The sequence below is a fragment of the Gallibacterium melopsittaci genome (assembly GCF_042433085.1).
GTDB lineage: Bacteria > Pseudomonadota > Gammaproteobacteria > Enterobacterales > Pasteurellaceae > Gallibacterium > Gallibacterium melopsittaci.
Genome location: NZ_JBHLWA010000049.1, coordinates 1 through 57,671 on the forward strand (window position 1 = coordinate 1; position 57,671 = coordinate 57,671).

Below are 57,671 nucleotides of genomic sequence, written 5' to 3' on the forward strand. Positions count from 1 at the left end.
AAAGTGGTTTAAAGCCTTGTACTATATGCTTTTAAACCACTTTTTACCAACTTTTTTGTCCTATATGCCAAAAGAAATCTATTGATTAAGTAAGACATAATGGGTGAGATGAAAATTGATAGTGATTGATGATGAAAAGAAAAAAATCAGAGATGCTTTTATCTAGATACCCCCCCCCACTAGAGGGACAACATTCATTGTGAGAGAGGTAATACAAATATAGTTAATCTAACTATTATTTAATACCCATTGCTGCTTTAGATTGTTTTAATTGCTCAAGTGCTTGAGTACAACTTTGATCTTGTGCCGCTGTAGGTAATGCAGCGAATTGTTGTTTTGCAGCTTCATATTGTTGTTTATATGCGTCCGCTTGTGCTTGTGGCATAGCTTTAAGCATACCTTCATATTCCTCAAAATATTTTTGGCAAGAAGGGGCTAAATCAGCTGCCGATACGCTCATTGCAGTACCTAATAAGGCAAGAGAAATAAATAATTTTTTCATAGTCAAACTCCTGTAAAGTTAATAATTAACAATAAGAATACCTATAAGTCATAGGCGTGCAAATAATAACACAACTATATTGGAGTATCTATGTTAAGAAATGGTGATGATTGAAGAAAAATTACAAAGGGCATAAATATTCATGCCCTAAGTTTTAAAGATAAAAGTTACAATTTGAAATCTTCAAAATCGTCAACATCGACTTTTGAGTCAATTTGACCAACAAGATAGGAACTTACTTCTACTTCTTGTGGAGCAACCTGCACATTATCGGATACCAACCAAGCATTAATCCAAGGAATTGGGTTGGAACGCGTTGCAAATGGTAATGGTAAACCAACAGCCTGCATACGAATATTAGTAATGTATTCAACATATTGGCAAAGAATATCTTTATTTAAACCAATCATTGAACCATCTTTAAAGAGATAATTTGCCCACTCTTTTTCTTGTTCTGCGGCAGCAACGAATAGCTCATAAGCTTCTTGTTGGCACTCTTCAACAATTTCTGCCATTTCAGGATCATCTTGTCCTGCCGCCATAATATTTAAAATATGTTGTGTGCCAGTTAAATGTAATGCTTCATCACGCGCAATAAACTTGATAATTTTCGCATTACCTTCCATTAACTTACGTTCTGCAAAGGCAAAGGAACAGGCAAAGGACACATAAAAACGAATAGCTTCGAGTGCATTTACACTCATTAAGCAGAGATAAAGTTGACGTTTTAGATTGCGTAAGGTCACGGTACATTCTTTACCATCAACTGTATAAGTACCCTCACCATAAAGCGAGTAGAGTTGGGAATCACGAATTAAATCATCATAATAAGCAGAAATATCTCTAGCACGTTTGATAATTTCTTGATTGGTTACAATATCATCAAACACAATAGATGGATCGTTCACAATATTACGAATAATGTGCGTGTATGAACGAGAATGAATCGTTTCAGAAAATGTCCAGGTTTCAATCCACGTTTCTAATTCAGGGATAGAAACAAGAGGTAACAATGCCACATTTGGACTACGACCTTGAATAGAGTCTAATAGTGTTTGGTATTTTAGATTACTAATAAAAATATGTTTTTCATGCTCAGGTAATGCCTGATAATCAATCCGATCCTGTGACACATCAACTTCTTCAGGACGCCAGAAAAACGAGAGTTGTTTCTCAATCAGTTTTTCAAAAGTTTCATATTTTTGTTGATCATAGCGTGCCACATTAACATTTTGTCCAAAGAACATTGGTTCTTTGAGCTGATCATTTTTATTTTGTGAAAAAGTGGTATATGCCATCAGTTTTTCCTCAAGATTGAATTAAACAGTAAAAAGGTCAGTAATACTGACCTTTTTGATTAGATTTTACAAGCACCGCCTGCACAGCCATCATCAAGATCTTCTTGGCTATCTTCGGCACCATCACGAGTATTTTGATAATAAAGTGTTTTTAAACCATATTTATAAGCAGTTAATAAGTCTTTTAATAACTGTTTCATTGGTACTTTACCATCTTCAAAACGTTGTGGATCGTAGTTAGTATTTGCAGAAATTGCTTGGTCAACGAATTTTTGCATAATCGCTACTAGGTGTAGATAACCATCATTTCCTGGTATATCCCATAGTAGTTCATAACGATCACTTAGATTTTCATAATCAGGAACAACTTGGCGTAAGATACCATCTTTTGACGCTTTAATACTCACATAACCACGAGGAGGCTCAATACCATTGGTTGCATTAGAAATTTGTGATGATGTTTCAGATGGCATTAACGCTGTCAATGTTGAATTACGTAAACCAAACTCTTTGATCTCTTTGCGTAAACTTTCCCAATCATAATGCAAAGGTTCTTTAGTTAACTGATCGACATCTTTCTTATAAGTATCGATAGGCAAAATACCTTTTGCATAAGTGGTTTCGTTAAAGAATTCACAAGGTCCAAATTCTTTCGCTAAACGATTTGATGCTTTTAGTAAATAATATTGAATTGCTTCAAAAGTACGATGTGTTAAATCGTTTGCTGAACCATCAGAATAACGCACCCCATTTTTCGCAAGGTAATAAGCATAGTTAATTACCCCAATTCCTAATGAACGACGTCCCATTGAACCAATTCTCGCCGCTTTAATTGGATAATTTTGATAATCAAGTAAAGCATCTAAAGCACGTACTGCTAAATCTGCTAAATCCTCTAATTCATCGAGATTTTCAATAGCTCCTAAGTTAAAAGCTGAAAGTGTACAAAGGGCAATTTCGCCATTTTCATCATGAATATGTTGCAACGGTTTAGTTGGTAAAGCGATCTCTAAACAGAGATTAGATTGACGTACTGGTGCAACTTCAGGATCAAATGGTGAATGTGTATTACAATGATCCACATTTTGGATATAAATACGCCCTGTTGACGCACGCTCTTGCATAAGTAACGAGAATAACTCAACGGCTTTCACTGAACGTTTACGAATTTCAGGATCTTGTTCATATTGTAAATAGAGCTGTTCGAATTTTTCTTGATCAGCGAAGAAAGCAGCATAGAGTCCTGGTACATCTGATGGACTAAATAGAGTAATATCACCACCTTTAATTAAGCGTTGATACATTAATTTATTGATTTGAACCCCATAATCCATATGACGTACACGGTTATCTTCTACGCCACGATTATTTTTTAATACCAATAAACTTTCTACTTCTAAGTGCCAAAGTGGATAATAAACAGTAGCTGCACCACCACGCACGCCACCTTGCGAACAAGATTTTACAGCGGTTTGGAAATGTTTATAGAATGGGATACAACCAGTATGGAAGGCTTCACCATTACGAATTGGACTACCTAATGCACGAATTGCTCCTGCATTCACCCCAATGCCTGCACGTTGAGAAACATATTTTACGATTGCGGCTGAAGTCGCATTAATAGAATCTAAGCTGTCATCACATTCAATTAATACACAAGAACTGAATTGACGTGTTGGTGTACGTACGCCAGCCATAATTGGTGTTGGCAATGAAATTTTGAATGTTGATGTTGCATCATAGAAACGTTTGATATAACTCAAACGTGTTTCTTTTGGATATTGTGCAAATAAGCAAGCCGCAACCAAAATATATAAGAATTGCGCAGACTCGTAAATTTCACCTGTTACACGGTTTTGAACTAAATATTTACCTTCTAACTGTTTAACTGCTGCATAAGAAAAGGTCATATCACGCCAATGGTCAAGATAAGTATCCATCTCATCCCATTCTTCACGGGTATAATCAGTAAGTAGTGATTGATCATATTTCCCCATACGTACAAGGCGCTTAACTTGCTCATATAAACGAGGTGGTTCAAAATGACCAAAGGCTTTTTTGCGTAGATGGAAAATTGCTAAACGAGCAGCAAGATATTGATAGTCAGGGGTATCTTTACTGATTAAATCTGCGGCTGATTTAATAATGGTTTCGTGAATATCAGATGTTTTAATCCCTTCATAGAATTGAATATGAGAACGTAATTCTACTTGTGAAACTGACACATTATCTAAGCCTTCTGCAGCCCAGGTAATCACACGGTGAATCTTATCTAAATCAATTGGCTCTAAACGACCATCGCGCTTAGTAACTCGGAGTGATGTATTCATTAAAAAGCCCCTAACACAATATATAGTATCTGAAAAAATTTTTGCATCAATATAATGTGTTTCAATAAAAACTCAAGCAGAAAAATATGCAGAAATGAGAGATGTGCAATTGACAAAAAGTAACTTATTAATTTGCAAAAGATTTCTAGCTGTATAAAAAATGGGCGGGGCAACTGATAGCTTAAAAAGTCTTCATTCTAAAAAATTTAGTATATAACAAATAGGAATATTTGTATAAATCAATATGTTATGATTTTTATGTAAATAAATAATAAACATTAAATAAGTACAATTTAGTCATCTTTAAATGAAATATAAAATATTCTATATATCTCTCCTTAGAAAATAGCATGAATAATTGAAAAAGATTTACAGATAAAATTTATAAGACATAAAAATAAAGAACCTATTTAGTGACAATTAAATAGGTTCTTGGAAAAAAATTAAATTTCAAAACTTTCTAAACTTGCACCTTTATCAAGCTGAATTTGAATTGCTTTTGGTGTTCTTCCTTGGCCAGTCCAAGTTTTTTCTGAACCATCTAAATCTGTATAACGATATTTTGCTGGACGAGGAGCACGTTTTTTATGTTGTGATGGATTGAAACGATGTAAATTCATTACTTCTAATAGTTCTTCTGGAGAGATACCTTCTGATTTAAGTAATTCTTTATATTTTTCAATTTTTTCTTGATGTGCTGCTAATACTTGTTGTTGTTGAGCCTCTTCTTCCTTTCTTTCTTGAACAACAAGTTCGAATTTTCTGAAAATAGTTTCTAATTGTTCCAAAGGTATTTCTTTTGCAAAAAGACGTAAAGAGCGAATATTATTTAGTGTTCTTAATAATTCTTCCATTAATAATCTCCTCAGAAATGTAGTTAAGAGTATATGATTAATAAAAATACTAATGAATTCTAACAAAAATAATTTAAAAGTAAATATCAATATTAATATTTTAATTGGATATTTATTTAAAATACTTGCATTTTTTATCACTTATTGTATCTTTTAGCCACCTGAAGTAGAGGTGCGATTATTATAAGTATCTTCTTGGAGCTGACTGCATTGAAGAGAAGGGAAAGGAATAACCGCCGAAATCAATTAAGCGTCATCTTAATTGGTTGGGATCGTTACCGAAAGGGACGATACTGTCATAGTAATTATTTTGTGTAACTATGGAGCGCTACGAGTTAGGCTGGTTAATCTATCCATTATCCTTCCTTTTGTGAAACCTTTCTTCGCTAAATAACTCGCTAGACTCTTCTTAATTTTATATTAGGTTAGCGTATGGAACTTATTGATTATTCTTCTTCTATTTGGTCGATTGTACCGCCTTTATTAGCTTTAACTTTAGCGATGATAACACGTCGAGTATTATTATCTTTAAGCGTTGGGATTATTGTTGGCGCATTAATGCTAACAGATGGAAATCCATTAAATGCTGTTATTTATATTAAAAATAGTGTGCTTTCTTTAGTTTATGGTGAAGAAGGTATTAATAGTAATAATGTAAGTATTATTATTTTCTTATTAATGTTAGGTGCATTAACTTCTTTATTAACGGTTTCTGGTAGTAATCAAGCATTTGCCGTATGGGCACAAAAGCATATTAAAGGTAGAAGAGGAGCAAAACTATTAACAGCTTGTTTAGTATTTTTTACCTTTATTGATGATTATTTTCATAGTTTAGCTGTTGGTGCAATTGCTCGCCCAGTTACAGACAGATTTAACGTTTCTCGTGCAAAATTAGCCTATATTTTGGATTCTACTGCTGCACCAATGTGTGTATTAATGCCAATTTCTAGCTGGGGGGCATATATTATGACTTTAGTAGCTGGATTATTAACGACACATGCGATTGCAGATTACTCACCAATGGGCGCTTTCGTTGCAATGAGTTCAATGAACTATTATGCATTATTTGCATTATTTACAGTGTTCTTTGTGGCTTATTTTTCATTTGATATTGGTTCAATGGCAAAACATGAACGTAAAGCAATGGAAGTGGTAGAACAAGAAGATAATGTAATTGATAATAATAATCAGGGCAGTGTAAAAGGATTGATTATTCCAATTATCGTATTAATTATTAGTACAGTTGCTATGATGATGTATACGGGTTATGAGGCTTTAGCCGCAAATGGCCAAAATTTCTCTGTGTTGGGGGCATTCGAAAATACCACCGTTGGTATTTCATTAGTGGTTGGTAGTTTGGCATCTTTTGTTGTTGCATCACTCTTTATTTTTAATCGAATTAGTTTTTCAGATTACATCAAAGCAATTTTAATCGGTTTTAAATCAATGTCTGGAGCGATTACAATTTTATTCTTTGCTTGGACAATTAATACGATTGTAGGAGATGTGAATACAGGTAAATATTTAGCCAGTCTGATTAGCGGTAATATGATGACTCAATTATTACCTGCACTATTATTTGTGCTAGCTATCGCAATGGCTTTCTCAACAGGTACAAGTTGGGGAACTTTCGGTATTATGCTACCAATCGCAGCAGCAATGGCAGCAAATGCTGATCCTTCGTTGATGCTTCCATGTTTATCTGCAGTGATGGCTGGGGCGGTTTGTGGTGACCATTGCTCACCAGTATCAGATACTACTATCCTTTCTTCAACAGGTGCACAATGTAATCATATTGATCATGTAAATACCCAGTTGCCTTATGCAATCGTAGTTGCGGTCGCTTCTTTTGTTGGCTTTATTTGTTTAGGATTTACTAGCTCAGCTATTATTAGTTTTGTAACAACGGCGGTTGTTTTGGCAGTGTTATTCTTTATTTTTAGATCACGTCAACCAATTACAGCATAAATTAAATAAAAAATATAATTTTATAAAATACGGCTTAATGCCGTATTTTTTTATCTTTTCAGAAATCTATTTTATTTAATTTTTAAAAACAGCTATTTTTTAGAGTTAAATCCTAAATTTGATGCATATCACATAAAAAATAGCTATAGACAAGCTATCTAAGTTGCAGTAAAAATAGTAACCAAGATGATTAATAATAATAACTGGAGAACTAAAGATGAAAAAATTATCTGGCGCCGAAATGGTGGTGCAGTCGTTACGAGATCAAGGTGTGGAATATTTATTTGGCTATCCAGGTGGATCGGTGCTTGATATTTATGATGCTATTCATACGCTTGGCGGTATAGAGCATATTCTAGTACGTCACGAACAAGGTGCTGTACATATGGCGGATGGATACGCACGTTCAACAGGGAAAGTAGGGTGTGTATTAATTACTTCAGGTCCAGGGGCAACAAATACCATTACAGGAATTGCGACAGCTTATATGGATTCTGTGCCATTAGTTGTCTTATCAGGTCAGGTAATGGGAAATTTAATTGGTAGTGATGCATTCCAAGAGTGTGATATGGTTGGGATCTCTCGTCCTGTAGTGAAACATAGCTTTTTAGTGAAGAAAGCAGAAGATATCCCAATGGTAATGAAAAAAGCCTTTTATATTGCTTCAACTGGTCGTCCTGGCCCAGTGGTGATTGATTTACCAAAAGATATTTTAAACCCAAGTATTAAATATAATTATAGTTATCCTGAAGAAGTGCATTTACGTTCTTATAATCCAACCTTACAAGGTCATAAAGGACAGATTAAAAAAGCATTAAAAGCGATTCAAATTGCTAAACGCCCAGTATTGTTTATTGGTGGTGGTGTCATTACTGCAAATTGTGCAAAGAAAGTGACAAAATTTGCTCATCACTTAAATCTTCCAGTAACAGCCTCATTAATGGGACTTGGCGGTTTCCCAGGACAAGATCCACAATTTTTAGGCATGTTGGGAATGCATGGAACTTATGAAGCTAATAATGCGATGCACAATAGTGACTTAATTATTGGTATTGGAGTACGTTTTGATGATCGTACTACCAATAATCTTGCTAAGTATTGTCCTAATGCCCAAGTGATTCATATCGACATTGACCCGACCTCTATTTCAAAAAATGTGATTGCGAATATCCCTATCGTTGGCGATGCACAGATGGTATTAGATGAATTTCTTGCCCTATTAACGGATGAAGATATTGCAAAAGCACAGCAACAGTTAGCAGAGTGGTGGCAGCAAATTCATCAATGGCAAGAGAAAAAATGTTTAACTTATACAACAAATAATGAAGTGATTAAGCCACAACAAGTGATTGAAACGCTTTATCGTTTAACGAATGGGGATGCTTATATCGCTTCTGATGTAGGGCAACATCAAATGTTTGCTGCATTACATTATCCATTTGCTAAACCTCGTCAATGGATTAATTCTGGCGGTTTAGGTACGATGGGATTTGGCTTACCTGCTGCATTAGGTGTGAAATTAGCACATCCAGAAGCGACCGTAGTTTGTGTGACAGGTGATGGTAGTATTCAAATGAATATTCAAGAATTGTCAACCGCGAAGCAGTATGGCATTCCGATTGTGATTGTCAGTTTGAATAACCGTTTCTTAGGAATGGTAAAACAGTGGCAAGATATTATTTATGCGGGGCGCCATTCTCAATCTTATATGGATTCATTGCCTGACTTTGTCAAATTAGCAGAAGCCTATGGACATGTTGGTATGCAAATTAATTCACCAGCAGAATTAGAAGAAAAATTAAAACAAGCGCTTGCAATGAAAGATAAGGTTGTATTTGTGGATATTAAAGTGGATGAAACAGAACATGTTTATCCAATGCAAGTGCGTGGTGGGGCAATGAATGAAATGTATTTAAGCAGAACGGAGAGATCATAATGCGTAGAATTTTATCAGTATTATTAGAAAATGAATCTGGAGCATTATCACGAGTTATCGGGTTATTTTCACAACGGGCATTTAATATCGAAAGTTTGACCGTCGCACCAACAGATGATCCAACACTTTCTCGAATGACAATTGAAGCATACGGTGATGAACAAGTATTGGAACAAATTGAAAAGCAACTGCATAAATTGATTGATGTTTATCGTGTAATTAATTTAAGTGATGTTGAACATGTTGAGCGTGAAATTCTGCTCATCAAAGTGAAAGCACAAGGGCAAATTCGAGAAGAAATTAAGCGAATGGCGGATATTTATCGTGGTCAAATTGTTGATATTACACCAAAAACTTATACGGTGCAGTTAAGTGGGGATAGCGAAAAAGTAAATGCCTTTATTCGTGCAGTTAAAGAACAAACTACGATTGTGGAAGTTGTTCGTTCTGGGTTAATTAGCCTTTCTCGCGGAGAGAAAAACTGTTTGTTATCTTAATCTTGTATTAAGAAAAGAGAAGGGAGCATATAATTTGCTCCCTTAAATTTTTAATTACAAATTACTTTTATCGCTAACCCACCTTGTGAAGTTTCACGATATTTCGCATTCATATCTTTGCCCGTTTCGTACATCGTTTCAATCACTTTATCGAGCGTAACGCGAGGTTGTGTGTTACGACGTAACGCCATACGACTTGCATTGATCGCTTTTACAGCAGCAATCGCATTACGTTCAATACAAGGTACTTGTACTTGCCCACCAACAGGATCGCACGTTAAGCCAAGATTATGTTCCATGGCAATTTCTGCTGCCATACATACTTGTTCAGGCGTGCCGCCCATAATTTCAGTTAATCCAGCTGCTGCCATCGAACAAGCCACGCCTACTTCTCCTTGACAACCAACTTCCGCACCTGAAATAGAGGCGTTCATTTTATATAATGAACCAATCGCACTGGTGGTTAACAAATAACAATCACGTACCTCATCTGTGATTGGTGCGATAAATTTTTGATAATAAGCAAGTACCGCAGGTACAATGCCACAAGCCCCATTGGTTGGTGCAGTAACCACGCGACCGCCCGCTGCATTTTCTTCATTTACTGCCAATGCATACATATTAATCCAGTCAATAACTTTCATTGGATCACTAGAAAGAGAATTATTAGATTCTAATAGACGACGTAAACTTGCTGCACGGCGGGGTACTTTCAATGGTCCTGGTAATAATCCATCTGTATATAAACCGTGTTGAATACAGGCTTCCATTGTTTGCCAAACTTTGCTCAAATGCGCATTTAACGCTTCTTTGCTATGTAAAGCATGTTCATTGCGTAACATGACACCAGAAATGGCCAAACCATTTTCACGACAATGATCAATAAGGTCTGCCGCATTTTGATACGGAAATGGTACATTACTTTCATTCGCCTGTTGTTGATTAAAATGTGCTTCATCAACAATAAAACCACCACCAATAGAGTAGTAGGTTTCACGTTTTAATAATTGATCTTGATGATAAGCACTAATCGTCATCCCATTTTCGTGTAATGGCAAGAATGTTGAATGAAATTCCATATCTTGATAGAAATCAAATGGAATCGTATGTGTCGCCAAGGCTAAAGGAAACTGTTTTTGTTGCTTTAATTGATCAATAAAAATGGGAATTTGATCAATATCTACGTTATCAGGTAGATAGCCTGCAAGCCCCATAATAATTGCAATATCGGTGTTATGCCCACGTCCAGTCATAGAAAGTGAACCATAGACATCAATATGTAAATGCGTTACTTGCATTAATTGATTGTCAGCGATTAATTGATCAATAAATTGTTTTCCCGCTTTCATTGGTCCAACCGTATGTGAACTAGATGGTCCAATGCCAATTTTGTACATTTCAAACACACTAATCATAAATACTCACAAATTTATTATTATTCGTTATAAAAGATGCCTTAGGTAACATACCTAAGGCAAGGAGATGAATTTTAACGAAAATTACAACTTTCGTTAAGCAATAAGGTTATAAACAATATTAGAAATTGCGACTAATCCCATAATGACAACAAACACATTACTCCATCTGCCACGATAGCGCTGCATTGCTGGGATATGTCTGATTGCGTACATTGGCATAATAAAGAGAATCATTGCAATAATAGGACCACCTAGAGATTCGATTAAACCTAAAATGCTCGGATTAATAATGGCGACAAACCACAAAGAAAGTAGGAAGAATAGAGCAGCGACAAGGTTTAAATGACGTGAATTTGAATTGACTTGTGATGAGTTTTCGCCTTTCAATTTTAAATATAAACCTAATAAACCTTCACGTGCTCCCATATAGTGTCCAAAGAACGAACTGGTGATGGCTAAAAAGGCAACCAATGGGCCTAAATAAGAGATATATGGATTATCAAATTTATTAGCTAAGAAAGACAAAATAGCAATATTCTGTTCTTTTGCTAGTGCAAGATCTTCAGGTGTTAATGTGAGTACACAGCTGAAAACAAAGAACATCACGAACAATAATAAAATAGTTGCTGTTCCTTTTAAGGTCTTGCTTGCATGATGCTCGGCAACATCAGTAAATTTATATTGACGTTGTTGGGATAATACAAAAGAGGAAATTGCTGGAGAATGATTGAATGAGAACACAAGGACTGGAATCGTGATCCAAAGAGTTAATAGAAATTCTTTTGCAGTAGGTACTTCTTGTAACATACTGGTATTCCATTCAGGGATAAGATAAACCGATAATGCAAATAAAATAAAGACTAATGGATAAACCAACCATTCTGTTACTTTTAATACTACTTTTTCACCTAATAAGAAAATTCCAATTAAGCTCCCAATAAGGATTAATGAGAGTAAGAAACGTGGTGGAGAAGCCATTTGTAATTGATTTACAAGAAAAGAATCAACGGTATTAGTAATACCATTACCATAGATGAGTAGAATTGGGAAAATCGCAAAGAAATATAATAGGGTAATTAATTTTCCAGCAGTTTTGCCAAAGTGTTCTTCTACTACTTCCGTAATATCACTACCTGGTTTAGAGGAAGAGAGGACAAATCTTGCTAATCCTCGATGTGCTAGATAAGTCATAGGGCCAACAATAATTGTCATAATAACTAATGGCCAAAAACCGCCTTTACCTGCATTAATAGGAAGGAATAATACACCAGCACCAACTGCAGTACCGAATAGGTTAAGAATCCAAGCAATGTCGAATTTATTCCAACGTTTAGATTGTTCTGTTGCAGAATGCACAGACTCATTTACAGTTTGCTCATTTAACATACACACACCTTTTTAAATTTAATTTATATTTTTATAAAGCCCTTTAGGGCGGCGTTATAATAGTTAAATGAATACTGGACTTCAAAAACAAAAAGGAAGTAATGTTTAATAATGTGATCGTAATCGCAGAAAAAAATCAATAGTGTTACATTTATGCAATATAAGTGCTTAAAAATAAAACAAATTATTAATTAAAGATTATTCTTGAATAAATTGTGCATAAGCATTTAAGAAATGAATAAAATCTTCAACACCACACAAAGCAATATTTTCTTCATCATAAAATTGCAAATCGTCTTCTAAAATTTCATCAGAAGATGATTCATCAAAAAGAATATTCGCCTTAACCATTATTTCATCGGCATTAATGTGTAATGAAAATTCTTTACCTGAAATAATTTTATCTATGGTATGAGGTTGAGTACGAGATTGTTCAATTGCCATAAGAATTTGCTCAATTTTTGCTAAATTACCTTGAATCTCGCTATTTGCCCAACGAGCAACCGCTTCATGTTCCATTGAACAGCTGACATTTACCGTTTGACGATCAATTCGATAAAATTGGAATTCCATGTTGTCACCTCTATGATTCAAAAAGAAAGGCTATCAAGTTGATAGCCTTAGATATGTTGATTAGATACTGAAAGAAGAACCGCAACCACAAGTTGTTGTTGCATTTGGATTATCAACAATAAAGCGAGAACCTTCTAATCCTTCGGTATAATCAACAGTACCACCAATTAAATATTGCAAACTCATTGGGTCAACAACAAGTGTAACGCCTGAGTTATCGATAGTTAAATCACCTTCGTTCACATTTTCATCAAAAGTAAAACCATATTGGAAGCCACTACAACCACCACCAGTAATATAAACACGTAATTTTAAATTTGGATTGTCTTCACCAGCAATGAGATTTTTTACTTTATTCGCTGCTGCATCAGTGAAAGTAAGAGGGATTGACACATCACTCATTTTTTAACTCCTATCAATAAATCCCACAAAAAATAACGCTGCTATTATCTAATAACCTAGTAAATCGTTCAACAATTTCATGGAAAGGTTTTTTCATTAGATAGTAAATAGTGTTATTATATTGCGCCTAAAACAAGAACAAAATTGGAGAAAAAAATGGCAATTCCATTAAGAACAGCAGAAGAAATTGAAAAATTGAGAGTAGCGTGTAAATTAGCCTCAGATGTATTAGTGATGATTGAACCTTATGTGAAAGCTGGTGTAACTACTGGTGAGTTAGATCGTATTTGTCATGATTATATTGTGAATGAACAAAAAGCTATTCCAGCTTGTTTGAATTATCACGGTTTCCCAAAATCTGTTTGTATCTCAATCAATGAAGTCGTATGTCACGGTATTCCAAGTGATGATAAAAAACTAAAAGATGGTGATATTTTAAATATTGATGTTACTGTGATCAAAGATGGTTATTTTGGTGATAATTCAAAAATGTATATTGTTGGTGAAGCACCTATTCGCAGTAAAAAGCTATGTGAAGTGACACAAGAATCGCTCTATTTAGCATTACGCACAGTCAAACCAGGTATTCGTTTAAATGAAATTGGACGTGTTATTCAACAATATGCTGAAAAACAAGGATTTTCAATCGTTCGTGAATATTGTGGGCATGGCGTAGGAACCGAATTCCATTGTGATCCACAAGTGTTGCATTATTATGCGGATGATGGCGGTGTAGTATTACAACCAGGAATGGTATTTACTATCGAACCAATGATTAATGCAGGCAAAAAAGAAATTCGTTTAATGGGCGATGGTTGGACAGTAAAAACCAAAGATCGTAGCCATTCTGCACAATATGAACATCAAATTGTGGTAACCGAAAATGGATGTGAGGTGTTAACTATTCGTGATGAAGAAGTGGGACGTATCCAACGAATAATGGTCAACAACTAATTGCTGAAAAAAGCGACTTTAACTGCAAAGAAAAAGTCGCTTTTTTATTAGAAAAAGCATAAGTTAGTTGAATTATAAGAACACCCATAACAGGAATATTATGCAAACACAATTTACTTTACCAACCTTAACGAGTAGCACATTTACCCCATTAGAGATTCGGCAGTTATTTAATCAACTAAAAGAGAAGGAAGCTCAAGAATTTTCTCAAAATATCGATATTTATCAATTAATTAAACAACGTAGTCAACTTTGTGATCAATTATTATTGGCTTTATGGAAACATTTTGCCTTTGATCAACAACCAATGCTCAGTTTAATTGCTGTTGGTGGCTATGGTAGAGAAGAGATGTTTCCGCTTTCTGATCTCGATTTTTTAATTTTATCCTCTGAACCATTAACAACAGAATTAGAACAAAAAGTTGCAGAGTTTGTACAATTCTTGTGGGATTGTCATTTTGAAGTTGGACACAGTATTCGTACCTTGTCGCAATGTCTGGAAGAAGGTAAAAATGATATTAGTATTGCAACTAACCTATTAGAATCTCGCTTCTTAGCAGGCAATCAAGCATTATTTAAACAGCTTACGCAACATATTTATCAAGATGACTTTTGGTCAATCAAAGATTTTTTTGTCGCAAAACAAGCAGAGAAAAATGAACGTTACCAACGTTATCATAATACAGGCTATAACTTAGAGCCTGATATCAAATATAGCCCTGGTGGTTTACGTGATCTGCATTTATTGTATTGGATTGCTTGGCGGCATTTTAAAGCCAAAAATCTTAATGATTTATTGACCTTTGGTTTTATTTATCCAGAAGAGTATCAAGCATTATTAGATTGCCAAACCTTCCTGTTTAAAATGCGTTACGCACTGCATTTAGTGATTAAACGTTATGACAATCGTTTGTTATTTGAGCGTCAGTTAAAAATTAGTGAAATGTTGGGATATCAAGGTGTTGGAAATCAAGCTGTTGAAACGATGATGAAAGCCTATTTCCGTAATTCTCAACAAATCATTCAATTAAGTGAAGTCTTAATGCAGGATTACCAAGAACAATTTCTATCTCCTAGTTGCACCAAAACAGCAGAAAAAGTAGCAATTAGTCCAGCATTTTGCTTAGTAAACAACAGCATTAAGTTACAATGTAACGATATTTTTCATCATCAACCAGAAACAATGGTTGAGTTATTTTTGCAACTGTGCCGTTATCCTCAAAGTTATATTCATTCAAGTACATTACGTCAATTACGTTTAGCATTACTAAATTTTCAAGGGTATCTCAGTCAAAATGCACAAGCACGAGATTACTTTATGCAAATTTTTAAACAACCACAGGCAATCACACGAGCGATTGCACCAATGCATCGTTATGGCGTATTAAAAGCCTATTTACGAGAATGGAAACATATTGTTGGCTTAATGCAATTTGATCTATTCCATGCTTATACTGTAGATGAGCATACTATTCGTCTTCTATTAAAATTAGAAAGTTTTGCAAAATCAGACGCTGCAGAAATTCATCCACTTTGCTATCAAATTTATCCAACGCTAACACAACGTCCACAACTTTATTTAGCAGCATTATTTCATGATATTGCTAAAGGACGTTCTGGTGATCATGCTGAATTAGGGGCAATTGATATGTATGATTTTGCTATTTTGCATGGATTTAGTGAGCAAGATGCAGAATTTATGGCATGGTTAGTATTATCACATTTACAAATGTCGATTGTTGCACAACGACGTGATATTCATGATCCAGCAGAAATTCGACGCTTTGCGAATATTGTGAATAATAAAACCCGTTTAGATTATTTATTATGTTTAACAGTAGCGGATATTTGTGCGACTAATGAAACTTTGTGGAATAGTTGGAAGCGTACTTTATTAGCAACACTTTACCGTTATACCAAGCAACAGCTAGAGCAAGGTATAACGGTACCTTTAGATTATAGTATTCAAATTCTGCAAAATCGGATTAAAGCATTAGATATTATGCAGCCGATGCTAGAAAAATATCAGATTAAGGTAAATGATGTGAATAAGCTCTGGCAACGTTGTCCAGAAGAGTATTTCCTCCGCAACACCTCTAAACAGCTTGCGTGGCATGCTGAACATTTATGCCAGATTGAAGATTTAGCTAATGAAGTGGTGGTATTGGTCAGTAGTCGTTTTTCTCGTGGTGCAACAGAAATTTTCATTTATTGTGCGGATCAACCACAACTCTTTAATAAAGTAGTACGAACCCTTGATGCGAAAAATTTAAGTATTCATGATGCACAAATTATTACTGCAGCAAGTGGAGAAGTGTTTGATAGTTTTATTGTTACTGAAGCAGACGGTAGTGCCTTACGCAAACCGCGTCGAGATGAAATTTCCCAAGTGCTAAAAGCTGTATTACAAGGTGAAAAACGAGTGCCAACCGCAACAGCACGCCGTAGTAGTAAGCTACAACATTTTAATGTGCCATTGGAAGTTCGTTTTTTAAATACGGAAAAAGAAGAGCAAACAGAATTGGAATTAATAACTAAAGATCGTGCTGGTTTACTTGCGATTATCAGTGATATTTTTACTGAACAGCAATTAGGGTTAATTAATGCCAAAATTACAACTAATGGTGAAAAGGCAGAGGATTTCTTTATTTTAATGAACCAGAAAGGTGTTGCTTTAACGATCGAAGAACGACGTTTATTACAATTAAAGTTAGAAGCTGGTTTACAATAAAGAGAACTTAGAATATCTGCATCTATAAATAGTAGATGCAGATCTGTTTTATGCAGTTGGAATCTTAAATTCAATCAATTTTGTAATCTGTTCTGTTTTTTCTAAATGAACAATGGTGGCAGGATGAAATGCAATTGCCTCGCGGATTCCTAAAGCAGTAACAATTTCATCCACGAGAGGTAAGTGAGAAACAATTAGTACGCTTTTTACCCCTTGTTGTTGTAATGTTTCTAAATAATCAACGACTAACTCTGGATTGCCGTGTGGCGTTAAATTATCCCAAGTTTCTGTAAGAATTGAATGCGAAAAATGTTGTTGAACATATTGATAAGTTTGTTTTGCTCTAAGATATGGGCTGACAAGAACTTGTTCTGGAAGCATTTGTTTAACTAGCCATAAACCCTGTTCAGATGCTTGCTCTTCACCTCTTGCTGTTAATGGTCGATCTTTATCATTAAAAGCGGAAAAACCTGCTTCCCCATGGCGCATAATAAAAATATCCATCTACCTACCTCGATTAAGTGATTCGTTAAAATTTAACGGAGATATTCTCGCATTACATAAAAAATCAGCGTATAATCTCCCACCGTTTTATTATAGGTACTTTACTTTGAAAAGTATCATCTCTTCCATCAAAAATTTTAATTATTTAAATTTCAAGTATTGTTGTTATCTTACGGAGTAATTAATGTCTAGAAGACTAAGAAGAACCAAAATTGTTACGACTTTAGGTCCTGCTACAGATAAAGGTAATAATTTAGAAAAAATTATTGCAGCTGGTGCAAATGTAGTGCGTATGAATTTCTCTCATGGCACACCAGAAGATCATATTAATCGTGCAGCAAAAGTACGTGAAGTTGCAAAAAAACTTGGTAAACAAGTGGCAATTTTAGGTGATTTACAAGGCCCTAAAATTCGTGTTTCTACTTTTAAAGACGGAAAAATCTTCTTAAATGTTGGTGATAAATTTATTCTGGATGCTGAATTACCAAAAGGTGAAGGTACACAAGAATCAGTTGGTTTAGATTATAAAAATCTACCGAAAGATGTTGTACCAGGCGATATCCTCCTTTTAGATGACGGACGTGTGCAATTAAAAGTTCTTTCTACTGAAGGTGAAAAAGTATTTACTGAAGTAACTGTTGGTGGTCCACTTTCTAATAATAAAGGTATCAATAAATTAGGTGGTGGTTTATCTGCCGATGCGTTAACTGAAAAAGATAAAGCCGATATTATTACTGCTGCTAAGATTGGTGTAGATTATTTAGCAGTTTCATTCCCTCGTTGTGGTGCAGATATTGAATATGCACGTAAATTAGCCGTAGAAGCTGGCCTAAATGCAAAAATCGTTGCAAAAGTGGAACGTGCAGAGACTGTCGCAACACCAGAAGCTATTGACGACATTATTAAAGCATCTGATGTAATTATGGTTGCTCGTGGTGATTTAGGTGTTGAAATTGGTGATCCAGAACTTGTTGGTGTACAGAAAAAATTAATTCGTCGTTCACGTCAATTAAATAAAGTGGTTATTACCGCAACACAAATGATGGAATCAATGATCAGCAATCCAATGCCAACTCGTGCAGAAGTAATGGATGTAGCAAATGCGGTATTAGATGGAACTGATGCAGTGATGTTATCTGCAGAAACTGCAGCAGGGCAGTATCCAGCAGAAACTGTAGCTGCAATGGCAAAAGTATGTTTAGGTGCAGAAAAAATGCCTAGCATCAATGTTTCTCGTCACCGTATGGATGTTGAATTTTCTTCGATTGAAGAGTCTGTGGCAATGTCAGCAATGTATGCAGCAAACCATATGAAAGGTACTGCTGCAATTATTGCAATGACCAGCACAGGTCGTACAGCTCGTTTGATGTCACGTATTAGTTCAGGATTACCGATTTTTGCCCTTTCTCGTAATCAAAGTGCATTAAATCTCTGTGCTTTATATCGTGGTGTTGTACCAGTTTACTTTGAAGAAATGAGTCGTACTGTTGAGGGTGCTAAAATTGCAATCAACTTATTAAAAGAAAAAGGTTATTTAGTATCTGGAGATTTAGTTTTACTTACACAAGGCGATGAGTTTATCTCTGGTGGTACAAATACTTGCCGTACTTTAGTTGTAGATTAATCTCATCTTTTTTAGATCATTAGTTAAAAACCTCTAGCAGTAATGTTAGAGGTTTTTTGTATGTTTCTTGAATGAGTAATAAGCACATTAATACTGATATGTTATATAAAATGTGATTGTATCTTGTTACTAAACTTGTTACTAAAAATCGTGATTTAAGGCGAAATAGTACGAACAGTTGCGGAAAGTGAAAAAGTTAAAAAGCCTTGTTGGAAGTGGGTTTGTTGAGTTTTTTTGGAAAATTACGAAAGGTTGCGAAAAGGTAGATGGTGCGACCGGGTGGACTCGAACCACTGACCCCCACCATGTCAAGGTGGTGCTCTAACCAACTGAGCTACGGTCGCTTTGCGAAAACCACGTCATTATAATGAGCTGCTAAGGAATTGCAAAACATTTTTAAACAAGAACGAATTAAATGCCTAAAAAGCCAACAAATTAAGTATTTAATTCATTCTGAATAAAGATTATTTTGCGATCCATTCTTGGTAACTTGCTAGATGAAGTAATTTCTGTTGATAAGCTCGTGATTGAGTAGAGAAGTAACGCTCTAAACTATAAGTTTCAATCCGACCAGCAACTGGCACAAAGAATGCATCTACTGCGGTGAATTGTTCTCCGGCTAAGTAAGGACCACCAAAACGTTCTAACCCTTGTTCCCATAATTGATTAATTCTGTTTAAATCAGTAATAACAGATTCTGGTACGTCATTTAATGGTGTTTTCACTAAAGGAGCAAAACCACAAACCTGACGTAATGATGCAAATCCAGAGTGCATTTCAGCACAAGCAGAACGAGACCAAGCTCGTGCTTGACGGTCCGTAGCCCAAACTTGAGGGTAATCCTCAGCAATATATTCAATGATGGCTAAACTATCCCAAATAATTTGTTGATCATCATGTAACGTTGGGATTTTGCCTGTTGGAGAAAATTGTAAGAAAGTATGACGTTGTTGTTGGCGATCAGCTAAAAAATTAACTTGAATATCTTGAAAAGGAATACCTAGTTCTTTCAATAAAATCCATGGTCGTAAAGACCAAGATGAAGCAGGTTTACTAATATAGAGAGAATACATAAAAACTCCTTAAAAATTAAGATCAAAAAAAGCCAAATGGTATAAGAACACATTTGGCTTTATAAGAATTGCTTGTTTAAATTAGAATGATGCGTTTCTTGGTGAACGAGGGAATGGAATTACATCACGAATATTTTGTACCCCAGTTACATATACAATTAAACGCTCAAAACCAAGACCAAAACCTGAATGTGGTACAGTACCATAGCGGCGTAAATCACGATACCACCAATAATCTTCCTTCTTCAAGCCCATTTCTTCCATACGTTGATCTAACACTTCTAAACGTTCTTCACGTTGTGAACCGCCAATAATTTCACCGATTCCTGGCGCTAATACATCCATTGCAGCTACTGTTTTACCATCATCGTTTAAACGCATATAGAATGCTTTAATATCTTTTGGATAGTTTTTCACGACAACAGGGGATTTGAAATGTTCTTCAGCTAGATAACGCTCATGTTCAGAAGAGAGATCAATTCCCCATTCCACAGGGAATTCAAATGCTTTGCCACTTTGTTTTAAAATTTCAATCGCATCAGTGTAATCAACTTGAGCAAAATCAGAATTAATGAAATTTTGCAAACGTGTAATCACTGTACTATCTACATGTTTTGCAAAAAATTCCATATCGTCCATACGTTCTTCTAAAACAGCTTTAAAGACATATTTCAGCATATCTTCTGCCAATTTTGCATTATCTGCTAATGTTGCAAATGCCACCTCTGGCTCTACCATCCAGAATTCAGCAAGGTGACGGGTAGTATTTGAGTTTTCTGCTCGGAATGTTGGACCAAAGGTGTAGATTTTACTTAATGCACACGCATAAGTTTCACCATTAAGTTGACCAGATACGGTTAAGAAAGATTCTTTACCGAAGAAATCTTGGCTAAAGTCGATATCGCCTTTTTCAGTTTTTGGTAAATTGGTGAGATCTAATGTTGAAACACGGAACATTTCACCTGCTCCTTCAGTATCTGAAGCAGTAATTAATGGGGTGGCAACCCAATAGAAACCTTGTTCATTAAAGAAACGATGAATAGCTTGTGCAAGACAATGACGTACACGTGCAACTGCACCGATTAAATTAGTACGAGGGCGTAAATGTGCTACTTCACGCAAATATTCAATAGAGTGGCGTTTTGCTGCCATTGGATAAGTATCTGGATCTTCTACCCAGCCACACACTTCTATTTTCTCAGCTTGTAACTCAACAGCTTGACCAGCTGCAGGAGATTCAACTACTTTTCCAGTCACTACAACTGAACAACCCGCAGTTAAACGTAAAATTTCTGATTGGTAATTTTCGATGGTTTGTTCAATTACAACTTGGATAGGAGAGAAGCATGAACCGTCATAAACGGCTAAAAATGAAACGCCTGCTTTTGAGTCACGTCTAGTACGTACCCAACCGCGTACAACTGTGGACGAACCAATCGCCACATCGCCTTTCAAAATTTCGGCGACTGATTTAGCTTGTGTCATAGTAACCTCAAATGAATTTTTTGTTTTTTGTAAGCATGCCATTCTACAATACTTTATGAGTGGGATAAATGCAGAAACTCAAATCTAGTAGAATTTATCAACAAATTTTTAAAATTAAAAAATATTTAAAAATAAAGTGTGAGATTTTTCTCAAATTTGATGTAAACCACTTGAGAATGGAGTGAAAAATTCGTATAAAAAGCAAAATTATTATCTTATGGAGTCAAACAGTTTTGGAGTGACTGTTTGCAGGGTCTTATGGCAAAGCAGTTATTAAATTCACCACAAAAATTACAACATTTAGGGACAATCTATCGTTTAATTGAACAATTTGATTTGATTTCACGGATCGATTTATCAAAAATTTCAGGATTAGCACCAGCCAGTATAACCAATTTCACCCGTGATCTAATTGATTTAAAGTTAGTAATCGAGCGTACAACACAAACCCCAATCGTACGTGGACGTCCTGCTGTTGGTTTAGCAATTTCCCCATTTTATTGGCAATCTTTATGTGTTGTATTAAATGAACGAGAAATGACAATTTTTCTTTGTGAGCTTAATGGGAAAGTCGTTGCAACAAAAAGTTATCCTATTCTATCAAAGCAACTTCCATTATTAACCTCTTTATTAATTGAAAATTTGAAAGCTTTTCAAGCTGAATATCAACAAAAAATTGTACAGCTTTTTGCTATTTCAATTTCAGTAGAAGGGTTATTAAACCGTCAACAAACAGGAATTGAGCGTTTAGGGCAATTTAGTGTAAATCTGGAATTACAAGCAGAATTAAGGCAAGCATTTAAATTGCCTATTATTTTATCTGAATATTTTTCTGCTTGGGTATTTGCTGAATCTTCTTTAGGGGCTGCTATCAGTAGTGATAATGTGATTTTCTTACAGGTTGATGATGCAATTAATATGAGTGTATCCATTAAAGGAAAAATGATTCAAGGTAGTAAACAACAGCGAATGAATATTGATAGAGTTTGTTTGCCAACTTTAAATCCGTTGGCTGAAATTATTAGCCAAGATTTATTACCTGAAGATGCACAACAATTACAACATCATGTTACCTATGCTGCAATTTATCGTTTGGTCAATCATTTATTACCAAATAATCTCGAAGATAATGCCCAAAAAATTGAGTATCTTTGTGATTTAGCAAATCAAGGTAATGAGCAGGCAATAGCGATTTTACACTATGTTGCAGATGGTATTTCATATGTATTGATGAATTTAGTTAATATTTTTTCATCCGATAAGATTATGATTAATTCTACCTATCTAGGTTCAAACCCTATTTTTGTTGAACATCTCAAACATAGATTGAATCAAAATTTATTACTTGATCAACATCAAGTAGATATAGTTACTGGACATTATGCACAAAATAATGCGGTTGTAGCGAGTGCAATGGTGAAAAAGTATCTTTATAGTGGAGAATTAATAGGCTCGTTATTATAAACAGAATTAAACAATTATAGTTACCTCGATCATATCGAGATAATTTTTTCTTTTCTAAAAAAGAAAAACCCCTGTTCTATGAAGAACAGGGGGAGGTTTCAATGAATAAAATAAAAAAAACATTTGCTTACGCATTTGCAGTCACTAGCGGTTACTAAGACCAACCAAAAAAAAGAAAGTTCAAAAAATTTAAAAAAAAATTGAATTTATTTTAGAGAAAAAATATTTCTTAAATAAAAACAAATAGTTATCTTTTATTTGAGGATGATTTTTTGTCCATTTTCAGCACTTTGATACACTTTTTCGATTAATTCTAATACTTTTGCGGCTTGGAAAGCGGTAACTTGTAGTGGTTCATTGGCAGTCAATGCCGCATAAATATTATCGTAATAAGCCTGATAATTTCCTGGAATGGTTTCTAAAGTTGTACGGATATGTACACCATTTACTTCTGTATTTAGAATTCCCCAATGTTCTTTTCCTTCTTTATTCCAATCTCCTTGAGGGATAACACCAGCCATTAATAAGGCCTCTTGATTATCAATACCATATTTCAAATACGAACCTAACGTACCATGCAAAGTAATAACTGGCCCTTGTTCACGCACATATTTACTAGACGAAAGTGTGACTTTTTTATCTGGATAATATAAATAAATTTGGAAATTATCTTCGCCTAATGTATTAGGATGCTGGCAACGTAAATCTGCAAATAATGCCTCTGGTAAACCAAAAAGATGAACAACATGATCAATTAAATGAACACCTAAGTCATAAACTAATCCAACACCACGTTCCCCCGTTTCTTTCCAAACTTTACTATTTTTAGCTTGTGTATAGCGATCATAATGTAGTTCGTAATCTACGATATCACCTAATAATTGACTCGCTAAAATCTGTTTCACAGTCAAAATACCATTATCCCAACGGCGATTTTGGTAAACAGATAATTTGACTTGTTGTTTTTCTGCTAATTCAGCTAATTCCAATGCTTCAGCAGCAGTAACACTTAATGGCTTTTCAACAATAACATGTTTGCCCGCTAAAATTGCATGCTTAGTCATTGTGTAATGGGTTAAATTTGGCGTAGTAATGATCACTAAATCAACATCGTCTAGTAATAAATCATCAAATTGACGAACTGTTTGAATATCTGGATATTTTGTAGCAACCTTATTACCGCTACGTTCAAAAATTTTGACGACTTTAAAACGAGAATCATGCAGCAAAAATGGCAAATGGAAAACATTAGCGGACATTCCAAAACCTGCTATCCCAACGCGAATAACTTGTGACATAAATCATATCTCCTTATCGTAATTTATTTAATTTTCTCAAGTTTAGTTAATAAAATATCGTCTGGTAAACGCTGGATTTGACGTAAACGGTACAGTAATAGACAAGCAGATACCGTTAAACAAACAACAAAACCGATCCAGAAACCTTTTGCAACCATATGAGGTACAATCCAGTCTGTTAAGCCAAGAATATAACCAACAGGCATTCCTACTATCCAATAGCCAAATAACGAAATCCATAGCACTGATTTTGTATCTTTATAGCCACGTAATGCTCCGCCAATAATACTTTGAGTTGTATCAGAAAATTGGTAAACCGCAGCAAAAATTAATAATGTAGATGCCATTACAATCACTGTTGGATCATTCACAAAAATACTCGCAATATTGTGTCTAAAGAGCAGAGTAATTGTTGCAGTAAAGAAGGTAACTAATAAACCTAAGCTCAAAGCACAATAAGTAAATTGTTTGGCCTGTAATGTTTTACCTGCACCTAAACTTTGTCCTACTAAAATTGTTGTGGCCATAGAAATGGACATTGGCAACATATAAATGAAAGAACTCGTATTGAGGGCAATTTGATGACTTGCAATAATATCCGCACCAAATGGTGAAATAAGGAGCGAAATAATACAAAACAACAACACTTCACAACAAATTGAAATAGCAATAGGTAATCCTAACCGTACCAATTTATTTAATGTTTTAGGATTTGGTTTTTCAATCAGTTGTTCAAAAACTTTTAAATCTCGTTGGCTAGGTACTTTATAGCAGTAGAGAACAATCAATAAAAAAGCAATCCAGTTTAAAATCATGGTTGCAATCCCACAACCAATAGCCCCAAAAGCAGGGACACCCAATGCACCGTAAATAAAGATATAGTTTAATGGGATATTGAGTAATAAACAGGTAAAAGCAATCACCATTGCTGGCTTTGTTTTTGCAATACCATCATTTAAACAACGAAAATTTATCATCAAAAGGTAAGGTAAAGTACCGAATGCCATTACTTTTAAATAGCCACTGGTAATTGTCGCTAATTCCGCATCCATACCCATTAAATTGATAATAAAATCACTGTTATACACAATTAATGAAATAGGAATACTAATGGTAACAGCAATCCAAATACCCTGCCGAACTTGGTGAGCAATTAAATTTCGTTTTCCTGAACCATTTAAGTAAGAAATTGTTGGAGGTAAAGCTAAGAGTAAACCTTGTCCAAATAGTAACAATGGAAACCAAATAGATGCGCCTACCGAAATAGCTGCCATATCTTTAGCACTCACACGCCCAGCCATAATAGTATCGGTTAGTCCCATAGAATTTTGTGCGACTTGAGCAATTAAGATAGGCGAAGCGAGCTTAATTAACTCAATAATTTGTGTTTTATATCTTTGCCAATTTGTCATAGAATGTCCGACATTTGTGATTTTTTATTTGTTATCTTGCGAAAGCACAGACACGATTTTAATAAGGAAATATTATGTTTACAGGAATTATTCAAGGAAAAGCTCAAATCCATGAAATTAAAGCGAAAGATAATTTTAGAACACACATTATAAAAATGCCACAGGATTTACTATCTGGTCTGACATTAGGGGCTTCTGTTGCACATAATGGTGTTTGTCTAACAGTTACTGCAATTAATAATGATTTAATTAGTTTTGATTTAATGCAGGAAACGTTAAAAGTAACCAATCTTGGTGAATTAAAAATTGGTGATGAAATTAATGTTGAACGTGCGATGAAAATTGGTGATGAAGTGGGAGGGCATCTTTTATCAGGGCATATCTATTGCACAGCCGATGTTGAAGAGATTATTACCTCACCAAATAATTGTCAGATCTGGTTTAGATTACCGAATAAATCCGTGATGAAATATATTTTAACCAAAGGTTATATCGCAGTAGATGGAATCAGTTTGACAATTGGTGCGGTAAAAGAGCAGTCTTTTTGCGTTAATTTAATTCCAGAAACGTTACAACGTACCATTATTAGTCAAAAGCAAGTCAACGATAAAGTAAATATTGAGTTAGATTCACAAACTCAAGCAGTCGTTGATACCGTAGAACGTTATCTTAGCCAACAAAAGGCCTAACAGCTTGATAGTGAAGAGTAGCAGGATACCATTTTTTGTACAAAAGAATTTATATATGCCAAAAAATGACACTGACAAAATATTAAAATTTCAACACACTCTATTCAAAGTCATTAAACTGATTGTGCTAATAATTGTCAGTGTTATTCTGAGTCATCTTATCCTTATTGCTGCCGCTTATTTCTTTTATGAGTCTTTATAATGTGATGTTGATATGCAAATGAATCGGACTAGAAAGGAATAAATGATGAGGAGTTTTTAAAGGCAGAAAATTTTCTGCCTTTATCTCTATTAAGAAAGTTTTCTTACCGATTTACGGATGACCAATTCTGGACGCATTTCAATTCGTGCTGGTTCTTTATTTTTATCTGTCATTCGTGCAATTAATAGATCGATTGCCATAATCCCTAATCGCATTTTTGATTGATGTACCGTTGTTAATGGCGGTGCATAAAAACGAGAAGCATGAATATCATCGTAACCGATAATAGAAATATCTTCTGGTACAGACAATCCTTTTTCTCCAATTGCTGAAATTGCACCTAATGCCATCACATCGTTACAACAAAAGACAGCAGTTGGTAGATCTTTTTGGACGAGAATTTTATTCATACATTCAAACCCATCTTCTGGCTCAAAATGTCCTTCTAATACCCAGTCTGGATTAATCGATAAACCTGCTTCTTCCATCGCTTTTACATAACCATCATAACGTGTTTTAGCCGTTGTTTTATCTAAATCTCCTGCAATAATACCAATTTTTTTATGTCCGCAATCGATTAAATGCTTAGTTGCTAAATAACCACCTTCAAAACTATTGTCTTGAATTAAATCCATATTTGAATTGGTGTTATTTGGGCCCCAATCCATTACGACAATCGGTAATGTTGTAAAATGAGCAAAAAGGTCTTTAGAATCTTGTGTATATTCAGAACACATTACCAAAATCCCATCAACACGTTTTTTGACTAACATATCCAAATGATTACTAATTTTTTGGAAATTATTTTGTGTATTACAAAGAAAAAGAGAATAGCCTTGTTGATAACAATATTCTTCTACTGCATGGACAATTTCTGCAAAATAAGGCGTTTCACTCGTGGTGATCATCATTCCGATCGATTTAGTTGTATTGACCTTTAAACTACGAGCAACAGCACTTGGCGAGTAGTTTAATTGTTGAATGGCATCCCAAACTAACTTTGTTGTATCTTCAGCAACAAATCGTGTTTTATTAATAACATGAGAAACAGTTGTGGTTGATACGCCTGCTAATTTAGCGACATCTTTAATTGTTGCCATAATAACCTCCAAAAAAATTTGGGCTATTATAAAGATAAATATAAGAAATGTGAGCTTTTTTGTTAAATTTGTGCTGAAGTTCACAAATTTTTCAACTATCTTGCTTGAGGTCTTATAAAAAGGATGTGTTTAAGGAAAAAGCTTAAAGTCTTTGTATCTAAACTTTAAGCTTTTCTACTACTATTCTACTACTATTTATTTACGTAAAAGATATGGATATTCTACAGCTGAAAAATACTGTTTCCCATCTTTATCAAAAGTACATACATTACTGACCAATCTGATATGAAAAGGCGGTTCTTTCCCGGCTTTTATCAATTGATGTACATTTCGTCTAAATTTACGATTTGCAATTCTTTTATCTTGTTTTTCAGTTTTTGCCGAAGCATTTCCACAAATCGATATTTTTTTATAACTTCTGCTCATTTGATTCTCCTAAGTAAGTATAAAGTACTTAACTTTCATGAAGAATCACATTATTTTTAATTATCATATAATTTCTTCTTGAATAAATAGGTATATAACTAATAAGTTGCCTGCTTCATCTTACGCACAAATTCGGCTAATTCCACCAAACATTGAACATGATTATCTAAATTACGCTCAATAATTTTTACTACTGCAGATCCTGAAATCGCACCTGCTGTTCCAGAAGCGAGTGCCTCTTTAACTTGTTGAGGTTGAGCAATACCAAATCCTTGCAAAATTGGTGGGGCATTATATGCTTTTAAACCATTAATTAAATCAACTAAATTAGCTGCATGAGATTGATTTTCCGCACTGGTTACCCCTGCACGAGAAACTAAATAAGTATAACCCTCACTGTGGGTTGCAACACCTTTAATTGTTTCAGCATTTGCATTTGGCGGACAAATAAATACTGGTTGAATACCATACTTTTTCGCACTTGCAACATATTCTGCACAAGCGAATAACGGTACATCAGCAACCAATACGGCATCAACGCCAACCTGCTGGCAACGTTGATAAAAATGATCCAATGTTTGCGCATAAATTAAATTCGCACAAAGTAATAAACTAATTGGTATCTCTGGATATTTAGCACGAACTTTCGCTAATAATTCAAAACAGGCATCTGTACTAAAACCAGCCGCTAATGCACGATTATTCGCCGCTTGAATTACTGGACCATCAAGTAAAGGATCAGAAAACGGAAAACCTAATTCTAATGCATCTGCACCATTATCTACCAAAGTACAAATAATCTCGAAAGAACGGTCTAATGTTGGGTCGCAGAGCGTCACAAAAGGTACAAAAGCCCCTTGTTTTTTAGCTTGTAATTGCGAAAAACGTTGATCAAAACGACTCATCATTATGCTCCTTTTCCATTTAAAATTTTATCAACGGTGAAAATATCCTTATCACCACGACCAGAAAGATTAACAACTAAGACCTGTTCTTTATTTGGTTCTTGTTTAATCAATTTTAAGGCATAAGCCAATGCGTGTGAGGATTCTAATGCAGGGATAATTCCTTCATGTTGTGCTAATTCTTGAAATGCATTTAATGCTTCATCATCAGTAATAGACACATAATTAGCTCGACCTGTACGATGTAAATAGGCATGTTGTGGACCAACAGAAGGGAAGTCTAAGCCTGCTGAAACAGAATAAGATTCTTCAATTTGCCCATCTTTTGTTTGCATGATTGGTGATTTCATACCGAAATAGATACCAACTGAGCCATGCGCTAATGGTGCACCATGTTCACCTGTTTCGATTCCTTTTCCAGCAGGTTCAACCCCGATTAATTTTACAGAACGTTCATTAATAAAATCAGCAAACATCCCAATGGCATTGGAACCGCCACCCACACAAGCGATCACTGCATCAGGTAATCGTCCTTCACGTTCTAACACTTGACGTTTTGTTTCTTCCCCAATCATTTTTTGGAATTCACGCACAATTGTAGGGAAAGGATGTGGACCAGCTGCCGTTCCTAGCAAATAATGTGCTTTATCATAATTGGCAGACCAATCACGCATTGCTTCACAGCAGGCATCTTTTAATGAACAAGATCCTTTATTGACCGAAATCACTTCTGCGCCCATTAAACGCATACGGAAAACATTTGGTGATTGTCGTTCTACATCTTTTGCGCCCATATAAATACGACATTTTAGCCCTAACATTGCACAAGCTAATGCAGTTGCCACTCCATGTTGTCCAGCGCCTGTTTCGGCAATAATTTCAGTTTTTCCCATCCGCATAGCTAATAGAGCTTGACCTAGTACTTGGTTGGTTTTATGCGCTCCACCATGTAATAAGTCTTCACGTTTTAAGTAAAGTTTCGTTTTTGTACCTTTAGTTAAATTACGGCATAGCGTTAATGCAGTAGGGCGACCTGCATAATTTTTCAATAAATCATTAAATTGACGTTGAAATTCTGGGTCTTGACGTGCTTCGACAAAGGCTTTTTCTAACTGTTGTAATACTGGCATCAGAATTTCAGGTACATACATTCCACCAAATTCACCAAAGTATGGATTTAATAACGTATCACTCATAATCATTTATCCTAATTTCTAATAATTTTTTGCAAAATAGTTTGTAATTTATTGGCATCTTTTATGCCTGGTGCAGATTCCACACCTGAATTAATATCTAAACCTAAACAATGTTGGGCAAGTGCAGCTTCGATATTGTCTAAATTCAAACCGCCAGCTAACATAATTTTAGCTTTCCATTCCGTTGGAATAATTGTCCAGTCAAAGATTTTTCCTGTGCCACCTCGTTGATCTTTTAATTGTGTATCAAACACATAACGATCTACATTATCATTAGGTTGAAAATGCACTTCACTATTCGTTGGATCAACGCCAATAGCTTGCCAAATTTGAATGTTTTCTGGTAGTTGCTGGCGTAGTTGTTGAATAAAATGGGCATCTTCATGTCCGTGTAATTGGACGGCAAAAAGATCAAGTGTCTTACTGATATTTATCACTTCGTCTAAAGAAGGATTTTGAAATACTCCTACATAGCGCAAAGGTGCAGCCTGACAAATACGTTTAGCTTGATCTAATGTGATAAAGCGAGCAGAGTGTTCGGCAAAAATTAAACCACCATATAATGCGCCTGCTTGATAAGCCTGTTGAGCGTCTTCAGCTCGGGTTAAACCACAAATTTTATTTTCTCCATAAATAATGGAACGGATCGCACTATTTAAATCATCACTTCCCATTAAACTACTACCAATTAAAAAAGCATTCACCAAAGGTTTTAATTGATGTACTTGTTGATGGGTATAAATACCAGATTCACTGATAATAATCCGATCGGTTGGAATTGTTGGTGCTAAATCTAAGGTTCGTTGTAAATCAACGGAGAGATCATGCAAATTACGATTATTAATACCAATTACTTTCGCATTTAACTTAATTGCACGTTGTAGTTCTTCTTCATTCGAGGTTTCGGTTAAAACTCCCATACCTAAAGAATGTGCCAGATCTGCCAACGTTTGGTAAGTTTGATCATCTACAACAGAAAGCATTAATAAAATTGCATCTGCTTGATAATAGCGAGCAAGATAAACTTGATACTCACTAATCATAAAATCTTTGCAGAGAATAGGTTGACTCACTAAATTACGCACGATTGGCAAATAAGAAAAACTACCTTGAAAGTATTTTTCATCGGTTAACACTGAAATTGCACTGGCGTAATGACGATATACATTTGCAATGCTAGTTAAATCAAATTCTTGTCTAATCAAGCCTTTTGATGGTGAAGCTTTTTTACATTCTAAAATAAAAGCAGGTAATTCGTGGGTACCTTGTGCTAATGCTTGATAAAAACTGCGATCACTTGGTTGAATTTTCTCTTTAAATTCTGCTAGTGGAAATTTCTGTTGTTGTTCTGCAACCCAAACTAATTTATCCGCAACAATTTTTTGTAATACTGTTGCTGATTGTTGCAATGTTTGCGAAAAATCTTGTGTAATCATACCACTTACACCTCTTAAACTTCCTATTAATCTATTAATATTGTGCTAATTTTTCTAGTGTGGTTAAGGCATTACCACTAGCTAAGTATTCTAATACTTGTTGGGTCGTTTGTTTCAAATTTTGTTGACCAAATAATTTTAATAATAGAGCAGTATTTGCAGCGACAGCGTTAATATGTTCTTGTTTTCCTTTACCTTGCAAGATTAAACGTAATATCTCTGCATTTTCGGCTGGTTCTCCACCTCTAATGGCTTCTAATAGTTGTGGTTTTAAACCGAAATCTTCAGCAGTCAATGTATAACGTTCAATTTTACCTTGATAAATTTCTGCTACTTCGGTTGTACCATGTAAAGCGACTTCATCTAAACCACTACCATGGATAACAACACTATGTTGATGTCCTAAAGCTAAAGCCGTTTCTGCATAAGGTTGCAATAAATCAGTATGATAGACGCCTAACATTTGATGTTTTGGTCGAGCTGGATTAATTAATGGGCCAAGAATATTAAAAATTGTCCGAGTTTTTAACGCTTGGCGTACTGGTATAGCGTGTTTAAAGCCACGATGATATTGTGGAGCAAAAAGAAAACAAAGCCCAATTTCATCTAAAGCTTGACGTGCTGTATTGGCATCAAGATCTAAACGTACATTGAGAGCAGAAAGTACATCACTGGATCCTGTTTTACTAGAAACGCTGCGATTACCATGTTTTGCTACTTTCGCTCCCATACTGGCAGCAACAATCGCACTGGCTGTTGAAATATTAATGGTATTTGCCCCATCTCCACCAGTTCCAACAATATCGGCAAAAGCATAATCTGGTGTCGGGAAAGGCTCAGCAGCATTTAACAAAGCTTTTACCGCACCACTAATTTCTGCTACGGTTTCCCCCTTAATTTTAAGTGCAATTAATGCTCCAGCTAATTGTTCATTACTTAATTGTCCTTTTACAATGGCAGCAAAAAGCTGTTCGCTTTCAGTAGAGGAGAGCGTATTTCCATTGAATAACTTTTCGAGTATTTGTTGAGTTTCCATAATTATCTTCCCTAAATTTTTTATTAATTTTTGCTGTAATGTGGATTATCGAGTTAATAACCAATCAATGGTTTGCTTTAAAAGTTGTCCACCTTGTACGGTTAAAATTGATTCTGGATGAAATTGAAAACCACAAATTGGTAAAGTTTGATGACGAAAGGCCATCACTATGCCGTTATATTCTGCATTCACAACCAATTCTTTTGGTAAATTTACTCCCATTAATGAATGATAGCGAGCAACGGGGAGAGGATTTGTCAAAGCAGTAAACATCGCTTGATTATCATGGGTAATTTTAGATACTTTGCCATGCATTACTTCACCTGCATGGACAATTTCGCCACCAAAAGACTCAATAATTGCTTGATGGCCAAGACAAATACCAATAATTGGGCAACGATCTTTTAATGCCTGAATTAATAGCAACATATTACCTGCTTCTTGAGGATTGCCAGGTCCAGGCGATAAAGCCAAGATGGTATTCGGTTGAGCTGTTGCTGCTTTAATTAAGGTCTGTAAGTCACAGTCATTACGATACACTGTCACGTTATGCCCTAATACACGGAATTGGTCAACTAAGTTATAGGTAAAAGAATCAAAATTATCGAGAAAGAGTATATTAGCCATAATCTAGACATCCTTATTATTGGCAATTTGTTTGTTTAATCGCTTTAATCACTGCAGCTGCTTTGTGACGAGTTTCATCTGCTTCCATTTGTGGATCTGAATCCAAGACCTCACCACAACCAGCTTGAATATAAGCAATACCATTTTGTACAAAGGCAGAACGAATCACGATACAGGTATCAAAATCACCATGGGAAGAGAGATAACCAACAGCACCGCCATAACTATGGCGACGTTGTTTTTCAACTTGATAAATTAATTGCATCGCTTTAATTTTTGGTGCACCTGTTAAAGTTCCCATATTCATACAAGCCTGATAGGCGTGCAGTGCATCAAGCTCTGGTTTTAACTGACCAACTACACGTGAAACCAAGTGCATAATGTGCGAATAACGATCGACCTGCATTAATTCGGCCACACGGCGTGTACCACTAACACACACACGAGCAATATCATTACGAGCTAAATCCACTAACATCAAATGCTCAGATTGTTCTTTATGGTCAAGACGTAACTCCAATTCAAGGCGAGCGTCTAGTTCAGGATCAATTTGTCCATTGTTATCAAAACCACGAGGACGAGAACCTGCAATAGGATAAATTTCTAATTGACGAGTAGCTTGAGTATATTTCAATGCACTTTCTGGCGAAGCACCAAATAAAACAAAATCATCATCTTGCATAAAAAACATATAAGGGCTTGGATTGTTATGTTTTAATTGATGATAGGTTGCTAATGGGCTAGGGCATTCCAATGAGAAGCGGCGAGAAGGGACAATTTGAAACACATCGCCAATATTAATGTGGTGTTTTAGTTTTTCAATAATCGCTTTGAAATGTTCATCATCAATATTCACACTAACATCTGTAGAGGCTACTTGTTTAGATAAAATTGTTTCTTTCTGTTGTTTTAATTGATAAAGAATACTTTTAGCTTGCTCAGTAACAGAAATAGACTGTGATTGATCAAAAATATAAGAGTGAAGTTCAGCTTTTTCAGTTTGATGATCAATAATAACTAATTGTTCAGCAAGGTAAAAACTATAATCAGGAGAGGTTAAACCATCATCCTCTAAAGTAACTCCATTCATTGGGATAAAATTTGCAACTAAATCATAGGCGAATAGACCACCTAAAAAAATAGGCGATTGATGGTGTTGATAAAGTTGTAATACTGTACGTAATCCATCAAATACTGTTAATGACTGTAATTTTGTATCTTCATCTAATTCATTATTAAGAACAGGGAAGGTTACAGTTAAGGCTAATGGTTGTTGAATAACAGTTAAATCTGCATGTTGCTTAAAATGGATAGCAAGTTGCTTCAGTACATAAGTTCCATTAGCTGTTAATGCCTGAAAATGCACTTGTTGTTGATCACATCTAATTTTTACTGCTGCTTTAGCAATTAATAGACTTTTTAAACTGTTTTTACTGCCAATTTCTGCAGAATCTAATAATAGAGTATTCGTTTGACCTTGGCATAGGTGAGCAAATAGTGAAGTAGTGTCTGCTTGATATGGGATAGATTGTTGAATTACTTCTAAATATGACACGATAACATCCTCTTAAACTTCCTGATTTTCTATTTTTTATCTTTGTACTATTAAAATAGTACGATGTAGCAATAAATTAGATAGTACGCTTGTCATGCTAGAAAAGCAAGTCTGATTTTTTTATTTATTGTAGTAATTAAACTGAAATTATCTTCAGAACAAAATAGCGTTGTATATAGAGAGATTATGAAATATTGAGAACACGTTAATCACAATAAGAATTACGATAAGTGGAGCAATCGCTGAAGATAACATCAATAAATTTTGTGTAGCAGGATAACACAACATCAAGAACGATATACATAAGGTTCAGATTAAAGAAATAGATTAGAAAGAAGCATTTAATTGATTATTAGAAATAATTTAGAAACAACAGCAGAGAAATCCAACATAAAAAACACGTTACTGCGATAATTATTATATTTAACATAATATACATTATATAAATAAAGTGATAAGGTTAAAAATAATGGTTTTTATGTTAAATAACTGAAATTTATATATATTATCTCATTTCCTTTTATCTATCTCAAAGTAAACTTCATTTTCTTAAGAATTATAATTTCTTATATATTTATCAAATATGTTATGCGACACTGTCACAAAAACTTATAGAAAATAGAAAAGAAAAACTTGTGTTCTGCAGATAGCATCACACAAGTTTTCTAAAAGGATTTTGTATTGGATTATCGTCTAAACACGCGAATATTATTAAAACCTTGATCTTTAAGATACAATGCTTGCAAACGACTCATTACCCCTCGTTCGCAGAATAATAAATAATGTTTAGTTTGATCTAATTCTGGGAATTGACTAGATAATTTATAGAAAGGAATGTGTAAAACCGTCTGATTTTCTAACTCTAATGGTTTTTCATCCGTTTCTTCAGGACTACGAATATCAATAATCACATCATCTTGTTGTAGCACAGATACCATTTCAACTTCAGGCACTTCTCGTTCTGTCTGTTCTGCAATTTGGCGAATATCTAAATATTGTGCATTCCAAACAGCCTCTTCTAATAAAGAAAAATCAAAATGTGCTTCTTCTTCCTCAATTTTCGCCTTAATCGCTTTAACAGTAGGATTTTTAGAAATAACCCCACAAAACTCAGGCATAGATTTGGCAATATCATCAGTACCAATTTCTTTTGCCATCGCAATAATTTGTTCTTTATCGTGTGAAATTAAAGGTCGCAACACCAAGCAATCTGCTGCTTCATCGATTAAACGCAAATTGGTCAATGTTTGGCTAGATACTTGTCCCAACGCTTCGCCAGTAACAATCGCTTGAATTTGGAAACGTTCTGCAACCTTACTAGCTGCACGTACCATCATGCGTTTCAAGATGACCCCCATTTGTCCGTTATCAATTTTTTCAAGAATTTCTGCCACAATTTTCTCAAAATTTACTGCTACAAAACGAACTTTATGTGAAGTACCATAACGCTGCCAAATATGATATGCCATCTGTTTTACGCCAATCTCGTGTGCAGCACCGCCTAAATTAAAGAAGCAATAATGCACTCGACACCCACGACGTAACAGCATAAAACTCGATACACCAGAATCAAAACCACCAGAAATTAGCGATAATACATCCTCTTGTGTACCAATTGGATAACCACCGATACCTTCAAAACGCTGTTTAATCAACATAACATGATCATATTCAATCTCAATTCTGACGGTAACATCTGGATTAGTCAGTTTAACTTTTGCACTCTCAATATGTTGATTTAATCCCCCACCAATATAACGCTCTGCATCTAATGAGGTAAATTCATGATTTCCCTTGCGTTTTACTCGCACACAAAATGTTTTATTTTCTAATTGTTTACCAATATCCGCATAAACGATTTCAAAGATATCTTGTAATGAGGCAAATGGTTTTTCTTCTACTTGTAAGAAATGATGGATTCCTGGAATACGCTGCAATAATTCTATTAATAATGCGTTTTTTCCGGCATTTTTTGTTCTGACTTCAATGTAATCCCAATGTTTTACTACAGCGACTTGATCATCATATTTACTCAAAACATTGCGAATATTGCTGGTTAATATTTTGATAAAACGTTTACGCACAGAATCACTTTTAATCATGATTTCTGGGAATAATTTAACAATAAATTTCATATGATTAGCTTCTGTTATGCAAAAATAAGCGTGTATTCTACACGAAAATTAGAAACAACGTAAAAAATCCACCTAAAGTTTCATTAAATTAGGTACAATACGCCACATTGAAAACAAAATGTTTGTTAGTTATGAGAAAAAAAACACAAACTTTAAACTTTGAAAGCACTTTAACGGAACTCGAAACGGTCGTGAATCGCCTTGAACAAGGCGATTTAACATTAGAAGATGCGTTAGCACAATTTGAACAAGGTGTCCATCTTGCCAAACAGGCACAAGAGCGTTTAACGAATGCAGAACAACGTGTACAAATTTTATTAGAGAAGAATGCAACTGCGGAATTGAGTCCTTATATAGCAAATAATTCCGAACAACAAATTGACGAGGATTCTCCTTTTTAATCCTGATCTGATTTGTACTACCAAACAGAATATTTATAATAATTAAAAAAGCCTTGTTAGGATTTGACGATGTATCAATTTTCAGACGATTTATCTGCATTACAACAACGTAATAATACATTCTTACATCAACAATTAGACCTGTTAGATAGTAAGCCAGCTCCTTTAGCAGAAGCAATGCGTTACAGTCTATTATTGGGCGGAAAGCGTGTCCGCCCATTTTTGGTTTATGCGACGGGACGAATGTTAAATGTTTCTTTAGAACAACTCGATCATCTTGCTGGTGCAATAGAATGTATTCATTGTTATTCACTTATTCATGATGATTTGCCAGCAATGGATAATGATACATTACGTCGTAATCAGCCTACTTGCCATATTGCTTTTGATGAAGCTACTGCTATTTTAGCGGGTGATGCGTTGCAAAGTTACGCATTTGAATTATTAGCACAAGCGCCTTTAACTGATACACAAAAAATACAGCAAATTACTCTTCTCGCCCACGCATCTGGTGCACAAGGAATGTGTTTAGGACAAAGTTTAGATTTAATTTCTGAAAATAAGCAAATTTCATTAGCGGAATTAGAAAGGATTCATCGCCATAAAACGGGAGCATTGATTACTGCTTCTGTGTTACTTGGCTTTTATGCATCTGATTACTATCAAGATCAAGAATTAAAACAAAAACTTATACTTTTTTCACAAGCGATTGGTTTAGCTTTTCAAGTACAAGATGATATTTTGGATATTACTTCCAATAATGAAGAATTAGGTAAAAATGCGGGTTCTGATTTAAAATCACATAAAAGTACATATCCGCAATTACTAGGATTAGAACAAGCAAAACAAAAAGCCCAAGATCTCTACCAAACGGCACTTCACTGCTTAGATCAAATACCTTTTGATACCACTGCATTACGTGCTTTAGCAGAATTTATTATTCAACGGCGGAATTAACTATTTTTAACGGATTTTATAACAACTATGTCAAATTATTCACTTTTATCACAGATTAATTCTCCTGATGATTTACGCTTATTACCCAAAGAACAGTTACCTGAGCTTTGCAATCAATTACGTCAATATTTATTAGATAGCGTAAGCCAAAGTAGTGGGCATCTTGCTTCTGGGTTAGGTACTGTAGAATTAACCGTTGCACTGCATTATGTTTTTAATACGCCGTTTGATCAATTAATTTGGGATGTTGGACATCAAGCCTACCCACATAAAATTCTCACTGGTCGCCGTGATCAAATGCATACTATTCGCCAAAAAGGAGGTATCCATCCATTTCCTTGGCGTGAAGAAAGTCCATTTGATGTTTTAAGCGTTGGGCACTCTTCAACATCTATTAGTGCAGGACTAGGGATTGCGATTGCCGCTCAAAAAGAAAATGCTGGGCGTAAAACAATTTGTGTCATTGGTGATGGTGCGATTACTGCTGGTATGGCGTTTGAAGCAATGAATCATGCTGGTGCATTACACACAGATATGCTCGTGATTTTAAATGATAATGATATGTCAATTTCAGAAAATGTGGGGGCATTAAATAATCATTTAGCACGTTTGCTTTCAGGATCGTTTTATTCTTCTTTGCGTGAAGGCGGTAAAAAAATCCTTTCTGGCATTCCACCGATTAAAGAATTTGTGCAAAAAACCGAAGAACATGTAAAAGGATTTATTTCACCAGGTGGTACGTTATTTGAAGAACTTGGTTTTAATTATATTGGGCCAATTGATGGTCATAATGTTGAAGAGTTAATTACTACATTAAGGAATATGCGTACCCTTAAAGGACCTCAATTTTTACATGTGATCACGAAAAAAGGCAAAGGTTATGAACCTGCTGAACGAGATCCTATCGGATTCCATGGTGTGCCAAAATTTAATCCTTTAAGTGGTGAATTACCAAAGAGTAAAACGACCTCACCAACCTATTCCGATATTTTTGGTAAATGGTTGTGCGAAATGGCAGAACAAGACAAAAAATTGATAGGTATAACTCCAGCAATGCGTGAAGGTTCTGGCATGGTAGAATTTTCACAACGTTTTCCTGAACAATATTTTGATGTTGCGATTGCCGAACAACACGCAGTGACTTTTGCCGCAGGTTTAGCTATTGGCGGATATAAACCAGTCGTTGCCATTTATTCAACCTTTCTCCAACGTGCTTATGATCAACTCATTCATGATGTGGCAATTCAAAACTTACCAGTTTTATTTGCTATTGATCGAGCAGGTATTGTTGGTGCCGATGGGCAAACACATCAAGGTGCATTTGATTTAAGTTATTTACGTTGTATTCCAAATTTAATTGTGATGACACCAAGTGATGAAAATGAGTGCCGTCAAATGCTTTATACTGGTTATCATTGTGGTAAGCCAGCGGCTGTTCGTTACCCTCGTGGTACAGGTACCGGCGCAATGTTAGCGCCTTTAGCGGAACTCGAAATTGGTAAAGCCAAAACGATCCGCGAAGGAGAAAAAGTTGCTATCTTAAATTTTGGTACATTATTACCTGAAGCCTTACAAGTTGCAGAACAATATAATTATGCAGTAATTGATATGCGCTTTGTTAAACCGCTTGATTTAGCTTGCTTACAAGCAGTGAAACACCATTATGATCTCATTGTGACATTAGAAGAAAATGCGATTCAAGGTGGTGCAGGATCTGCGGTATTAGAAGCATTAGTGACATTGCCAGGAACAATGCCAGCTGTCTTACAATTAGGATTACCAGATTACTTTATCCCACAAGGTACACAGCAAGAAATTCGTCAACAATTACAATTAGATGCTATAGGGATTGCAACACAAATTGCGACTAAACTTGCTCAGATATAATTAGATATAGACGGATACCTCCTCGTATCCGTCTTATAACTGTTTCAAATCCCCTTCAACTTCTATTAATACTAAAAAAGAGGCATCACCACCCCACTCTTTAGTTGCATGATGAAAAGCAATGACTTTAGGGTGTTGTACTAACCAACGTGGAATTTGATTTTTCAAGGTAAAACTTCCATATCCCGTCATAATACAGGCACAAGGTAAATTTTCTTTCTCACAAGCCAGTAACAATGCAGCTAATTCCTGCTTCGCTTGTTCTCGTGTTAAACCATGTAAATCTAAAAAAAGATCTGGTACAAAATCACCACGCCGTAATCGTTTTAACAAATAGTGATCATCGCCTGGTCGTAAATAACGCTTGCCCTCTTCGTCTAACAAAGGTTCATATTCATCTGAAAAATAGAAAAGAGTATCTTCTTTTTCACGTAGTTCTTTAATTTGTTGCTGTTGTTGCAGTTTACGTTTTGGTTGTGTAGAAAATGTGACAGTGTCTTGTTTTAGTGGTTTTATGCCTTTAACAAATTCTTGAAATAAACTCTGATCTTGTAAATCCATTATTATCCTCATCATTTATAATAGCGTGCCATTCTAACACAACTAACACCTTTTGCCGAAAATATGGTATAAATAGCCATCTTTTTTCACTTATCAACAATGAAGTCTATGTCTGAACAAGAACTTTATAATCAAGAAATTATTGAAGAAATTCAACTCTATTCCCCATTATCAAATTTACACACTATTCAAGATTTTCTCCGTTGGACATATAGCTATTTCAATGCAGCAGATATTTTTTATGGCCATGGTTTTGATAATGCGTGGGATGAAACCCTACAATTAGTTTTATCAACCTTACACTTGCCATTAGATGTACCAAGTGAACTTTATCATTCACGCTTAACGGATATTGAAAAACAAAAATTACTCGCTTTAGTCATAGAACGCCTTGAAACTCGTAAACCAGTTGCTTATTTAACACATTCTGCTTGGTTTTGCGGATTACAATTTTATGTGGATGAGCGTGTATTGGTTCCTCGTTCTCCAATTGGCGAGTTAATTCAAGATGGTTTTACTGGCGTACTTCGCAGTGAACCAAAACGTATTCTTGATATGTGTACTGGTAGTGGATGTATCGCCATTGCATGTGCGGATAAATTTCCAAATGCCGAAATTGATGCAGTAGATATTTCATTAGATGCGTTAAATGTCGCTGAAATGAATATAGCTCATCACCATATGGAACACCAAGTTTTCCCATTGCAATCTGATCTTTTTGAAAATTTACCACAAGATGGTTACGACCTAATTGTTAGTAATCCACCGTATGTTGACGAAGAAGATCTCGCCGATATGCCAGTAGAATTCTCGCATGAGCCAGTATTAGGCTTAGAAGCTGGTCATGATGGATTAATTTTAGTAAAACGGATTATTGCCAATGCACCAGATTATCTTAATGATAACGGTGTCTTAATTTGCGAAGTCGGTAACAGTATGGTGCATTTAATTGCACAATTCCCAACTGTACCGTTTGAATGGATTAAGTTTAAACATGGCGGTGATGGCGTATTTATGTTGACTAAGCAGCAACTCCTCGCTTGTCATAACCAATTTGCACAATATAAATAGTAAAAACAAACTCTTAAGATTTTCTCTCCGGCAAAAAACTGATATTTTTCTACAAAATAAAACGTTTTTTGCCCGCAAATCTTGTCTGCCTTCTCAAGACATTTGAGGATTTTATAAAAATCTTGGTAAAAACTGGATTTATCACCAATCTGAGAACCTATTTTTACCCTAAAACTTATCCTTCGCTTGGCGTAATGCCTTAAATTGTTCTACATTTTGGCAACGCAAAAATGGATTTAATGTCTTTTCTAAACCTAATGTCGTTGGTACAGTTGGCTGATGTTGTTGCCGTAAGCTCTCAATTTTGTTGGCATATGCTGCCAGAGCATCTGAATTCTCAACGGATTGCACAAAACGTAAATTACTTAATGTATATTCGTGAGCAGGGCAAACAATCGTTTCATCTGGCAGTTGCTTTAATTTTTCCAAAGAAGTAAACATTTGTACATAATCGCCTGTAAAGACTCGTCCACAGCCTAAGGAAAATAAGGTATCACCACAAAATAGATGATTATCCACAACATAACTAATATGCCCAGCAGTATGTCCACCTGTTGCCAACACTTGCAGCGTATAATAAGGCGTATGGTAAATTCCTGCATTGATAATATGAGTCGCTAATGGCATTCCAACCTCTGCTGGAGCATAAACAGGCACATGAGGATAGATTTTACGTAACTTTTCTACTCCACCGATATGATCAGAATGATTATGGGTTAATAAAATCGCCTCTAATTTTAGAGATGAGTTGGCAAAAAATGATTCCACAACATCTGCTTCACTAGGATCGATTAATAGGGCGTGTAAATTATCTCGACTATAACACCAAATATAGTTATCACTTAATGCTGGAATAGCGACTAACATCTTATTCCTCTCCATAAAAATAATGTTTAATCTGTGCAGCCAATCCACTGGCACGATAGGTACGACTACGCACTGCATTTAGCCAAATCGCTTCATCACTAAATACAGTGAAATATTCCTTTGCTCGGGTAATCGCTGTGTAGATTAATTCTCTCGTTAGCAACGCATTATACTCTTGTGGCAACACTAATACAGCATGATTAAACTCTGAACCTTGTGATTTATGTACTGTCATCACATAAGCAGGCTCCGCACTCGGAACTCGGCTAGGTAACACATCCCGAAAACTTTGTTCCGTTTCAAACCAGACTTTCAAATTTCCCTGTTCATCTGGCAATACCAGACCAATATCACCATTAAATAGCCGCACATTATGATCATTTTGTAATACGATCACAGGCTTACCTAAATACCATTCATGGGTAGCACGGAAAGTTACTTGTTTCTGTTGTCGTAATTTGTCGGCAATTTGTTGATTAAGTTGTTCTACCCCAAATGGACCACTTCGCAAGGCACTTAATAAGCGACAACGTTTAAATAATGCAAAAGCCTGTGCAATCTGTGGCAAATGCCAACAGGTTTGTTGATGAATAAAGGTAAAATACTCTTGATATAAAGCAGTAGCAAATTGCACGATCTTGTTATTCTTTTCACCAAACTGATATTTAAATAATGGTAAGGCTTGAATATCATCATAATTATCAAACAGTTGCCAGCTCTGCTCTGCTTCCCCTTGATTAACGGCATTAGCTAATTGCCCGATACCTTTATCTACGCTGAATCGATAGCTATATTGCAAATGACATAAGCTATCACGGATAAAATTTTGCTGTGCTGTAATAGCTAAATGTTGACCACAGACTCGCTGCAAATAGTCTGCTTGTATTTGGCTATACGCTAATGGTAGAAATTGCCCTAGTTCTGCCATAATTGATCCAGCTTCAACGGAAGTTAATTGATCTTTATCACCGAGGAAAATTAATCTTGTATCTGGATGGACACCACGCAGCAACAGTGCCATTGTGGTTAAATCAATCATTGAAGCTTCATCTACCACTAATACATCAATATTTAATGGGCGTTGTTGATGATAAGTTGGTTGACTATTTGGTCTCATTCCCAATAAACGGGAAATCGTTGCTGCTTCTTGTGGTAATTCTGTGGTTAAATCCAGTGGTAATTGGATCTGTTGTACTGCTTGATGCAAGGATTCCGTTAAACGAGTTGCTGCTTTTCCCGTTGGTGCAGCTAAACGAATCGATAATGGTGGTTGTTGTTGTAATTGTTGTAACCACTGCAAGCCTAATAATAGTTTTGCGACTGTTGTGGTTTTTCCTGTACCTGGCCCACCTGAAATAAAGGTGATCGTTCTGGAAAATGCAGTTGCTACGGCAATCTTTTGCCAATCAGGTTGTGGGGCAGTGGATGTAAACAGTGTGGATAAAATTTGCCCAATATAGGTAAGTTGTTGTGATGTATGAGCAATCGTTTGACTCTTGGCTAAACGTTGGGCGATATAATGTTCATCCTGCCAAATACGATGGAGATAACAGATTGTATTCTGTTCAAGCTCACGAAATATAATCGGTGTTACCTGCTGTTTATCGCTAGAAAAAGCAGGATGCAACAATAATTGTTTTTGCCATTCAGAAACAGGGATAACCGATAATGCTTGACGTAACTCATACAGTAGAGGCTCCCATTCTGGTAATAAAGCCAACTCAAATGGATCTGCAATCAACTCTTCGCTTAAATATAAGCAACTATGCCCACGTTGATGATAAAAACTTAATAGTGCAGCCAATACGGTAGCAAGATTATTTACTTTAGGATCTAATGTTGTCCCTTGTTGATAAATCAACTTAGCAAAGTAGTAATCAATCTGTTCAATAATCGTTGCATCACATAACTGCCGTAAGATTGTTAACATTATTGTTATTCCCAAAGTTGATCCAATTTTTCAATTAATTCAGTGGCAGGTTTTGTGAAAAAAATGCCTGTTTGTGAATGATCTGCCACTGCCATACCACGAAGAAAGAGATAAAACACACCACCAAAATGTGTCGCATACTGATACTCAGGATCACGTAATTTCAGATAACGGTGCAACGCCAAAGTATAAATCAGATATTGCAAATCATAACGTTGTGATGAAATCACTTTTTGCAGATTGTCTGGTTGATAGTAACTCAATTTATCACCTAAAAAATTACTTTTATAATCAATGATATAATACCTATTGTTATATCTAACCACTAAATCAATAAAACCTCGAATAAAGCCCTGAATCTCATCAATTTGAATTGGATACTGTTGATCATATAAAGGATGATATTGATGCAAAATTTGGTTAAATTTTTGATTATTAAATAATTTTCCTAACTTAAGATAAAACTGTAATTCCATTAGTTTATCTTTATAACTAATTTGCTGTAATGCACCTAATTCAGGCAATGGTTTGTTTACCAGTTGGGTAAACCAAGTTTGTAACGGTATTAACCAATCATCAGTTAAATTAAGCAGTTGACATAATGGCTTAAAACTTTCTAACTCGATAGGTTGAGTAAAATTTAAATTTTCTAAATAACGGTGCAGACATTCACCAACATTAGCTCCTTTTGGAAAGTCAAATGGAGAAAAATTAACTGGATACAAAGCTGCACTTAACTGCTCGGACGGTTCTGCTAATACTTCTGCTTCTAGCTGAACTTCTTGATCAATATAATCTTGGGCAAGATCAATAAAATGCTCATTATAAATTGCTTGTAATCTCGCTTGTAAGGCAGTAAAGCTAGTAACTCGCCAATTTTTCTCGATATTTTGCTCAAACGTTTGTACAGTAATCGCTTGTTGATGAAATAAATTTGGTCGCCATGGATCGTATTCCAATAGTTCAATTTCATTGAGGATTTGCCAATTTTCTGACGACAAAGCCCGATCAAATAATGCCAGATAACTCGACTCAGTTGCTAACGTTTCCCCCTGCACTAATAAGTAATCCAAAGGCGTCAATTTTTCTATTGTCGTTTTATCCTGAGGAAATGGTGATGACGGAACGCCGACAATGAGTTGATATTTGGCTCGAGTCAATGCCACATACAACAGTCGCATATTTTCCGCTCGGTTTTCTAAATCCACCTGTCCATTTTCTGTTTTCGCAATATCCCAAATGAGTTGATTTTCCCCATTATGATAAAAAGACACGTCTTCTCGTGTTATACGATCTGAAGGTGTCATAATAAATGGCAAACAGACTAACGGAAATTCCAACCCTTTTGACTTATGAATGGTGATAATTTTTATCACCTCTTGTTCTCGTTCTAGGCGTAATCGATTTTCTTCAGTACTCGCTTTGTCACTAAGCTGTTGTTGATACCAATTTAACAGTGCTTCTTCATTTTGTTGTTGATTCATTGCTTGTTGCAGTAGCTCACTTAAATGCAATAAATCCACTAAATAACGTTCTCCTAACTCAAATTGTTGTAAGCGTTGTGGAATTTTTTCGGTTTGAAATAACTTATACAACATCGGTAACACGCCTTGAGTTTGCCAAATATGACGATATACCAATAAACGCTCAATCAATTCTGCCCACTGCTCTTCATTTTCTTTGAGTTGATAGATCTCTGCAGCCGAAAATGCCCATAGAGTAGAACCAATCGCTGATAGGACGGCTCGTTCGTTAAATGGCGTAAAACAAGCTTGTAATACCAAATATAAATTTTGGGCAATGACGCTATCAAAAACATTCGAATTTTCAGATAAATAAACTGATGCTATTCCTTTTTTAGCTAATGCTGTACGAATAATCTGACTTTCTTTTCCATTTCGCACTAAGATAGCAATATCTTGTGCAGCAATTTTCCGCTGTATTGCATTTTCAGGATCTTCAACAAAATAGGCTTGTTGCTGTTCAGATAATTTAAGTAATTGTTGTAGATAGTTCGCATACATTTCTGCGATTGCACGTTGGTACGATTCTCTTTTCTTATGCTCTTCTGCTAATTGCAACATCTGCCACGCTGGTTGCTTTGCCCCATTTATCTCAAGATAACCTTGGTTATGGGCTTGAATAGGCGGAAATTCAATATTTTTTAAGTAGAATGGATTCTCTGCTTGGGTATAAAGTTGATTCAAACTTTCGATCAACCCTACTGCAGAACGATAATTATGCTGCAAGGTATAAACATTAGTAATACTATGTTCACGCTGACTATCCATAACAGATAAATAAGTAAAAATATCGGCACCACGAAAACGATAAATCGCCTGTTTAGGATCGCCGATAACCGTAAAGCTAGCTAATGGATAATCTGGCTTTGTAATCAGATAAATTTTCTCAAAAATCGCTAATTGAATCGGATCGGTATCTTGAAACTCATCAATCATCGCAAACGGATATTGTTGACGAATAAGACGGATTAATTTCTCTGCTTGTGGTTTATATAGGGCATCTCGCAATAAACGTAATAGATCATCGAAGTTTTTCTCATTATGGCTATCTTGATAACTAAAAAGACGTTCCCGCAATAACTGAATATACAGATAATTCATACTGGCAACATAAGTTTCTTGCGAAAATTGTGTAAAAAATTTTTCTAATTCAAGGATAAGTGATGGTAGTGAGATAACTTCTCCTTTATAAAATTTAATTTCTGTTAATTGTTTTGCCTTTTTTAACTGTAATTCAATATCTTTTTCTGGTGTTAAATAACTTTGAATTCTTTTCAGACTCACTTTTTGAATGGCTGAATTTTTATGTTCATACCACACTTTAAAATCTGCTAAATATGCCGCTTCAATCGACTTAAATTTCGCTAGCTGTTGCTGGTAATAGGCTAAACCTGATGCTAAATCATCAAATAATAGTTTTTGCGTAATTTGCGGCATCTCACCAGATAGCAATTTTTCAAATTTATCAAATACCTTATCTGGTGATCCAAATAGTTTCACAACATATTCGGCTTGTTCGCTATCTAGAGAATAAAATTGTTCTCGCCATAATTGATAATTGATTTGACGTAAACGTTCTTTGTCCTTCTCACCTACAGAAAATTCAAAGGATAAACCAGAATCAAAGGCATATTGGCGTAAAATACGTTGGCAAAAACTATGAATAGTAAAAATTGCTGCTCGATCAATATATTGAGACGCAAAGGTTAAACGTTGAATAGCTAAAGGCAAATTAGCTTCAATAAAAGGTAATAATTTAAGTAATTCCTGATCGCTAATTAATGTTTTATCTTGCTGCTGTTGATATTGTTGTAGCTGTTTTAACCATAACTGAATCCGTTGATTAATCCGTTGACGTAGTTCTTTGGTCGCATCTTTGGTAAAAGTTACGACTAAAATCTGCTCAATATCTAATGGTTGTGGAAAATTATTCTCGCCAGCTTGCAGTAATAAGCGTAAATACAGTGTTACCATCGTATAGGTTTTTCCAGTACCCGCAGAGGCTTCAATCACATTATTTTGTGCTAATGGAAGAGATATTGGATTCAGTTGTGTTTTCATTATTTATCTTATTGTTAGAGAGGAAAACGCCGATCTATCACAATCGGCGTTTTGGTTATTTCATATTAAAAAGTAAGGACTTTATCTGCCCACAATGTCCATTCTGCGACATCAGCTAAAGTACCAAGCGTAACACCATCAATTAATGGATGTTGTGATACCGCTCGTGCATTCGTACAAGTAGTGCAAAGTTTTACCTCAACGCCTAACCCCGTTAAAATCGTTAATAACTCTTGTACATTTGCCCCTTCTTTTGGATTTTGTCCTTTTAATCCAGATAATACCGCATCAGAAAAACAGAAAATTTTCATTTCAACTTCTTTTGCGTGTTCTTCTTTTAATGCCAACGCAAAACGTAATGCATTAAATGTTTTTTCTCCGCTATATGGCGAATCATTCAAGATATAAAGGAGTTTTTGCATAATAAATCCTTAATCTATAAAGATAATTTTAAGTAAGAATAATACGGCAATTAACCATACTGGCACACTGACCTCTTTTGCTTTGCCAGTAAAGAGTTTCATAATGCAGTAGCTAATAAAGCCAAGTGCAATACCTTCAGTGATAGAATAAGTAAATGGCATCATTGCAGCCGTAATAAATGCTGGCGTTGCTTCAGTAAGATCATCCCAACGCACTTTAATCAAAATAGATGACATCAGAATGCCCACATAAATTAATGCACCCGCTGTTGCATAAGGTGGCACAATTGAGGCTAATGGTGAAATAAAGATCACCAATAAGAATAAAATACCGACAACAATTGCTGTTAATCCTGTACGACCACCTACTGACACGCCTGCACTACTTTCAATATAAGCAGTAACAGAGGAAGTTCCTAAATAAGCACCTGTAACTGAACTAATACTGTCCACATATAAGGCTTGTTTCATTTTTGGGAAAGTCCCTTGTGCATTACTAATTCCAGCTTTATCGGTTACGCCAAGTAATGTTCCTGAAGAATCGAAAAGGTTAACCAACATAAAGGAGAAAATAATTCCTAGTAAATCACCACGTAAAGCTCCCATCAAATCAACTTGGCCAACAACAGAGGTAATACTTGGTGGCATAGAAAAGACCCCTTGGAATTGGGTTTTACCAAGTAATAATGATAAGACTGTTGTCACAACAATAGAGATTAAAACAGAAGCGTGGATATTTTTAGAGGCTAAAATCACAATAATAAAAAAGCCTAAAATACCTAATAATACGGTTGGGGAATGTAAATCACCTAAAGACATCAAGGTTGCTTCATTTGGGACAATAATTCCCGCATTATGGAATCCCATTAATGCAATGAACAGACCGATACCTGCAGTAATCCCTACCCTCAAGCTAAGCGGAATTGAAGAGATTAACCAATAACGAATTTGGAACAAGGTTAATGCCAATAAGCCAACTGCACCCCAGAAAATTGTTCCCATTCCAACTTGCCAAGATAAACCGATTTTACTCACTACGACATAAGCGAAGAAAGCATTTAGTCCCATCGCTGGCGCTAAAGCGACAGGTAAATTGGCAAATAATCCCATAAAAATACTACCAAAAGCAGCAATTAAGCAGGTAGTAACGAAGACAACTTTCGTATCCATTCCTGCCACCCCTAAAATTGATGGATTAACGAATACGATATAGACCATTGTGAGGAAAGTTGTGATCCCAGCGATAATTTCTGTTTTCACATTGGTATTATGTTGTTCCAAGTGAAAAAATTTCGCCAAAAGGCTTTGATTTTGCATAAAAAAACACCTGTAAAATAAATAAAAAAAGAAAGGAAAAGCAATCACAGGCTTTTCCTTTTAATTCTAGCAAAACTCCTCAAATTTTTGGCGGAAATTTTTTGTTTTTTTATGCTCCCTGCTCTTTTGCAATTAGCAACATTTTAGAAAAAAGACGGCGAAACAAAACGGGGATTAACTGGTTATTACTCTGTTTTACTACCTTAACAATCGCTAAAGCTAAATCTGGTTTAGAGGTATTTTGAATAGCACGTTGAATAATTTGTGATTTTGAATAATTGTATTTTTCTGGTAAACGAGCAAGATGTTTAAACACTTCTTCAAAGCCATTATCATAAAAATAATGCTCAATATCTCGCTTCGGTAACATCGTGATTTTATCCAATGCGTGTTCATTTTCTTGTAATAACTCTTCGGCAATCGTGGCATATTTTCGTCCAGCTTCATCACCATCGGTCAATAAATGCCAACCAATTCCCATTAAATTTGCATATTTAATCAATGGCTTAATCCCACATTGAGCAAATTCAACAATCCGAATTCCCTCATTTTCTAAATTAATATCTAATACTTTGGCTAGCTCATTGAGAATCCAAACTTCAGTTTCCCCTTCAACAAACATCCAAACTCGTGAAAATAACGCTAAGCTACGATTATAGTGAATATGAAATGTTAAACGCCGTAGATCAACTTTACCTAAATCGTGGCGATCTAATTGATAAGATTGAATTCGCTCCTCGCCTCGTTCTAATCGACAGATAGAATGTAATGGCACATTCGATAACAATTCAACTGAATTGGTTGTCACTAATCGTTGTAATGGAATATAACTTAATAATTCCCACATAATTGCCATTAAGCGAGGATGTAAACGTGATTCTGGATCTTCAAACAGTAAAATCGGGTTGCTGACTTGGGAAAATAGGCTTTTATCCTCTGGTAGAAAGTGTTTCACTAAATAAACAAAAAAGTAGCGTCTTAATTTTTCATCACCTACCCGTAATTGTTCCGCCAATTTTTTCGCTTGTTGCCATAATACACTGGTATCACCAACCATAACTTGTGGTTTACGTTCTAAAATAAAGTAATAACGCAATAGGGTCATCACCGCTGAAAAAGCAGCAACTGTTTCAGGAGTAAGATTTTTACTGCATTGAATAGGTTGCAGATCAAAAGCCTGCTTCGATAAACGCGCATCACGAAAACGATAAACGGTATGTCGTTGTAATAATCTGGCGACTAATTTACTTTGTTGTGCTGGTTCTAGCGATACCACATTACCCTGTTGATCAATAAAACTATAAGTTGTAACAATATCGCCTGATGCAGTTCGTTCACCAAAAACACGCAAATAAATCCGAGCAAAACCATCTTCATGTTCCATAGCAACTGCCATTAAAAAATGTTGTGTCGGTTGTTGTAGCTCTTGTGGAGAAGATTCACTAAAAGTAAATAAGAGATTAATTGAAGTCATTTTTTGTGCTTCATTGTCTTGTACACGATAGAAAAAATCATCGGCTTGGAATTGATAAGGCTCCGCTTCTTTATTAAAAATTAAACTAAGTAAATCTAATAAACTGGTTTTTCCCCACGCATTTTCACCAATCAACACCATATTGGAACGTAATTGGAAGGATAAGCGGTGGATACCTCGAAATCCTACGACTTCAATCTGTTTTAGATACATATCAGAATCCTTATTTGTTTTTTTGCGTATCATCTTAACATATAGTACCAATAGATACTGAATATCATCAGATTACTGATGCGCCGAATTTTAAGAAGAATTAAATTTCAACTTCTAAAGCAAAATCTGAAAAATACTAATTTATTTGACATTGACCACTAATACCCGATACATTGACGCCTTTCTATTATTTTTCACCTTATTTTTTACTCGATATGTTAGAAAGTTTAGCGATTGTCTTAGTCCCATTATTTTTAGGTTATTTAATTAAAAGTAACAACGTCACATTTATTCACTGGATCAATAAAGGCATTATGGTGTTGTTATACCTGATTTTATTTGTGATGGGATGTTCATTAGGACAATTAGATAATCTTGCACAAACTTTGCCAAGTATTGCGATGAAAGCTGTCGTCTTTAGCTTAATTATTCATGGGTTAAATATTGCCAGTTTAGCGTTATATGATCGCCGTTACCCTGCACCAGCAACAAAAGCAACCAAAAATATGCCCTCAAGACTCAAACTGATTTGGGATTCCACTAAAATGTGCAGTATGGTGGTAGTTGGTTTCGTATTTGGTTTGTTAAGCAAAAATTATTTCCTGATTCCTCACGGTTCAAGCACTTATGTTTTAATCATTTTGATTTTATTGGTCGGCATCCAACTGCGTAATAGTGGCATCAATTTACGTGAAGTATTCTTTAATAAGCACGGTATCGGGATCTCTATTGTATTTACGATTAGTTCATTAGTAGGCGGTATTATTGCTGCTTTATGTTTAAGTTTACCGATTTCACAAGGGCTAGCGGTATCATCTGGTATGGGCTGGTATTCGCTTTCCAGCGTATTATTAAATGATGCTTGGGGACCAATCTGGGGTAGTATTGCATTCTTTAATGATTTATCACGTGAAATCGCTAGTCTATTCTTAATTCCGTTATTTATGCGACATTATCGTGCTACCGCCGTGGGTTTAGCGGGTGCTACCGCTTTAGACTGTACCCTACCTATTATTCAACGTTCAGGTGGCGTAGAAGCCGTACCATTAGCGTTAAGTTTCGGTTTTATTATCAATTTATTGGTACCAGTGCTATTGGTATTTTTTAGTAGTATTCCTTTATAAAGTAAGTTTACAAACAAAACTAACTCCAATAATTACTCTCTGTCAGATCCCTAAAAGGTATGTCATCTTTTAGGGCGAAACCTAAACTCACTTAGCAACAATAGCCTATTGATTCTCCAATATAATTTGTAATAATAACGGGTCGATCATTACAACCAATTTTCAAGGAGCTTACACTATGACAGACAGACAGACAGACAGACAGACAGACAGACAGACAGACAGACAGACAGACAGACAAGCGTAATTGCTGATAATCTGGCTGGTCAAGCCTTTTTAAACGAACTTGATAATAGATTATGGCAATCCGCCGATAAACTCCGCCAACAGCTTGATGCAGCTAACTATAAACACGTTGTTTTAGGTTTTATTTTTCTCAAATATATTTCCGATAATTTCACCGCTTTCCAAGACAAACTCACCGCCAATTTACAAAATCCCAACCACGACTTATATATTGATCCTGATGACTATGATGAAGAAAGTTATCAACAATTATTAAATGATGAATTAGAAATTCGGGATTATTACACCGCTGAAAATATCTTTTGGGTGCCGATAGAAGCCCGTTGGGACAATCTAAAAAAATACGCACGCCTTGCCAAAGGTGCCGACTTACCTTGGGGTAGTAAGTTCAAAGGCGTTGCCAATATGATTGATGATGCTTTTGCGGCGATTGAGCGTGAAAATGACAAACTCAAAGGCATTATCCAACGTATTTCTAGTTATCAAGTCGATGAAAAAACCTTAATTAGCTTGATTGATCTATTTTCCGATACCAGCTTTAGCAAACCGACTTATAACGGCGAACCTGTTTCTTTGGCAGCAAAAGATATTCTCGGACACGTTTATGAATATTTCCTTGGGCAATTCGCCCTCGCCGAAGGCAAGAAAGGTGGACAATATTTCACACCAAAATCGATTGTTACCTTAATTGTTGCTATGCTTGAGCCGTACAAAGGACGTGTCTATGACCCTGCAATGGGATCGGGTGGATTTTTTGTACAAACGGAAAAATTTATCCAAGCCCATCAAGGCAAAATCAATGATGTTTCTATTTATGGGCAAGAATACAACCCGACCACATGGAAACTTGCCGCAATGAATATGGCAATTCGTGGTATTGAATTTGATTTTGGTAAAGGTAATGCCGACAGCTTCACCAATCCACAACATATCGATAAAAAGATGGATTTTGTGATGGCAAATCCGCCGTTTAATATGAATGATTGGTGGAGCGAAAGCCTCGCAGGCGATCCTCGCTGGCAATATGGCACCCCACCAAATGGCAATGCCAACTTTGCTTGGTTGCAACATATGCTGTTCCATCTTTCGCCAAAGGGCAAAATGGGCTTGTTGCTTGCCAATGGTTCGATGAGTAGCCAAACCAACAATGAAGGCGTGATTCGTGAAAATCTGCTTAAAGCCGATTTTGTGGAATGTATGGTGGCATTGCCGGGACAACTGTTTACCAATACGCAAATTCCTGCCTGTATTTGGTTTTTAAACAAAGCCAAAGCCCGTAAAGGCGAAGTGTTATTTATTGACGCACGCCAAATTGGTTATATGAAAGACCGTGTTTTGCGTGATTTTACCGCTGAAGATATTGCCAAAATCGCCGACACCTACCACGCATGGCAACAACAAAAAAATTATGAAAATATTGCAGGATTTTGCTATTCCGCCAGCCTAGAAGAAATTCAAAAGAATGAGTTTGTATTAACGCCAGGTCGTTATGTTGGAGCAGAAGAACAAGAAGATGACGGTATTCCATTTGCTGAAAAAATTGCTGAACTTACCGCACAGCTAAACCAACAGTTTGCAGAAGGACGAAAGTTGGAACAACAAATTCAACAAAATTTAGCGATATTTGGGGGAAAATGATGGAACAAGTTTTATTATCCGATGTAGTAGAAACGGCTAATACTGGTTTAGATGCTATTCGTAGAGCACCTATAGTAAATTTTGAAACAGATATTCGCTGTTTGAGAATACAGGATATTTCGCAAAACAAAGATATTTCTCATTGGGGGTTTACAGAGGTAAAACCGCAGGATTGGGAAAAATATCAACTAATAAAAGACGATATTATCATGGCTAGGACTTGTTCTACGGGAATTAGCTTTTTAGTTCGTCAAAATATGAATGCTGTTTTTAATAATGGATTACTTAGAATAAGAGTAAAAAAAGACAAAGTTCTTCCTGAGTATATTTATTATGTTTTTAAATCACAAAATTTTGCTAACTATATTGATGGCATATCAGGTGGAACTTCTGTTCAATTAAATATGAAAATTGGTGATGTTTTAAAATATCCTCTTTTTATTCCTAGTTTTGATATTCAAGATAAAATTGTTAAACAATTGTCTGTATTAGATAAAAAAATCCAACTCAACACCGAAACTAACCAAACTTTAGAAGCTATTGCACAAGCTATTTTTAAACATTGGTTTATCGACTTTGCCCCGGTACATGCCAAAGCCAATGCCCTTGCAAACGGACAAACTACTGAGCAAGCCGAACTGGCAGCCATGGCAAGTATTAGCGGAAAAAACATCGAGCAAATTCACGCCTTGGCAAAAGAAAATTCGCCAGCCTATGAGCAACTCAAACAAACCGCCGCCGCTTTCCCTAGTGAATTTGTAGAGAGTGAATTGGGTAAAATCCCGAAAGGGTGGGAAATAGATGGAATTAGCAATGTATGTAGGGTTGTTTATGGTAAAGGCTTACCTAAAAATAAATTAAAATTATCAGGATATCCTGTCTATGGAGCAAATGGAGTGATTGGGTATCACGACACGTATCTATATAAAGATAGACAAGTATTAATTGGTTGTCGTGGAACTGTTGGAAAAGTATCGGTGAGTGCTCCTTTCTCTTTTATCACTAGTAACTCTCTTATTGTAGAATATAGCAACAGTAGTCTGAATTTATTTTTTTTAGAAAATTATTTAAAAAATATAGATTTATCTATTTTTTCATCTGGTTCTGTTCAACCTCAAATCACAATACAAAATTTATCAAAATTAAAAGTACTTATTCCATCAAAAAACATATTAGATATATTTGATATGACCGTAAAACACCAATATTTTTACATTTATAAAAATACAGATGAAACCTATTATCTATCTGAAATAAGAGATACCTTATTACCAAAATTATTAAATGGGGAGATTGAGTTATGAAATTGAGTAGGTCGGATATTTATATCCGACAAAGAAATGAACAGAAATCACGAAATGTCGGATTTAAAAATCCGACCTACAAGGCAACATTATATAAAATATTTAATTATTTTATAGCATATAACCTTTAAGGATTTTTTATGAATATTTTAAATAATGCAATTTTATCAATTCAACTGGGTATTGAAGATTTCGAACAAATTCCTGACAATCCCAAAAGAGTTTACTCATCAATGAGAAATTTATTTGCTGGTATGCTTTTATTATTTAAGCATAAACTTGTACTATTGAGCCCTATGGGTAGTAATGAGATATTGATTAAAGAACGTATTTTACCGACTTTAAATAATGATGGTGAAATAATTTGGTTAGGAAATGGAAAAAAGACAGTTGATGTTCGCTCTATAAAAGAAAGATTTAAAAATTTGAACATCTCTGTAAACTGGAATGAATTTGATAAAGCAAACGAAATAAGAAACAATATTGAGCATTATTTTGAAGAAACAAACATTGATTCAATTCGTACAATCATATCTAAACTTTTTCCAATAATGCGTGATTTTATCATTGAACATTTAAAAGAAAATCCTCAGAAACTAATCGGCGATACATATTGGGAGTTTTTAATGACAGAAGTTCAAATATATATTGATCATAAACAAACCTGTCAAAAGTCTTTAGAGAGCCTAACATTTTTCAATAATACTGTAGCAAATATTATAATAAATAAAGCTAATTGCCCTAAATGTGGTTCAGAATGTATTCTTCCAATATCATTAAATAGCAATGCAGATACAGTAAATTATATATGTCAATCTTGCAAAGGTGAATTTACTTACGAAGAAATAGCTATTTTAGCTATAGAAAATCATTACTCTGTAGAAAGGCATTTCGCTATAAAAGATGGAGAAGACGATCCTTTAACTTATTGCCCTGAATGTGGTGAAGAAACATATATATATGAAGAAGAAATGTGTGCAAGTTGTGGACACGAAGCTAATCATATATGTCCTTTGTGTGAAAATACGACGGATATTTTAAATGAAATGTGTTCATATTGCCAATATAAGTTAGATAATTACTAGAGTGTAGATCGGATATTCCAATATCTTAGTAGTGCATATATATTGCGAAATTTAAAAATCTAATCTACATCATTAAAGAGAGAGATTGAGCTATGAAACTCGGCATTAACGAATCTGTGATAGAACAACAAGCCATTGATACCCTGCAAAATCTCGGTTGGCAATATGCTTACGGCAAAGAAATTTTAGCGGATTGCCAGTATCCTTGGCGGGAAAATAGTCAAGAAGTGATTTTATCGCCCCTATTGCACGACGCTATCGCCAAACTCAATCCGCAACTACCGCCGGACAGTATCGATGAAGTCGTCAAAACTATTCGCCATTTTGAACAAAATTACCTCGCCGAACGCAATAAACAATTTTATGGCTACCTGAAACAAGGCGTACCTGTGCGTTATATTGCTCCAACTGGCGAAGAAAAAGTTGAATATGCTCGCTTAATTGATTTTCAACATACCGAAAATAATCACTGGCTTGCTGTCAATCAATTTGAAATTACAGGCAAACGTGGCAAACGCATTCCCGATTTAATCTGCTTTATCAATGGCTTACCATTAATCGTATTTGAATTTAA

General features: G+C 35.3%; 46 protein-coding genes, 1 tRNA gene and 1 riboswitch (1 of these 48 running past the window's edge). Of the genes, 17 read left to right on the plus strand and 30 right to left on the minus strand.

Annotation, left to right across the window (positions count from 1 at the left end; all coding sequences use genetic code 11):
• Positions 1–235: 235 nt before the first annotated feature.
• From ACFFHT_RS09905 to ACFFHT_RS09920, 4 genes are all read right to left on the minus strand, one after another.
• On the minus strand, positions 236–502 hold the full coding sequence (locus ACFFHT_RS09905; protein WP_382375796.1) for a DUF5339 domain-containing protein: 267 nt from the start codon (positions 500–502) through the stop codon (positions 236–238).
• 167 nt (positions 503–669) lie between these two features.
• On the minus strand, positions 670–1,800 hold the full coding sequence (gene nrdB, locus ACFFHT_RS09910; protein WP_382375798.1) for a class Ia ribonucleoside-diphosphate reductase subunit beta: 1,131 nt from the start codon (positions 1,798–1,800) through the stop codon (positions 670–672).
• Between the two features lie 59 nt (positions 1,801–1,859).
• Positions 1,860–4,130 (minus strand): class 1a ribonucleoside-diphosphate reductase subunit alpha, encoded by a 2,271-nt coding sequence (gene nrdA, locus ACFFHT_RS09915; RefSeq protein WP_382375800.1) that lies wholly within the window; start codon positions 4,128–4,130, stop codon positions 1,860–1,862.
• Between the two features lie 443 nt (positions 4,131–4,573).
• Entirely contained in the window at positions 4,574–4,984 is a 411-nt protein-coding gene (locus ACFFHT_RS09920) for an H-NS family histone-like protein (protein WP_382375802.1), read from the minus strand.
• A 159-nt stretch (positions 4,985–5,143) separates the two neighbouring features.
• A riboswitch (Lysine riboswitch) is annotated at positions 5,144–5,323 on the plus strand.
• Positions 5,324–5,416: 93 nt separating this feature from the next.
• Here ACFFHT_RS09920 and ACFFHT_RS09925 point away from each other — a divergent pair.
• The 3 genes from ACFFHT_RS09925 (at position 5,417) to ilvN (ending at position 9,385) form a co-directional block, all read left to right on the plus strand.
• Complete coding sequence (locus ACFFHT_RS09925) at positions 5,417–6,952, plus strand: Na+/H+ antiporter NhaC family protein (protein ID WP_382375804.1); 1,536 nt, start codon at positions 5,417–5,419, stop codon at positions 6,950–6,952.
• 217 nt (positions 6,953–7,169) lie between these two features.
• Positions 7,170–8,888 carry an acetolactate synthase 3 large subunit gene (locus ACFFHT_RS09930; protein ID WP_382375806.1) on the plus strand — a complete coding sequence of 573 codons (1,719 nt, stop codon included), beginning with the start codon at positions 7,170–7,172 and terminating at the stop codon, positions 8,886–8,888.
• On the plus strand, positions 8,888–9,385 hold the full coding sequence (gene ilvN, locus ACFFHT_RS09935) for an acetolactate synthase small subunit (RefSeq protein ID WP_382375808.1): 498 nt from the start codon (positions 8,888–8,890) through the stop codon (positions 9,383–9,385). Before ACFFHT_RS09930 ends, ilvN begins: the two co-directional genes overlap by 1 nt.
• Before the next feature lie 50 nt (positions 9,386–9,435).
• Here ilvN and ACFFHT_RS09940 read toward each other — a convergent pair whose 3' ends face one another.
• From ACFFHT_RS09940 to erpA, 4 genes are all read right to left on the minus strand, one after another.
• Positions 9,436–10,800 carry an L-serine ammonia-lyase gene (locus ACFFHT_RS09940; protein ID WP_382375810.1) on the minus strand — a complete coding sequence of 455 codons (1,365 nt, stop codon included), beginning with the start codon at positions 10,798–10,800 and terminating at the stop codon, positions 9,436–9,438.
• 96 nt (positions 10,801–10,896) lie between these two features.
• Positions 10,897–12,189, minus strand: a complete 1,293-nt coding sequence (locus ACFFHT_RS09945) for a serine/threonine transporter (RefSeq protein WP_382375812.1) — start codon at positions 12,187–12,189, stop codon at positions 10,897–10,899.
• Positions 12,190–12,387: 198 nt separating this feature from the next.
• On the minus strand, positions 12,388–12,762 hold the full coding sequence (locus ACFFHT_RS09950; protein WP_382375814.1) for a YacL family protein: 375 nt from the start codon (positions 12,760–12,762) through the stop codon (positions 12,388–12,390).
• Between the two features lie 60 nt (positions 12,763–12,822).
• The gene (erpA, locus tag ACFFHT_RS09955) at positions 12,823–13,164 is read right to left on the minus strand and encodes an iron-sulfur cluster insertion protein ErpA (protein WP_382375816.1); all 342 of its coding nucleotides are present in this window, start codon (positions 13,162–13,164) and stop codon (positions 12,823–12,825) included.
• Positions 13,165–13,284: 120 nt separating this feature from the next.
• Between erpA and map the strand changes: the two genes are divergently transcribed.
• Both map and glnD read left to right on the plus strand, forming a co-directional pair.
• On the plus strand, positions 13,285–14,118 hold the full coding sequence (gene map / locus ACFFHT_RS09960; RefSeq protein WP_382376131.1) for a type I methionyl aminopeptidase: 834 nt from the start codon (positions 13,285–13,287) through the stop codon (positions 14,116–14,118).
• Between the two features lie 100 nt (positions 14,119–14,218).
• On the plus strand, positions 14,219–16,849 hold the full coding sequence (gene glnD, locus ACFFHT_RS09965; RefSeq protein WP_382375818.1) for a bifunctional uridylyltransferase/uridylyl-removing protein GlnD: 2,631 nt from the start codon (positions 14,219–14,221) through the stop codon (positions 16,847–16,849).
• Between the two features lie 48 nt (positions 16,850–16,897).
• Here glnD and sixA read toward each other — a convergent pair whose 3' ends face one another.
• The gene (gene sixA / locus ACFFHT_RS09970; protein WP_382375820.1) at positions 16,898–17,353 is read right to left on the minus strand and encodes a phosphohistidine phosphatase SixA; all 456 of its coding nucleotides are present in this window, start codon (positions 17,351–17,353) and stop codon (positions 16,898–16,900) included.
• Between the two features lie 184 nt (positions 17,354–17,537).
• Between sixA and pyk the strand changes: the two genes are divergently transcribed.
• Complete coding sequence (pyk, locus tag ACFFHT_RS09975; RefSeq protein WP_382375822.1) at positions 17,538–18,977, plus strand: pyruvate kinase; 1,440 nt, start codon at positions 17,538–17,540, stop codon at positions 18,975–18,977.
• Between the two features lie 267 nt (positions 18,978–19,244).
• On the opposite strand, the gene ACFFHT_RS09980 is transcribed toward pyk, so the two are convergent.
• The 3 genes from ACFFHT_RS09980 to asnS all read right to left on the minus strand — a co-directional run bounded on the left by ACFFHT_RS09980 (position 19,245) and on the right by asnS (position 21,535).
• Positions 19,245–19,321, minus strand: a tRNA-Val gene (locus ACFFHT_RS09980).
• A 120-nt stretch (positions 19,322–19,441) separates the two neighbouring features.
• Positions 19,442–20,050: a glutathione S-transferase family protein gene (locus tag ACFFHT_RS09985; protein WP_382375824.1), complete on the minus strand. Its 609-nt coding sequence runs from the start codon at positions 20,048–20,050 to the stop codon at positions 19,442–19,444.
• Positions 20,051–20,131: 81 nt separating this feature from the next.
• Positions 20,132–21,535 carry an asparagine--tRNA ligase gene (gene asnS, locus ACFFHT_RS09990; RefSeq protein ID WP_382375826.1) on the minus strand — a complete coding sequence of 468 codons (1,404 nt, stop codon included), beginning with the start codon at positions 21,533–21,535 and terminating at the stop codon, positions 20,132–20,134.
• A gap of 258 nt (positions 21,536–21,793) precedes the next feature.
• On the opposite strand from asnS, the gene ACFFHT_RS09995 reads away from it, so the two are divergent.
• Complete coding sequence (locus tag ACFFHT_RS09995; protein WP_382375828.1) at positions 21,794–22,999, plus strand: ROK family protein; 1,206 nt, start codon at positions 21,794–21,796, stop codon at positions 22,997–22,999.
• Positions 23,000–23,253: 254 nt separating this feature from the next.
• Here the strand turns inward: ACFFHT_RS09995 and ACFFHT_RS10000 are convergent, their stop codons facing one another.
• Positions 23,254–24,297 carry a Gfo/Idh/MocA family oxidoreductase gene (locus ACFFHT_RS10000; RefSeq protein WP_382375830.1) on the minus strand — a complete coding sequence of 348 codons (1,044 nt, stop codon included), beginning with the start codon at positions 24,295–24,297 and terminating at the stop codon, positions 23,254–23,256.
• Positions 24,298–24,320: 23 nt separating this feature from the next.
• A complete protein-coding gene (locus tag ACFFHT_RS10005) occupies positions 24,321–25,709 on the minus strand; it encodes an MATE family efflux transporter (RefSeq protein ID WP_382375832.1) in 1,389 nt (462 codons plus the stop codon).
• A gap of 74 nt (positions 25,710–25,783) precedes the next feature.
• On the opposite strand from ACFFHT_RS10005, the gene ACFFHT_RS10010 reads away from it, so the two are divergent.
• Entirely contained in the window at positions 25,784–26,398 is a 615-nt protein-coding gene (locus tag ACFFHT_RS10010) for a riboflavin synthase subunit alpha (protein WP_382375833.1), read from the plus strand.
• A gap of 291 nt (positions 26,399–26,689) precedes the next feature.
• Here ACFFHT_RS10010 and purR read toward each other — a convergent pair whose 3' ends face one another.
• The 9 genes from purR to thiI form a co-directional block, all read right to left on the minus strand.
• Positions 26,690–27,700 (minus strand): HTH-type transcriptional repressor PurR, encoded by a 1,011-nt coding sequence (gene purR / locus ACFFHT_RS10015; protein WP_382375835.1) that lies wholly within the window; start codon positions 27,698–27,700, stop codon positions 26,690–26,692.
• A gap of 195 nt (positions 27,701–27,895) precedes the next feature.
• On the minus strand, positions 27,896–28,126 hold the full coding sequence (locus tag ACFFHT_RS10020) for a hypothetical protein (RefSeq protein WP_382375837.1): 231 nt from the start codon (positions 28,124–28,126) through the stop codon (positions 27,896–27,898).
• Between the two features lie 98 nt (positions 28,127–28,224).
• Positions 28,225–29,031, minus strand: coding sequence for a tryptophan synthase subunit alpha (gene trpA, locus ACFFHT_RS10025; RefSeq protein ID WP_382376133.1), 807 nt, complete (start codon positions 29,029–29,031; stop codon positions 28,225–28,227).
• A 2-nt stretch (positions 29,032–29,033) separates the two neighbouring features.
• A complete protein-coding gene (gene trpB, locus ACFFHT_RS10030) occupies positions 29,034–30,227 on the minus strand; it encodes a tryptophan synthase subunit beta (protein WP_382375839.1) in 1,194 nt (397 codons plus the stop codon).
• Between the two features lie 11 nt (positions 30,228–30,238).
• On the minus strand, positions 30,239–31,663 hold the full coding sequence (gene trpCF, locus ACFFHT_RS10035; RefSeq protein ID WP_382375841.1) for a bifunctional indole-3-glycerol-phosphate synthase TrpC/phosphoribosylanthranilate isomerase TrpF: 1,425 nt from the start codon (positions 31,661–31,663) through the stop codon (positions 30,239–30,241).
• A gap of 34 nt (positions 31,664–31,697) precedes the next feature.
• On the minus strand, positions 31,698–32,699 hold the full coding sequence (gene trpD / locus ACFFHT_RS10040) for an anthranilate phosphoribosyltransferase (RefSeq protein ID WP_382375843.1): 1,002 nt from the start codon (positions 32,697–32,699) through the stop codon (positions 31,698–31,700).
• Between the two features lie 45 nt (positions 32,700–32,744).
• On the minus strand, positions 32,745–33,326 hold the full coding sequence (locus ACFFHT_RS10045; protein WP_382375845.1) for an aminodeoxychorismate/anthranilate synthase component II: 582 nt from the start codon (positions 33,324–33,326) through the stop codon (positions 32,745–32,747).
• Positions 33,327–33,342: 16 nt separating this feature from the next.
• The gene (trpE, locus tag ACFFHT_RS10050) at positions 33,343–34,881 is read right to left on the minus strand and encodes an anthranilate synthase component I (protein WP_382375847.1); all 1,539 of its coding nucleotides are present in this window, start codon (positions 34,879–34,881) and stop codon (positions 33,343–33,345) included.
• A 686-nt stretch (positions 34,882–35,567) separates the two neighbouring features.
• Entirely contained in the window at positions 35,568–37,016 is a 1,449-nt protein-coding gene (gene thiI / locus ACFFHT_RS10055) for a tRNA uracil 4-sulfurtransferase ThiI (protein ID WP_382375849.1), read from the minus strand.
• 131 nt (positions 37,017–37,147) lie between these two features.
• Between thiI and xseB the strand changes: the two genes are divergently transcribed.
• The 3 genes from xseB (at position 37,148) to dxs (ending at position 40,261) form a co-directional block, all read left to right on the plus strand.
• On the plus strand, positions 37,148–37,417 hold the full coding sequence (gene xseB / locus ACFFHT_RS10060) for an exodeoxyribonuclease VII small subunit (protein WP_382375851.1): 270 nt from the start codon (positions 37,148–37,150) through the stop codon (positions 37,415–37,417).
• Positions 37,418–37,486: 69 nt separating this feature from the next.
• Positions 37,487–38,374, plus strand: coding sequence for a (2E,6E)-farnesyl diphosphate synthase (gene ispA, locus ACFFHT_RS10065; RefSeq protein ID WP_382375853.1), 888 nt, complete (start codon positions 37,487–37,489; stop codon positions 38,372–38,374).
• Between the two features lie 27 nt (positions 38,375–38,401).
• The gene (gene dxs, locus ACFFHT_RS10070) at positions 38,402–40,261 is read left to right on the plus strand and encodes a 1-deoxy-D-xylulose-5-phosphate synthase (RefSeq protein WP_382375855.1); all 1,860 of its coding nucleotides are present in this window, start codon (positions 38,402–38,404) and stop codon (positions 40,259–40,261) included.
• A gap of 33 nt (positions 40,262–40,294) precedes the next feature.
• Here the strand turns inward: dxs and smrB are convergent, their stop codons facing one another.
• Entirely contained in the window at positions 40,295–40,822 is a 528-nt protein-coding gene (gene smrB, locus ACFFHT_RS10075; protein WP_382375856.1) for an endonuclease SmrB, read from the minus strand.
• A 108-nt stretch (positions 40,823–40,930) separates the two neighbouring features.
• On the opposite strand from smrB, the gene prmB reads away from it, so the two are divergent.
• Positions 40,931–41,893, plus strand: a complete 963-nt coding sequence (prmB, locus tag ACFFHT_RS10080; protein WP_382375857.1) for a 50S ribosomal protein L3 N(5)-glutamine methyltransferase — start codon at positions 40,931–40,933, stop codon at positions 41,891–41,893.
• A gap of 168 nt (positions 41,894–42,061) precedes the next feature.
• On the opposite strand, the gene gloB is transcribed toward prmB, so the two are convergent.
• The 6 genes from gloB to ACFFHT_RS10110 form a co-directional block, all read right to left on the minus strand.
• Positions 42,062–42,760 carry a hydroxyacylglutathione hydrolase gene (gene gloB / locus ACFFHT_RS10085; RefSeq protein WP_382375858.1) on the minus strand — a complete coding sequence of 233 codons (699 nt, stop codon included), beginning with the start codon at positions 42,758–42,760 and terminating at the stop codon, positions 42,062–42,064.
• 1 nt (position 42,761) lies between these two features.
• Entirely contained in the window at positions 42,762–44,690 is a 1,929-nt protein-coding gene (recD, locus tag ACFFHT_RS10090; RefSeq protein ID WP_382375860.1) for an exodeoxyribonuclease V subunit alpha, read from the minus strand.
• A gap of 5 nt (positions 44,691–44,695) precedes the next feature.
• Positions 44,696–48,274 carry an exodeoxyribonuclease V subunit beta gene (gene recB, locus ACFFHT_RS10095; protein WP_382375862.1) on the minus strand — a complete coding sequence of 1,193 codons (3,579 nt, stop codon included), beginning with the start codon at positions 48,272–48,274 and terminating at the stop codon, positions 44,696–44,698.
• A gap of 65 nt (positions 48,275–48,339) precedes the next feature.
• Positions 48,340–48,696 (minus strand): DsrE/DsrF/TusD sulfur relay family protein, encoded by a 357-nt coding sequence (locus tag ACFFHT_RS10100; protein ID WP_382375864.1) that lies wholly within the window; start codon positions 48,694–48,696, stop codon positions 48,340–48,342.
• Between the two features lie 9 nt (positions 48,697–48,705).
• Positions 48,706–50,013: an NCS2 family permease gene (locus ACFFHT_RS10105; RefSeq protein WP_382375866.1), complete on the minus strand. Its 1,308-nt coding sequence runs from the start codon at positions 50,011–50,013 to the stop codon at positions 48,706–48,708.
• Between the two features lie 109 nt (positions 50,014–50,122).
• Positions 50,123–51,700 carry a DUF2813 domain-containing protein gene (locus tag ACFFHT_RS10110; protein ID WP_382375868.1) on the minus strand — a complete coding sequence of 526 codons (1,578 nt, stop codon included), beginning with the start codon at positions 51,698–51,700 and terminating at the stop codon, positions 50,123–50,125.
• Positions 51,701–51,915: 215 nt separating this feature from the next.
• Here ACFFHT_RS10110 and ACFFHT_RS10115 point away from each other — a divergent pair, with 215 nt between their 5' ends.
• The 5 genes from ACFFHT_RS10115 to ACFFHT_RS10135 form a co-directional block, all read left to right on the plus strand.
• Positions 51,916–52,824 carry a LysO family transporter gene (locus ACFFHT_RS10115; protein WP_382375870.1) on the plus strand — a complete coding sequence of 303 codons (909 nt, stop codon included), beginning with the start codon at positions 51,916–51,918 and terminating at the stop codon, positions 52,822–52,824.
• 246 nt (positions 52,825–53,070) lie between these two features.
• Positions 53,071–54,708: a class I SAM-dependent DNA methyltransferase gene (locus ACFFHT_RS10120; protein ID WP_382376135.1), complete on the plus strand. Its 1,638-nt coding sequence runs from the start codon at positions 53,071–53,073 to the stop codon at positions 54,706–54,708.
• Entirely contained in the window at positions 54,705–56,012 is a 1,308-nt protein-coding gene (locus ACFFHT_RS10125; protein WP_382375872.1) for a restriction endonuclease subunit S, read from the plus strand. Before ACFFHT_RS10120 ends, ACFFHT_RS10125 begins: the two co-directional genes overlap by 4 nt.
• Before the next feature lie 140 nt (positions 56,013–56,152).
• Entirely contained in the window at positions 56,153–57,097 is a 945-nt protein-coding gene (locus ACFFHT_RS10130; protein ID WP_382375874.1) for an FmdB family zinc ribbon protein, read from the plus strand.
• 92 nt (positions 57,098–57,189) lie between these two features.
• Positions 57,190–57,671: the start of a type I restriction endonuclease subunit R gene (locus ACFFHT_RS10135; RefSeq protein WP_382375876.1), read on the plus strand. Its footprint extends 2,689 nt past the window's final position; the window shows 482 of its 3,171 coding nt (coding positions 1–482); the start codon lies at positions 57,190–57,192; the stop codon falls past the right edge of the window.

What these genes read in the sequence shown, in the direction of transcription:
- nrdB (WP_382375798.1), bottom strand. Translation starts at nt 1,800, where the DNA reads ATGGCATATACCACTTTTTCACAAAATAAAAATGATCAGCTCAAAGAA.
- ACFFHT_RS10045 (WP_382375845.1), bottom strand. Translation starts at nt 33,326, where the DNA reads ATGGCTAATATACTCTTTCTCGATAATTTTGATTCTTTTACCTATAAC.
- ACFFHT_RS09930 (WP_382375806.1), top strand. Translation starts at nt 7,170, where the DNA reads ATGAAAAAATTATCTGGCGCCGAAATGGTGGTGCAGTCGTTACGAGAT.
- purR (WP_382375835.1), bottom strand. Translation starts at nt 27,700, where the DNA reads ATGGCAACAATTAAAGATGTCGCTAAATTAGCAGGCGTATCAACCACA.
- pyk (WP_382375822.1), top strand. Translation starts at nt 17,538, where the DNA reads ATGTCTAGAAGACTAAGAAGAACCAAAATTGTTACGACTTTAGGTCCT.
- ACFFHT_RS09925 (WP_382375804.1), top strand. Translation starts at nt 5,417, where the DNA reads ATGGAACTTATTGATTATTCTTCTTCTATTTGGTCGATTGTACCGCCT.
- thiI (WP_382375849.1), bottom strand. Translation starts at nt 37,016, where the DNA reads ATGAAATTTATTGTTAAATTATTCCCAGAAATCATGATTAAAAGTGAT.
- ACFFHT_RS09945 (WP_382375812.1), bottom strand. Translation starts at nt 12,189, where the DNA reads ATGTTAAATGAGCAAACTGTAAATGAGTCTGTGCATTCTGCAACAGAA.
- trpB (WP_382375839.1), bottom strand. Translation starts at nt 30,227, where the DNA reads ATGAGTGATACGTTATTAAATCCATACTTTGGTGAATTTGGTGGAATG.
- recB (WP_382375862.1), bottom strand. Translation starts at nt 48,274, where the DNA reads ATGAAAACACAACTGAATCCAATATCTCTTCCATTAGCACAAAATAAT.
- ACFFHT_RS09920 (WP_382375802.1), bottom strand. Translation starts at nt 4,984, where the DNA reads ATGGAAGAATTATTAAGAACACTAAATAATATTCGCTCTTTACGTCTT.
- ACFFHT_RS09940 (WP_382375810.1), bottom strand. Translation starts at nt 10,800, where the DNA reads ATGATTAGTGTGTTTGAAATGTACAAAATTGGCATTGGACCATCTAGT.
- dxs (WP_382375855.1), top strand. Translation starts at nt 38,402, where the DNA reads ATGTCAAATTATTCACTTTTATCACAGATTAATTCTCCTGATGATTTA.
- asnS (WP_382375826.1), bottom strand. Translation starts at nt 21,535, where the DNA reads ATGACACAAGCTAAATCAGTCGCCGAAATTTTGAAAGGCGATGTGGCG.
- ACFFHT_RS10110 (WP_382375868.1), bottom strand. Translation starts at nt 51,700, where the DNA reads ATGTATCTAAAACAGATTGAAGTCGTAGGATTTCGAGGTATCCACCGC.
- ACFFHT_RS10130 (WP_382375874.1), top strand. Translation starts at nt 56,153, where the DNA reads ATGAATATTTTAAATAATGCAATTTTATCAATTCAACTGGGTATTGAA.
- smrB (WP_382375856.1), bottom strand. Translation starts at nt 40,822, where the DNA reads ATGGATTTACAAGATCAGAGTTTATTTCAAGAATTTGTTAAAGGCATA.
- ACFFHT_RS09995 (WP_382375828.1), top strand. Translation starts at nt 21,794, where the DNA reads ATGGCAAAGCAGTTATTAAATTCACCACAAAAATTACAACATTTAGGG.
- xseB (WP_382375851.1), top strand. Translation starts at nt 37,148, where the DNA reads ATGAGAAAAAAAACACAAACTTTAAACTTTGAAAGCACTTTAACGGAA.
- ACFFHT_RS09985 (WP_382375824.1), bottom strand. Translation starts at nt 20,050, where the DNA reads ATGTATTCTCTCTATATTAGTAAACCTGCTTCATCTTGGTCTTTACGA.
- gloB (WP_382375858.1), bottom strand. Translation starts at nt 42,760, where the DNA reads ATGTTAGTCGCTATTCCAGCATTAAGTGATAACTATATTTGGTGTTAT.
- trpD (WP_382375843.1), bottom strand. Translation starts at nt 32,699, where the DNA reads ATGGAAACTCAACAAATACTCGAAAAGTTATTCAATGGAAATACGCTC.
- ACFFHT_RS10000 (WP_382375830.1), bottom strand. Translation starts at nt 24,297, where the DNA reads ATGTCACAAGTTATTCGCGTTGGGATAGCAGGTTTTGGAATGTCCGCT.
- ACFFHT_RS10125 (WP_382375872.1), top strand. Translation starts at nt 54,705, where the DNA reads ATGATGGAACAAGTTTTATTATCCGATGTAGTAGAAACGGCTAATACT.
- glnD (WP_382375818.1), top strand. Translation starts at nt 14,219, where the DNA reads ATGCAAACACAATTTACTTTACCAACCTTAACGAGTAGCACATTTACC.
- ACFFHT_RS10100 (WP_382375864.1), bottom strand. Translation starts at nt 48,696, where the DNA reads ATGCAAAAACTCCTTTATATCTTGAATGATTCGCCATATAGCGGAGAA.
- nrdA (WP_382375800.1), bottom strand. Translation starts at nt 4,130, where the DNA reads ATGAATACATCACTCCGAGTTACTAAGCGCGATGGTCGTTTAGAGCCA.
- ilvN (WP_382375808.1), top strand. Translation starts at nt 8,888, where the DNA reads ATGCGTAGAATTTTATCAGTATTATTAGAAAATGAATCTGGAGCATTA.
- ACFFHT_RS10010 (WP_382375833.1), top strand. Translation starts at nt 25,784, where the DNA reads ATGTTTACAGGAATTATTCAAGGAAAAGCTCAAATCCATGAAATTAAA.
- ACFFHT_RS10105 (WP_382375866.1), bottom strand. Translation starts at nt 50,013, where the DNA reads ATGCAAAATCAAAGCCTTTTGGCGAAATTTTTTCACTTGGAACAACAT.
- ACFFHT_RS09950 (WP_382375814.1), bottom strand. Translation starts at nt 12,762, where the DNA reads ATGGAATTCCAATTTTATCGAATTGATCGTCAAACGGTAAATGTCAGC.
- erpA (WP_382375816.1), bottom strand. Translation starts at nt 13,164, where the DNA reads ATGAGTGATGTGTCAATCCCTCTTACTTTCACTGATGCAGCAGCGAAT.
- ACFFHT_RS09905 (WP_382375796.1), bottom strand. Translation starts at nt 502, where the DNA reads ATGAAAAAATTATTTATTTCTCTTGCCTTATTAGGTACTGCAATGAGC.
- trpA (WP_382376133.1), bottom strand. Translation starts at nt 29,031, where the DNA reads ATGAGTCGTTTTGATCAACGTTTTTCGCAATTACAAGCTAAAAAACAA.
- ACFFHT_RS10115 (WP_382375870.1), top strand. Translation starts at nt 51,916, where the DNA reads ATGTTAGAAAGTTTAGCGATTGTCTTAGTCCCATTATTTTTAGGTTAT.
- ACFFHT_RS10020 (WP_382375837.1), bottom strand. Translation starts at nt 28,126, where the DNA reads ATGAGCAGAAGTTATAAAAAAATATCGATTTGTGGAAATGCTTCGGCA.
- ACFFHT_RS10005 (WP_382375832.1), bottom strand. Translation starts at nt 25,709, where the DNA reads ATGACAAATTGGCAAAGATATAAAACACAAATTATTGAGTTAATTAAG.
- trpCF (WP_382375841.1), bottom strand. Translation starts at nt 31,663, where the DNA reads ATGATTACACAAGATTTTTCGCAAACATTGCAACAATCAGCAACAGTA.
- sixA (WP_382375820.1), bottom strand. Translation starts at nt 17,353, where the DNA reads ATGGATATTTTTATTATGCGCCATGGGGAAGCAGGTTTTTCCGCTTTT.
- recD (WP_382375860.1), bottom strand. Translation starts at nt 44,690, where the DNA reads ATGTTAACAATCTTACGGCAGTTATGTGATGCAACGATTATTGAACAG.
- ispA (WP_382375853.1), top strand. Translation starts at nt 37,487, where the DNA reads ATGTATCAATTTTCAGACGATTTATCTGCATTACAACAACGTAATAAT.
- prmB (WP_382375857.1), top strand. Translation starts at nt 40,931, where the DNA reads ATGTCTGAACAAGAACTTTATAATCAAGAAATTATTGAAGAAATTCAA.